40 protein-coding genes (1 of these 40 running past the window's edge) are annotated in these 57671 nt (G+C 70.7%); 25 read left to right on the top strand and 15 right to left on the bottom strand.

Annotated elements, in window-relative coordinates:
• From AB0O34_RS07850 to AB0O34_RS07840, 3 genes are all read left to right on the top strand, one after another.
• Positions 1 to 549 carry the 3' portion of an LLM class F420-dependent oxidoreductase gene (locus AB0O34_RS07850; protein ID WP_363913836.1) on the top strand. 405 nt of this gene lie to the left of the window's left edge, so the window shows 549 of its 954 coding nt (coding positions 406-954); its start codon lies beyond the left edge, outside the window; its stop codon occupies positions 547 to 549.
• Between the two features lie 83 nt (positions 550 to 632).
• Positions 633 to 1556, top strand: coding sequence for a carbohydrate kinase (locus AB0O34_RS07845; RefSeq protein ID WP_363913834.1), 924 nt, complete (start codon positions 633 to 635; stop codon positions 1554 to 1556).
• Positions 1557 to 1696: 140 nt separating this feature from the next.
• Positions 1697 to 2572, top strand: coding sequence for an alpha/beta hydrolase (locus AB0O34_RS07840; protein WP_363913832.1), 876 nt, complete (start codon positions 1697 to 1699; stop codon positions 2570 to 2572).
• A 6-nt stretch (positions 2573 to 2578) separates the two neighbouring features.
• Here AB0O34_RS07840 and AB0O34_RS07835 read toward each other — a convergent pair whose 3' ends face one another.
• From AB0O34_RS07835 to AB0O34_RS07825, 3 genes are all read right to left on the bottom strand, one after another.
• Entirely contained in the window at positions 2579 to 3757 is a 1179-nt protein-coding gene (locus AB0O34_RS07835) for a hypothetical protein (protein WP_363913830.1), read from the bottom strand.
• Positions 3754 to 4110, bottom strand: coding sequence for a PadR family transcriptional regulator (locus AB0O34_RS07830; RefSeq protein ID WP_363913828.1), 357 nt, complete (start codon positions 4108 to 4110; stop codon positions 3754 to 3756). Before AB0O34_RS07830 ends, AB0O34_RS07835 begins: the two co-directional genes overlap by 4 nt.
• A 131-nt stretch (positions 4111 to 4241) precedes the next feature.
• Entirely contained in the window at positions 4242 to 7466 is a 3225-nt protein-coding gene (locus tag AB0O34_RS07825) for a GH92 family glycosyl hydrolase (protein ID WP_363913826.1), read from the bottom strand.
• 360 nt (positions 7467 to 7826) lie between these two features.
• Between AB0O34_RS07825 and AB0O34_RS07820 the strand changes: the two genes are divergently transcribed.
• Positions 7827 to 9266, top strand: a complete 1440-nt coding sequence (locus AB0O34_RS07820; RefSeq protein WP_363913824.1) for a carboxyl transferase domain-containing protein — start codon at positions 7827 to 7829, stop codon at positions 9264 to 9266.
• 31 nt (positions 9267 to 9297) lie between these two features.
• A complete protein-coding gene (locus tag AB0O34_RS07815) occupies positions 9298 to 9507 on the top strand; it encodes a DUF5988 family protein (protein WP_363913822.1) in 210 nt (69 codons plus the stop codon).
• A gap of 76 nt (positions 9508 to 9583) precedes the next feature.
• Here the strand turns inward: AB0O34_RS07815 and AB0O34_RS07810 are convergent, their stop codons facing one another.
• Positions 9584 to 11080: a glycosyltransferase family 39 protein gene (locus AB0O34_RS07810; RefSeq protein ID WP_363913820.1), complete on the bottom strand. Its 1497-nt coding sequence runs from the start codon at positions 11078 to 11080 to the stop codon at positions 9584 to 9586.
• A 326-nt stretch (positions 11081 to 11406) separates the two neighbouring features.
• Between AB0O34_RS07810 and AB0O34_RS07805 the strand changes: the two genes are divergently transcribed.
• The 9 genes from AB0O34_RS07805 to AB0O34_RS07765 all read left to right on the top strand — a co-directional run bounded on the left by AB0O34_RS07805 (position 11407) and on the right by AB0O34_RS07765 (position 27444).
• On the top strand, positions 11407 to 12243 hold the full coding sequence (locus AB0O34_RS07805; RefSeq protein ID WP_363913818.1) for an ABC transporter ATP-binding protein: 837 nt from the start codon (positions 11407 to 11409) through the stop codon (positions 12241 to 12243).
• Positions 12233 to 13042, top strand: a complete 810-nt coding sequence (locus AB0O34_RS07800; protein ID WP_363913816.1) for an ABC transporter permease — start codon at positions 12233 to 12235, stop codon at positions 13040 to 13042. Before AB0O34_RS07805 ends, AB0O34_RS07800 begins: the two co-directional genes overlap by 11 nt.
• Positions 13043 to 13074: 32 nt before the next feature.
• The gene (locus AB0O34_RS07795; RefSeq protein ID WP_363913814.1) at positions 13075 to 17841 is read left to right on the top strand and encodes a beta-ketoacyl synthase N-terminal-like domain-containing protein; all 4767 of its coding nucleotides are present in this window, start codon (positions 13075 to 13077) and stop codon (positions 17839 to 17841) included.
• Complete coding sequence (locus tag AB0O34_RS07790; protein WP_363913812.1) at positions 17838 to 21695, top strand: SDR family NAD(P)-dependent oxidoreductase; 3858 nt, start codon at positions 17838 to 17840, stop codon at positions 21693 to 21695. Before AB0O34_RS07795 ends, AB0O34_RS07790 begins: the two co-directional genes overlap by 4 nt.
• Positions 21692 to 22852, top strand: coding sequence for an acyl-CoA dehydrogenase family protein (locus tag AB0O34_RS07785; RefSeq protein WP_363913810.1), 1161 nt, complete (start codon positions 21692 to 21694; stop codon positions 22850 to 22852). Before AB0O34_RS07790 ends, AB0O34_RS07785 begins: the two co-directional genes overlap by 4 nt.
• A 610-nt stretch (positions 22853 to 23462) precedes the next feature.
• A complete protein-coding gene (locus AB0O34_RS07780) occupies positions 23463 to 25550 on the top strand; it encodes a prolyl oligopeptidase family serine peptidase (RefSeq protein WP_363913808.1) in 2088 nt (695 codons plus the stop codon).
• Positions 25551 to 25900: 350 nt separating this feature from the next.
• A complete protein-coding gene (locus AB0O34_RS07775) occupies positions 25901 to 26725 on the top strand; it encodes a hypothetical protein (RefSeq protein WP_363913806.1) in 825 nt (274 codons plus the stop codon).
• 48 nt (positions 26726 to 26773) lie between these two features.
• Complete coding sequence (locus AB0O34_RS07770; RefSeq protein ID WP_363913804.1) at positions 26774 to 27034, top strand: type II toxin-antitoxin system prevent-host-death family antitoxin; 261 nt, start codon at positions 26774 to 26776, stop codon at positions 27032 to 27034.
• Positions 27019 to 27444, top strand: a complete 426-nt coding sequence (locus tag AB0O34_RS07765; protein WP_363913802.1) for a PIN domain-containing protein — start codon at positions 27019 to 27021, stop codon at positions 27442 to 27444. Before AB0O34_RS07770 ends, AB0O34_RS07765 begins: the two co-directional genes overlap by 16 nt.
• A 61-nt stretch (positions 27445 to 27505) precedes the next feature.
• Here the strand turns inward: AB0O34_RS07765 and AB0O34_RS07760 are convergent, their stop codons facing one another.
• Positions 27506 to 27718: a hypothetical protein gene (locus tag AB0O34_RS07760; RefSeq protein ID WP_363913800.1), complete on the bottom strand. Its 213-nt coding sequence runs from the start codon at positions 27716 to 27718 to the stop codon at positions 27506 to 27508.
• A gap of 25 nt (positions 27719 to 27743) precedes the next feature.
• Between AB0O34_RS07760 and AB0O34_RS07755 the strand changes: the two genes are divergently transcribed.
• Positions 27744 to 28292 carry an endonuclease/exonuclease/phosphatase family protein gene (locus AB0O34_RS07755; protein ID WP_363913798.1) on the top strand — a complete coding sequence of 183 codons (549 nt, stop codon included), beginning with the start codon at positions 27744 to 27746 and terminating at the stop codon, positions 28290 to 28292.
• A gap of 69 nt (positions 28293 to 28361) precedes the next feature.
• On the opposite strand, the gene AB0O34_RS07750 is transcribed toward AB0O34_RS07755, so the two are convergent.
• Positions 28362 to 29144 carry an ATP-binding protein gene (locus tag AB0O34_RS07750; protein WP_363913796.1) on the bottom strand — a complete coding sequence of 261 codons (783 nt, stop codon included), beginning with the start codon at positions 29142 to 29144 and terminating at the stop codon, positions 28362 to 28364.
• Between the two features lie 362 nt (positions 29145 to 29506).
• Here AB0O34_RS07750 and AB0O34_RS07745 point away from each other — a divergent pair, with 362 nt between their 5' ends.
• The 10 genes from AB0O34_RS07745 to AB0O34_RS07700 all read left to right on the top strand — a co-directional run bounded on the left by AB0O34_RS07745 (position 29507) and on the right by AB0O34_RS07700 (position 37946).
• The gene (locus AB0O34_RS07745; protein WP_363913794.1) at positions 29507 to 30358 is read left to right on the top strand and encodes a helix-turn-helix transcriptional regulator; all 852 of its coding nucleotides are present in this window, start codon (positions 29507 to 29509) and stop codon (positions 30356 to 30358) included.
• 12 nt (positions 30359 to 30370) lie between these two features.
• Entirely contained in the window at positions 30371 to 30598 is a 228-nt protein-coding gene (locus AB0O34_RS07740; protein WP_363913792.1) for a DUF397 domain-containing protein, read from the top strand.
• A complete protein-coding gene (locus tag AB0O34_RS07735) occupies positions 30595 to 31011 on the top strand; it encodes a hypothetical protein (RefSeq protein WP_363913790.1) in 417 nt (138 codons plus the stop codon). The genes AB0O34_RS07740 and AB0O34_RS07735 overlap by 4 nt, the downstream gene beginning before the upstream one ends.
• A gap of 105 nt (positions 31012 to 31116) precedes the next feature.
• Entirely contained in the window at positions 31117 to 32325 is a 1209-nt protein-coding gene (locus AB0O34_RS07730) for a helix-turn-helix transcriptional regulator (RefSeq protein WP_363913788.1), read from the top strand.
• 179 nt (positions 32326 to 32504) lie between these two features.
• On the top strand, positions 32505 to 33383 hold the full coding sequence (locus AB0O34_RS07725) for an SAM-dependent methyltransferase (protein WP_363913786.1): 879 nt from the start codon (positions 32505 to 32507) through the stop codon (positions 33381 to 33383).
• A 123-nt stretch (positions 33384 to 33506) separates the two neighbouring features.
• A complete protein-coding gene (locus AB0O34_RS07720; RefSeq protein WP_363913784.1) occupies positions 33507 to 34538 on the top strand; it encodes a hypothetical protein in 1032 nt (343 codons plus the stop codon).
• A gap of 8 nt (positions 34539 to 34546) precedes the next feature.
• Positions 34547 to 35533, top strand: coding sequence for a thymidylate synthase (locus AB0O34_RS07715; RefSeq protein ID WP_363913782.1), 987 nt, complete (start codon positions 34547 to 34549; stop codon positions 35531 to 35533).
• Between the two features lie 6 nt (positions 35534 to 35539).
• Positions 35540 to 36040 (top strand): nucleoside-diphosphate kinase, encoded by a 501-nt coding sequence (locus AB0O34_RS07710; RefSeq protein ID WP_363913780.1) that lies wholly within the window; start codon positions 35540 to 35542, stop codon positions 36038 to 36040.
• Positions 36037 to 37275: a hypothetical protein gene (locus tag AB0O34_RS07705; RefSeq protein ID WP_363913778.1), complete on the top strand. Its 1239-nt coding sequence runs from the start codon at positions 36037 to 36039 to the stop codon at positions 37273 to 37275. The genes AB0O34_RS07710 and AB0O34_RS07705 overlap by 4 nt, the downstream gene beginning before the upstream one ends.
• Before the next feature lie 20 nt (positions 37276 to 37295).
• Complete coding sequence (locus AB0O34_RS07700) at positions 37296 to 37946, top strand: 3'-5' exonuclease (protein ID WP_363913776.1); 651 nt, start codon at positions 37296 to 37298, stop codon at positions 37944 to 37946.
• On the opposite strand, the gene AB0O34_RS07695 is transcribed toward AB0O34_RS07700, so the two are convergent.
• The 9 genes from AB0O34_RS07695 to AB0O34_RS07655 all read right to left on the bottom strand — a co-directional run.
• A complete protein-coding gene (locus AB0O34_RS07695; RefSeq protein WP_363913774.1) occupies positions 37886 to 38611 on the bottom strand; it encodes a 4'-phosphopantetheinyl transferase superfamily protein in 726 nt (241 codons plus the stop codon). The two genes, AB0O34_RS07700 and AB0O34_RS07695, sit on opposite strands and share 61 nt — an antisense overlap.
• 116 nt (positions 38612 to 38727) lie before the next feature.
• On the bottom strand, positions 38728 to 39516 hold the full coding sequence (locus tag AB0O34_RS07690) for a thioesterase domain-containing protein (RefSeq protein WP_363913772.1): 789 nt from the start codon (positions 39514 to 39516) through the stop codon (positions 38728 to 38730).
• A 10-nt stretch (positions 39517 to 39526) separates the two neighbouring features.
• Positions 39527 to 40597: an HAD-IIIC family phosphatase gene (locus AB0O34_RS07685; protein WP_363913770.1), complete on the bottom strand. Its 1071-nt coding sequence runs from the start codon at positions 40595 to 40597 to the stop codon at positions 39527 to 39529.
• Entirely contained in the window at positions 40597 to 41757 is a 1161-nt protein-coding gene (locus AB0O34_RS07680) for an acyl-CoA dehydrogenase family protein (protein WP_363913768.1), read from the bottom strand. The genes AB0O34_RS07685 and AB0O34_RS07680 overlap by 1 nt, the downstream gene beginning before the upstream one ends.
• Positions 41758 to 41759: 2 nt before the next feature.
• Positions 41760 to 42017 (bottom strand): acyl carrier protein, encoded by a 258-nt coding sequence (locus tag AB0O34_RS07675; RefSeq protein WP_363913766.1) that lies wholly within the window; start codon positions 42015 to 42017, stop codon positions 41760 to 41762.
• Between the two features lie 58 nt (positions 42018 to 42075).
• Complete coding sequence (locus tag AB0O34_RS07670) at positions 42076 to 42948, bottom strand: 3-hydroxyacyl-CoA dehydrogenase NAD-binding domain-containing protein (RefSeq protein ID WP_363913764.1); 873 nt, start codon at positions 42946 to 42948, stop codon at positions 42076 to 42078.
• Between the two features lie 60 nt (positions 42949 to 43008).
• Positions 43009 to 52407, bottom strand: coding sequence for an SDR family oxidoreductase (locus tag AB0O34_RS07665; RefSeq protein ID WP_363913762.1), 9399 nt, complete (start codon positions 52405 to 52407; stop codon positions 43009 to 43011).
• Positions 52400 to 57238: an SDR family NAD(P)-dependent oxidoreductase gene (locus AB0O34_RS07660; RefSeq protein ID WP_363913760.1), complete on the bottom strand. Its 4839-nt coding sequence runs from the start codon at positions 57236 to 57238 to the stop codon at positions 52400 to 52402. The genes AB0O34_RS07665 and AB0O34_RS07660 overlap by 8 nt, the downstream gene beginning before the upstream one ends.
• A 35-nt stretch (positions 57239 to 57273) precedes the next feature.
• Positions 57274 to 57671, bottom strand: a 398-nt coding sequence (locus tag AB0O34_RS07655) for a phosphopantetheine-binding protein (RefSeq protein ID WP_363913758.1), incomplete at its 5' end; no start/stop codon positions are given.

Genomic DNA, 57671 nt, shown 5'->3' with positions numbered 1-57671 from the left:
AGGCTGTGGACGGGCGAGCTGGTCACCCATCGGGGCACGCACTACAAGGTCGACACGGCCCGCCTCTACACCCTTCCCGACCAGCCGCCGCCGGTCTACATCTCCGGATTCGGCGACAAGTCGGTCGAGCTGGCCGGGCGGATCGCCGACGGCTACATCTGCACCGGCCCCGCCGCCGAACTGGTGGAGAAGTTCCACTCCTCCGGCGGCCAGGGCAAGCCCGTCCAGGGCGGCCTCAAGGTCTGCTACGCCGAGGACGAGGCGCAGGCGCGCAAGACCGTCCACCGCCTGTGGCCGACGCAGGGCATCAAGGGAGAGGCGTCGCAGCTGCTGCCGCTGCCCCGCCACTTCGAGCAGCTCGCCGAGATGGTCTCCGAGGAGGACGCGACCGCGTCCACCCCGTGCGGCCCGGACCCCGAGGCGCACATCAAGGCGATCAAGCAGTACGTCGACGCAGGCTTCGACGAGCTCTACATCAGCCAGATCGGCCCGGACCAGGAAGCCTTCTTCGACTTCTACGCCAAGGAAGTGCTCCCGCACGTCCGCTAGGCCGATAATGGGTCCGCTGATCCACTCGCCGGCCGCCGGTGCCGTCCGGTCGTCCTCCACACCCGAGGGGAAGATCGGTTCCCATGAGCCAGCACATCGCCGTGATCGGTGAAGCCGTGGCGGACGCCTTCGTGATCCCCGGGGAGGGCATGCTCGACCTCCAGGTGCGCCCGGGAGGCGGCCCGGTCAACACCGCCGTCGCCCTCGGGCGCCTGGGCACCCCGGTCCGCTTCCTCGGCCGCCTGTCGGACGACACGCTCGGTAGCCTCATCCGCGACCACCTCGCCGGTTCCGGCGTCGATCTGAGCGCCTGCGTCACCGCCACGCGGCGCGCGACGATGGCGATCACGGCGGTGAACGCGGCCGGGCAGGCCTCGTACGACTTCTACACCGAGGGCACCGCCGACTGGTTCTGGACCACCGAGGAGCTGGCCGAGCGGGCGCCGTACGACGCCCGCTGCGTGCACGCCGGCTCTCTCGCCCTGGTGCTGGAGCCCGGCGGGCCGCACATCGAGCGGCTGCTGGAGGCCGTGCGCGCCCAGGCGACGATCTCCATCGACCCGAACGTACGGACCGCCCTGGTGCCCGTCTCCACCTACCGCGAGGCCCTCCCCCGGTGGGCACGGATCGCCGACATCCTCAGGCTCAGCGACGAGGACCTGGCCCACCTGGGACTGTCGGCCGAGGAGGCCTTCGGCACCTGGCACAGGCACGGCGTCCGTCTCGTCGTCGTGACCGGTGGCACCGGCGACGTGCACGCCTCGCTCGACGGCGTGCGCATCACGGTCCCGGCCGTCGAGGTCGAGGCCGTCGACACCGTGGGCGCGGGCGACACGTTCACGGCGGGGCTGCTGCACGTGCTGGGGCACCGGGGACGGCTCGGCGGGCGCCTGCCCGACCTCACCCCGGCGGACGTCGAGGCCGCCATCGCCTTCGCCGTACGAGCCGCCGCCGAGACGTGCAAGGTCCCCGGCGCCGACCCCCCATGGGCCCACCAGCTCACGTGAACGACCTCGCGACCGCCGCGCCGTGGACGCCGCGGATACCGCCGGGCCACGCACGCCTCGGATGCCGTCGCCCGGCTTGGAGCGGTGAAGCGCGGGGTCGGTACGCTCGCACGGAGCAGGGACCGTGAAAGGGAGTGGGCATGGCCACCGAATCCCCCCAGCCGCTGGACATCCCCGTCGACGGAGGCGAGCTGCGCGCGCTCCGATGGGGCACCGGGGACGCCGTCATACTGGCCGCTCATGGGATCACCGGCTCCGCCGCCTCCTGGCAGGCGGTCGCCGGGCACATTCCCCCGGGCTGGTCCCTGATAGCCGTCGACCTGCGCGGCCGGGGCGGCAGCACCGACCTGCCGGGGCCGTTCGGCTTCGATCGCCACAGCGCCGACCTGAACGCGGCCGCCCGCCACATCGGCGCCGGGCAGTACGTCCTGACGGGTCACTCCATGGGCGCGTACGTCGCGCTGCTCGCCGCCGTGCGGAGCCCCGAGCTGTACCGTCGCCTGGTCCTCGTCGACGGCGGGATCCCCCTTCCTGTGCCGGAGGGCCTCGACCCCGACGTGGTGATGCAGGCGACGCTCGGCCCCGCGCTGGCCAGGCTCAGCCGGACCTTCGCCTCCGTCGAGGAGTACTTCGACTTCTGGCGCGCCCATCCGGCGTTCAAGGACTCATGGAGCGACGACCTGGAGTTCTACCTGCGGTACGACCTCACCGGCGAGCCGGGTGCCCTGCGTTCCCGCGCCCAGCCGTCAGCGGTCCGCGCCGACGGGCACGACCTGCTGAGCAGCGGGCAGAAGATCACCAAGGCGCTTCGCGCGCTGAAACTCCCCACCGTGCTCCTCACGGCCCCCAGCGGCATGATGGGCGACCCCCCGCCCTTCCTGCCCCCCGCCCTGGTCACCGAGGCCCAGACCCAGTCCCCCACCCTCGAGACCAAGGTCATCCCCGACACCAACCACTACACCATCCTCTTCAACCCCCCTGCAGCCCAAACCGTCATGAGCCACCTGACCACCTGACACTGATCAGCCGTGGGTCCACTCGTGGGCGAGGAGGTCAGGAGGCGACGGAGCGCCCGGCTGGAGAGGTTCTGGCCGGCCGGGTTGTGGGCGCCTGGTGGCGATGATCACGGTGCTCAGCGTCGCGGCCAGAAGCCCGCCCATCAGCAGGATGGCGAAGTAAGGGTCCTCGGCTCCGCGCCGGTTGTTGTCGAGCCGGTTCGCGGCGGGGACGTTCACGGGACTGGTGTCGGGCACCCAGTGCGGAAAGAACTGCAGCAGAACGTCGACGTAAACGAAGATCAGCAACGCGGCGACGGTGGCCGCGCACAGCAAGGCGATCAAGGACTGCCCGACCGGCCCCGTCCGGCCCGCCAGATCGCTCTTACCGGCCACACCGGCCACACCGGTCAGAGCGGGCCGACCGGCGTCGCCGGACCGATTGGACCGGCTGACCGAGATCAGTGCCGCCGCGCAGCCGGCGGTCGCGATCGCCGCGATCGCCCATGCGCTGGACACCGGCAGCGGAGGGAAGACCAGCACCGGCACCAGGCACGCCACCGCGGCGGCGACCCCGCACCCTCCGCCGATCGCCAACACTCGCATGCCGGCCGCGGACCCGCGGGCCGTCACGGTGACGAACGCCACCGTGTAGAGGACCAGCACCGTGGTGATGATCGGCACACCCGTTCCGGCCTTCTCCGGAAGGGAGTTGGTGGCCAGGCGGAGGCTGTGGATGGTGAGCACGGCAGACGCGCCCACGAGAAGGTAGCCGCCGACGCGGACCAGGCGGGCGGCCAGGCCCTCAGCGACCGGTCCGAACACGCCGGGACGACGCGCGAGCCAGGACAGTGCCAGCAGGATCGCTACCAGTCCGATCAGGCCCGCGCGCAGCGGGGCGTACGTGACCCTGCCGGTCCAGACGACGGTGCCCGCGATCGCGCCCAGCATCAGCGACGGATAGCCGGCCGCGACGAGCAACCGGGGTTGGGTGAGCGAGGCCCGCATGCAGCCCAGCGCGAACCGTCGCCGCTCTGCTGCCGATTCGATCTGGGCGAGCTCGGCCTGCATGGCACGGCCCCACTCCCGCCGCCCGGCAGGGGGCAGCAGCCGTACCGCCCACCCGAGCAGGCGGCCGGCCAGGTCGGCCGGCGCCCCGCCCCCGGCGCGGGGCCCGGCCGGGACCTCGCCTTCCGCGCGGGTCACCACGCGCTCCGCAACTCGCCGGCCTGCGCCAAGGGGGACGCCGGGCCCTTCACCGGACTTTTCATTAGATCCTTCACCGGATCGTGCGGCGGAACGGGTGCGGTCTCGGCGGCAAAGCGGACTCCGGCGGCCGTCAGCCGGTACAGGTGCCGTGGCGGGCGCCCGGGCGGCGCGTCCGTCTCCCAGGCGTGTTCCAGCAGCTGGCGGTCGCACAGTCGCATCAGGATCGGGTACAGCGAGCCGGCCTTGAGGCCGACCTCCTGCCCGAGCTCGTAGCCGTACCGCCAGGTGGCGGGATCCGCCGCGAGCGCGGACAGCACCACCACGGTCTGCCGGGAAGGACGTCGGACCATGACCGAACTCTACCTATATAGAGTTCTTGGCCACAAGACACGAGGTCCGGAGACGCCCCACGGAGGGCTCGTGCCCTCCGTGGGGTCCTCGATCAATCGCGGGCAGGGAAAAGGCCCACATCACTCGCCGGTCAGGAGAAGGCCCAGGCGAAGATGTGCAGCGAGCCGCCCTCCACCGGTGAGAACTTCACGGTCTTCACCGTCTTGCCCGCCGTCAGCGCGATCGGCTGCGCGGCGAAGACGAAGGTGCTGAGCGGCTGGATCTGCCACGAGCCCGAGTACAACCGGTAGGGCGCCTGGGCCACGATCTCGTTCCCGTAGCTGGGGGGGCTACTTCCGAAGTTCAGCATCCAGTCGCTGAAGCCCAGCTTGGCCGTGCTCGTCGAGCCGTCGGTGTAGGTGATCGTCGTGTCCACCAGCGGCGCGGTGTTCGTACCCGACCCGAGAAAGGCCAGCTTGGTGGCTCCGTCGGGCGCCGCCATCTCGATCGCCTGGCTTCCGGTCACCAGGTTGTCCCACTCGCCGAGCCTGCGGTTCGGCCAGGTGAACTTGAAGCCCTTCCAGTCGAGCGTGCCGCCCGGCGTCAGCCCGGCCCCCGCGAGCGCCTGGGCCGGGTAGGCGAACCCGGCTCCGTCGAGGTTGGCCTGGCCCGGCTCGGCCTCGTCGCCGATGCCCGCGTTGTTCTGGTACCAGTCGATCGTCCCGCGCTTGGCCACGTTGAGCCGTACGCCGGTGGTCAGCGCCGTGGAAACGGAGCCGCTCGACGTGGGCTCGGTGGCGGTGATCGGCACGGTCTGGAACCCGAGGGCCACGCCGGCGCCCACGGTGATCCGCAGCGTCACCGTGGCCCTGCCTCCGGCCGGCACCTGGAACGTCCCGCTGGAGGGTGACACGGTGACGCCCGCCGGCGGCTTCGCCTCCCACTTCAGCGAGACGGCCTTGGTCGCGGACTGGGCGGCGAACTGCGCCACGAAGGCCCCGCCCGGCTCGACCGGGCCGCTGGCCGGGTCGGCGCCGATGAGGTACGGCTTCGCGCCCTGGTTGAACGACGGCGGCGCGTCCGTCGCGGCGGATCCGAACGCGGTGTTCGGCGTCGAGCCGAGCGTGAAGTCGACCCGGCCGCCACTGGTCGCGAACGACTCCGGCAGCCACGCCTTGGTGGTCTTCACCCCGTTCACCTTGAGCGTCTGGATGTACCGGTTGGCGGAGCCGGGCGCGTTGATCTCGATGGCGCCCGTATCGCGGCTTATGGTGATCTTGTCGAACAGCGGGGTGTTGACCAGCAGCTCCGCCCGGCCGGGGATGGCCGGGAACAGGCCCATCGCCGACCACACGTACCAGGAGCCCATCGCCCCGAGGTCGTCGTTGCCCGCCAGCCCGTCCGGGCCGGACTTGAACAGCTCCTGCTGCACCCGCCGCACGAGGTCCTGGGTCTTGTACGGCTGCCCGGCCCACGCGTACAGCCACGGCGCCGGCATGGCCGGCTCGTTGCCCATGTAGGCGTAGGGCTCCTTCGGACCGGCGTTGAGCTTCTTGAAGTACGCGTCGAGCCGCGCGGACGCCTTCGCGTTGCCGCCCATCACGTCGAACAGCCCGCGCGCGTTGTGCGGCACCATCCAGTGGTACTGCGCGCCGTTGCCCTCGATGTAGGAGTCCGGGTTCGCGGGGTCGAAGGGGGACGTGAACGAGCCTTCGGCCATGCGCGGCTGGATCCAGGAGTTCGCCGGGTTGTAGATGTTCTGCCAGGCCTGTGAGCGCTTCATGAACTCGCCGGAGGTCGTCGCGTCGCCGAGACGGGAGGCGAGCTGGGCCAGCCCGAAGTCCGCGACGCCGTACTCCAGCGTCGAGGAGGGGTCCGCCGGGACGTACCCCTTCGCCATGTAGGCGGCGTTGCCCGGCCGCTCGTCGTACTTGGCCTGCGGGTGGCCGATGTCCATCGGGCCGACGCGCTTGGCCGCCGCGACCATGGCCTTCAGGACCGCCGGAGCGTCGTAGCCGCGCGCCCCGAAGGCGTACATGCTGGAGATGATCGAGTGGAACGGGTCCCCGACCATGACACCGGTGACCGCGCTCTGGTGCGACCACCGGTCCCACACGTTGCCGATCGATTGCGCGTTGTCGTACATCGACTGCGCGACGTCGCTGCCCACATTGGGCGCGAGCAGGGCGAGGAGCTGCACCTCGCTGCGGTAGATGTCCCACCCGGAGAACGTCGCGTAGTGGTGACGGCCCGCCGCCACCTTGTGCGGCTTGTTGTCCATGCCCGTGTACGTGCCGTCGGTGTCCTCGGCGACATACGGCTGCAGCAGGGAGTGGTAGAGGTTGCTGTAGAAGGTACGCCGCTGGTCCAGCGTGCCGCCCGTGACCCGCACCTGGCCGAGCCGCTTGCTCCAGGTGGCCTGGGCCTTCAGCGCGACCTGGTCGAGGCCGTCGGTGCCGACCTCGGTCTTGACGTTGTTCCTGGCCCCGTCGATGCTCACGTAGGACAGTCCCACGCGCATCTGCACCGGCTTGGCCGAGGCGAACTGCAGGTAGGCGCCCGACCCCGGGCCGTTGACGACGACATCCTGGGCCGTCACGGTCTCGCCCCTGACCTTCGCCTTGGAGGCGTTCCGCACCGCCTGGACGCCCGGGAGTACCGCGTCGTCCTTCCAGGTGCCCGAGCCGGTGATCGGCTGGTCGAAGGTGGCGGAGAAGTAGACCCTGTAGCGCATCGGGGGACCGCAGAACCCGCCGGTCTGGACCCAGCCCTCGACGGTGTTCCCGGTGATCCGGGTCTCGCCGTCGTCGATGCCGTTGACCGACCCGCTGGTGTTCAGCAGCAGCGTACCCGGCTTGCCCTGCGGGAAGGTGAACCGTCCCACGCCGGCACGCGTGCTCACCGACAGCTCGGCCTTGACCCCGGTGTCCAGGGTCGTGCCGTAGAAGCCGGGCGACGCCTTCTCGTTCTCGTGCTTGAACGTCTGCACGTAGTCGTCGCCATGCGTGGCCGGCGACCTGCCGATCGTGCCGGAGATCGGCATCACCGGGAAGTCCTGCGCGCCCGTACACCCGGGCCCCGAGATGTGGGTCATCGAGAAGCCGCGCAACCGGTTGTCTTCCCATTTGTAGCCGCCGCCGGCGTTCGCCACCGTGTCGGGGCTCCACTGCATCATGCCGAACGGCAGGACGGCGCCGGGGAAGTTCATGCCGGCCCCGCCCCCATGGCCGAAGTCGGGGCCTCCCTCCTTGGTCCCGAGGAAGGTGTTGACCAAGGCGGCAGGATCCTCGTCGGTGGAGGACCGGACGACCGCGCCCCCCGGAAATGCCGTCGCGGCCAGAACGGCGGCGACTATCGGTAACGACCATATGGACAAGGCACGGCCTCCAGAAGTGAGTTCACGTCACAGAAACATGAACGCGAATCCATGGAGGGCGTCAACCTGCAGAAGTTCCGGCCACAAGTTGCCACTACGGCGCGCGGCACGCTGTGAGGACGGCCTCCCTGCCCGCCGTCGACCACCCGTCGAACCCCGTCCCACCTGGTACGACGGCCGGTTCACCAGTGGTGAGAACCTGAGCGGGACCTCGGCCGGAGGACCCGGCGAAGACCGCAAGCGCGGCCCCGGAACACCGGTGGACTCGATTCCTCGACGAATAGGGGTTGGCTCGCATCGATAAGTGGGGCAAATTCGGCACTATTACTGGTTGATTCCATCCGTCAGGGGAATTCGGCGATGACTGTCCTGTCCACCATTGCGGTTGAGAAATCCCCAGCTCAGCAGATCGACGCCCGGGCGCCTTCCGTCCGCCTCGCGCGGCTGCTCGACGCCGGCTCCCCCGTGCCGCTCCACGGTGACGACGACAGCGGCGTGCGGGCCGTACGCGGCCTGGTGGACGGGGCTCCGGTCATCGCCTACTGCACCGACGCCACGCGGATGGGCGGCGCGCTCGGCGCCGCCGGCGCGATGCGCGTCGTCGAGGCGATCGAGACCGCCGAGCGCCTGGGCTGCCCGGTGGTCGGCCTGTGGCATTCCGGAGGCGCCCGGCTCGCCGACGGGGTCGAGTCGATGCACGGCGTCGGGCTGATGTTCGCCGCCATGACGAGGGCCTCCGGCGTGATACCGCAGATCTCCGTCGTCCTCGGGCCCGCGGCGGGGGCCGCGGCGTACGGCCCCGCGCTCACCGACATCGTCATGATGACCGACTCCGCCCGTGTCTTCGTGACCGGGCCCGACATCGTGCGCAGCGTCACGGGCGAGACCATCGACATGGCGGGGCTCGGCGGCCCGGACACGCACGGGCCCAAGTCCGGTGTCGCCCACGTGACGGTCGGCGGCGAGGACGAGGCGTACACGCGGGCTCGCCGCCTCGTCGGGTTCTTCTCCCGGCCCGGCGTCTTCGACCTCACGCGGCTGCGGGAGCACAGGGACCTCGGAGCGTTCCTGCCGGAGTCGCCTCGCCGGGCGTACGACGTGCGGCCGCTCGTCCACGCCATCATGGACGGCGACGAGGCCGGGGTGGTGTTCGAGGAGTTGCAACCGCGCTGGGCCGCCAACCTGCTGGTGGGGCTCGGCAGGCTCGGGGGCCGGTCGGTCGGCGTGCTGGCCAACAACCCCATCCGCAAGGGCGGCTGCCTGGACTCCCTGTCCGCCGAGAAGGGCTCGCGCTTCGTCCGCATGTGCGACTCGCTCGGCATCCCCCTCCTGGTGCTGGTGGACGTGCCGGGTTACCTCCCCGGAGTCGGGCAGGAGTGGGGTGGCGTCGTGAGGCGTGGCGCCAAGCTCCTGCACGCCTTCGCCGAGGCCGTGGTGCCCCGGGTCACCCTGATCACCCGCAAGTCCTACGGCGGGGCCTACATCGCCATGAACTCCCGCTCGCTCGGCGCCACGGCGGTCTTCGCCTGGCCCGGCGCGGAGGTGGCGGTGATGGGAGCCGAGGCGGCGGTCGGCGTCCTGCACAAGAAGGCGCTCGCAGCGGCCCCCGAGGCCGAGCGGGACGAGTTGCGGGCGCGCCTGGTCGAGGAGCACCGGCAGGTGGCCGGCGGTGTCGAGCGGGCGATGTCCCTCGGGGTCGTCGACGAGGTCATCGCGCCCGCGACCACGCGGCTGCGGCTCGCCGAGGCCCTGGCGGGCGCGCCGCATTCCCGTGGACGCCATTCCAACATTCCGCTGTGAAATACCGGAACATCCGAAGGAGGTGCCACCAATGTTTCAGATCGGAGTGGTCCTGGTAGGCGGCCCGTCATATCTGTCGACCGATCAGCGAATACAACGGGTGACGACCATCGCCGAGACGTTGAAACTGCCCGTCGGCGGGGGATACGAACACTTCACCCATCAGGGGGAGACCACGGAAGTCGACGGCGTAGATTTCCCGGTATTCCGCTGGTTCATGCACACGGCCATAGCCGAATGACGTTCGGCCCACTGCGGCCACAATTTCAGCGAAGACGGCCACGTCGTACAAGACGTGGCCGTCGGCATGAGCTGGGCTAGAAGTGGCGGAGCATGGGCCACAGGGTGGACCAGGGGGCGTGGGGGCCCGTGCACAGCTGGACGACGTCGTCCTGCAGCTCGTTGCCCAGCTCGAACCCGAGGTCGACGGGACGCGCCGGCCGGCAGTCGCCGAAGAGGCGGGGAAGCCGCAGGTTGTCCTTGTAGTACACGAGCACCACCGGGCCGTCGGCGGAGTCGGCCGGCGGCCCCCACTCGAAGTAGCTCATGTGGGCGGAGTACGCGGCGGGCACGCCGTGTTCGGGCCCGTACCGCGCGATCGCCGCCGCCTCGCCGTAGTTCTGGGCGAAGACGACGGCCCGCGAGCGCTGCTCGGAGGGGATCTGGTCCCAGGTGTCCGCGACGGTGGACGCCAGGGTGGGCCAGCCGACCTGCTCGCCCTGCTCCCGGTTCATCGCGCTGACCACCCGCACGGTGTCGGGCGGTAGAACCGGCAGCACCACGACGATGTTGACCAGGGCGGCGACGACGATCGTGGTCACGAGCACCCACATCCGCCGGCCGGCGCCCGCCCAGCGGACGACGCTCGTGGCACCGGCCGCCATCGCCACGATCAGCAGCGGCAGCACGTAGTACGACTTCCCGCCGAAGATGGGCACGACCACCACGAGCAACGGGACGGCCACCGCGAACAGCCGCGCCCACCTGATCGCCGGATCACGCCACAGCCGGATGAGCCCGGCCACCCAGATCGGCACGAACAGCGGGGAGAGCTGCACGAGCAGGAGGGGCACGAACATCAGGCGGTTCTCGCCGCCCTCACGGTCGCTGATCCCGGCCGCGACGGTCAGCTGCGGCCAGCCGTGCGACGCCGCCCACAACAGGTTCGGCGAGGCCAGGAGCAGCGCGACCGCCGCGCCGGCGAGCAGCCACCAGGTGCGCAGCATCCGCCTCGGCCCGACCGCGAGCAGCGAGACCAGCAGCGCCAGCACGACCAGGGCGACCAGCTGCTTGTTGAGCAACCCGACGCCGATGACGGCGCCGATCGCCAGATACCAGCGGCCGTCTCCGGTGCGCAGCAGTCTCAGCACCAGCCAGCTGATGACGAGCCACGCGAGCGTGTCGAACGTGGCGGTGGCGACCATGTGGCCGAGCCCGAGGACGATGCCGGAGGTGGCGGTGAAGACCGCCGCGAGCAGCTGGGCGCGCCGGCCTCCCCCGAGCTCCCTGGCGATCAGCGCGGCGGCCACGACGGTCAGAACCGTCAGCAGCGTCGCCACGACGCGCAGCCCGAAGGGCGTGTCGCCGAAGAGCGCGGTGCTGGCCCTCGCGAGCAGCGGCGTCAGCGGCGGCTGGTCGATGTATCCCCAGGCCGGCCGGTCGCCGGCGACCATGAAGTACAGCTCGTCGCGGTGGAACCCGTAGCGGCCGGACAACGCGGTGAGCAGCGCGGCGACCGCCGCGGAGACGACCGCGACCGGCCCAGCCGCGAACGACGGCAGTCCCCCGGGACGGTCGTCGTCTTCGTCCGACACCGATGTGTCGGTGTGCGCGATAGTCATGACAATTGAGGATGACAGCAGACCTAAGGGTTGTCGTCAAGTTCAGGTGCCGGATCGTGGCCCAACCGATGGCCTGTTCTTTCAGGCCACTTCTTGCCAACAGCGCGCCCATCATATGCCGGGATGGTGGCGGTAACCTCGATTTCACCGGGTCAACCGTATTCAGCCGTTGGATGTCGCGAGGTATTTAGTGCGCCGGCCGAATACGCGGTGGGCATGCCGCATGAATGGAAGTCGCAACGATAACACCCTACAGCGCGGATGCCACAGTCGGCGTGAATACTTAAGGAGGTGGCACGTTGCTGGAAGCAATCGATCTGGTCAAGCGCTATGGCTCGGTCCAGGCTCTCGACGGGTTCGACCTGAGCGTCGCGGCCGGTGAGATCGTCGGGCTGGTCGGGCACAACGGCGCGGGCAAGACGACCTTCGTCGAGATCGTGTCGCACCTGATCCGCCCGGACAGCGGCCACGTGACCATCGACGGCAAGGTGCCCGCCGCCACCCGAGGTCAGGTAGGAGTCGCGCCCCAGCACATCGCGCTGTACCCCTCCATCACCGTCCGCGAGCACCTCGAACTGTTCGGCAAGCTCGCCGGGCTGCGGCGCACGGCGCTGCGGAGCGCCATCGACGATCTCGCCGTCGCACTGCGGCTCACCGACTTCATCGACCGGCACGCGGCCGGCCTGTCCGGCGGCCAGCAGCGCCGCACCCAGGCGGCCACCGCGCTCGTCCACCGGCCGGGACTGCTGCTGCTCGACGAGCCCACCGCCGGAGCCGACCTGGAGACCAGGGAGGCGATGCTCGATGTGGTCAAGCAGCGTGCCGGCGAGGGCGCCGCCATCGTCTACACCACCCACTACCTGCCCGAGCTCACCGAGCTCCAGGCCACGATCGCGGTCGCCCGCAACGGCCGGGTCATCGCCAGGGGCACCTACGAGGAGCTGGTCGACGGGCTGCCGGGCGAGGTGAGGCTCCTCCTGGACAACGGGGAGGAGATGGTGGTCTCGACGACGGAGCCGGCGGCCACCCTGATCGACATGCTCGGCCGCGCCGAGCGCCCGATCAGCGCGGTGGACGTGCGCAACCCCTCCCTCGACGACCTCTACCGATCCCTGGCGGTCAGCGATGCTTCTTGATGCCGCACCCCTCGACACCTCCCACCGAGCCGGCGCGCTCGACAACCTGCGTGACGCCGGCTACCGGGTCGCCGCGATGGCCAAGCACAACACGACCATCCGCCTGCGCGACCCGGGACAGATGATCAGCTACGTCGTCATGCCGATGGTCCTCATGCTGGTGCTGAAGCCGTTGTACGTCCGGGCCGTCGAGGGCGGCGCCACCAAGGTGGTCACCGGCCTGCTGGTGATGTTCTCGGTGTTCGCCATCTCCATCGCCGGCAACGCGATCCTCGCCGAGCGCACCTGGCGCACCTGGGACCGGCTGCGCGTGAGCAAGGCCTCGGCGACCGAGCTGCTGCTGGGGAAGACCATACCGATCTTCGTCGTCATGGTCGTGCAGCAGACGATCCTGCTCATCTACGGGTGCCTGGTCATCGGCCTGCCCGTGCCGCGTTCCCTCGGATACGTCGCCCTGGCGATGGCGATCTGGGCCTTCACGCTGCTTTCGATCGGCGCGGCGCTCGCCGCGATCGTCCGCAGCCACGGCGAGCTCAGCGTGATCTCCGACGTGGGCGCCCTCACACTCAGCTCGCTCGGCGGCGCGCTGGTGCCGCTCAGCATCATGCCCGAGTGGGCGCAGATCGCCGCCCACGTGTCACCCGGGTACTGGGCTCTGATCATGCTGCAGGCCGCCGTACGCGGCGACGCCGCGGGCCTGCTGGCGCCGGCCGGGGTCCTGCTGGCGATCGGCGTGGTGTCCGGCACGTTCGCCGTCCGCCGGCTGACGCGCGGCTGGGGCCGCAGCCGCTTGCTCTGACGCACATTCGATCACACAGGCAAATAAGGGGCATGTTGATGAAGCAACATTCACCTGGAGACTCGAAACACTCGACGGACGAGTCCGATATTGCGATCATCGGCATGGCCGGTCGATTTCCGGGCGCGGACGACGTCGAGACGTTCTGGCGCAACATCAGCACCGGCACCGAGTCCTTCACCCGGTTCTCCGACGAGGAGCTGACCCTCGCCGGCGTCCACCCGACGACCTTCCAGCAGCCGAACTACGTCAGAAGCCGCCCGATCCTTTCGGACATCCGCGGGTTCGACGCCGGGTTCTTCGGCTACAACCCCCGGGAGGCGACGCTCGCCGACCCGCAGCAGCGGATCTTCCTGGAGTGCGTGTGGGAGGTCCTGGAGACCGCCGGCTACGCCTCGCCCAGCGACCGAGGCAGCGTCGGCGTGTTCGCGGGCATGAACATCAGCGCCTACCTGCTGACGCGCCTGAAGGCGTTCGACATGGGCATCGACCCATCCGCGCTGATGATCGGCAACGACAAGGACTCGCTCGCCACGAACGTGTCCTTCCGGCTCGACCTCTCCGGCCCAAGCGTCACCGTGCAGACCTTCTGCTCGACCTCCCTGGTCGCCGTGCACCTCGCCGGCGAGAGCCTGCGCCGGGACGAATGCGACATGGCCCTGGCCGGTGGCGTGTCGATCCGCATCCCCGACCGGGTCGGCTACCTGTGGGAGGAAGGCGGCCAGGAGTCGCCCGACGGCCACGTGCGCACCTTCGACGCCGACGGGAAGGGCAGCATGTTCGGCGACGGCGCCGCCGTCGTCATGCTCAAGCGCCTCGACCGCGCGCTGGCCGACCGGGACACCGTGCTCGCCGTCATCCGCGCCTCCCACATCAACAACGACGGCGCGATGAAGTTCAGCTACCTGGCTCCGAGCATCGACGGCCAGCGCCGGTGCGTCGAAAGGGCCATCGAGAAGGCGGGGGTGGACCCGGCGGCGATCTCCTACGTCGAGGCCCACGGCACCGCGACCGAGGTCGGCGACCCGATGGAGGTCGCCGCCCTGACCCGCGCCTTCGGCCCGACCGAGGCGAAGCAGTACTGCGTACTCGGGTCGATCAAGCCCAACGTCGGCCACCTCGACCGGGCGTCCGGCGTCACCGGACTCATCAAGGTCATCCAGTCGCTGCGCCACGAGCTGATCCCGGGAACCCTGCACTACCGCGCCCCGAACCCCGAGATCGACTTCGACAACAGCCCCTTCCGGGTCACCTCCGAGCCCACGCCGTGGCCGCGCGGCTCCGACCGGCCGAGGATCGCCGGGATCAGCTCCCTCGGCATGGGCGGGACGAACGCCCACGCCATCATCACCGAGGCCCCGCAGGCCGCGCCCCGACGTGAGCGCCCGCGCCGCTGGCAGGTCCTGCCGGTGTCCGCCCGCTCCGCGTCGGCCGCCGAGCAGTCGTGCGCCAGGCTCGCCAAGCGCCTGGAGGCGAGCCCCGAGCTCGACCTCGGCGACGTCGCGTACACGCTGCAGGTCGGCCGCAAGCTCTTCGGCCACCGCAAGGTCGTCATCGCCGACTCCACCGGGCGCGCGGCCGAACTGCTCGCGGACGTCGCCGGGCCGCTCGGCCGTACGGACGCCACGATCGGCCGCAAGGCCGGCTTCCTGATCGCCGGGGTCGGCGAGCAGTACCCGGGCATGGTGGCGTCGCTCTACGCCGACGACCCCGCGTTCCGCGCCGACGTCGACGAGTGCGTGGCCGTCCTCGGCCTCACCGAGGCGGCGCAGCTGTCCGACATGTTCGTGCCCGCCGAACGAGACGTCAGCGGCACGAGCGACCTCGCCCGGCTCCTCGGGCGGAGTGGGGACACCGTTCCCGCGCCCACGTCGGACGCGCACCTGATCCAGCCCGCCGTCTTCGTCGCCGAGTACGCGCTTGCGCGGCAGTTCATGCGCTGGGGCATTCAGCCCGAGATCATGGTCGGCTACAGCCTGGGCGAGTACGTGGCCGCCTGCCTGTCGGGCGTGCTGTCGCTGCCCGACGCGCTCCGGCTGGTCGCCTACCGGGCCAAGCTGATCACCTCGCAGCCCGAGGGCGCCATGCTCGCCGTGGCCGCCGACGAGCGGCGCCTGCGCGCGGTGCTCGGCGAGCTGTTCACCCGCGACCTGGACGTGGCCGTACGTACCGGGTCGCAGGTGGTGCTGGCCGGACCCGCCGAGGCGGTCGAGGAGGCCTCCGCCCTGCTGCTGAAGGCGGAGATCGGAAGCAGGCGCCTCGCGACCACGCACGCGTACCACTCCCGGATGCTCGCGCCGGTGGCGGCCGAGCTGACCGCCTGGATCGCCGACAACGTCACCCTCAACGCGCCGACAATCTCCTACATCAGCAACGTCACCGGGCAGCCCGCCACCGAGGAGGTCGTCACCGACCCCGGCTACTGGGCCCGGCACATGTGCCAGACGGTGGAGTTCGGGGCGGCGCTCGCCCACGTGCTCGACGGCGGCGACACGGCCCTCGCCGAGATCGGCCCCGGCCAGTCCCTCGGCGCGCTGACCCGCGGTCACCCCGACTGCGACCGGAGCCAGTGGCCGCTGATCGTCACGACCCTGCCGGCCGCGAACGACCAGCAGGACGCCCACGCCACCGGCGCCACGGCGGTCGGCAAGCTGTGGCTGTCGGGGGTGACGGTCGACTGGGCGGCGCTGCACGACCTCACCTCCACCAGTACCGCGCCGGAGACCGGCTGGGCTCCCGGACGCGTCCCGCTGCCGACGTACCCGTTCGAGCACCAGGAGTACTGGCTGGAGATCGACCAGACGGCGGCCGGCAGCGGCGCGCCCCTGCTCGACGAGAACGACCCGACCAGCATCGCCAAGGCGCTCCCCCGGCTCCCCGAGGAGCAGTGGGTCAACGTGCCGGTATGGCACCAGACCACGCCGCGCCCGGCCCGCGCCGAGGAGGCCGGCCGCTGGCTGATCTACACCGACACCGGCCTGGCGGACACGCTCGCCGCGTCGCTGCGCGAGCACCTTTCGGCGGCCGGCCGCGAGGTCGTGCTGGTACGGCCGGGCGACGGGTTCGCCGCCGGGCCGGACGGCATGGTGGTGCGGCCGGGCTCGCAGGAGGACGCCATCGCCGTGCTGCGGGAGCTGGGTGACCAGGACCGCCGGCCCGAGCGCATCGTGCACCTGTGGACCGCCGACGCGGCGCCACCCGAGGGCGACCCGACGGAGGACTGCCTCCAGCGCGGCCTGCACACCCTGGTCGCGTTCGCCCGCGCGGCCGGTGACGTCGGGCTCTCGCCGTGGTCGCTCGACATCGTCACCGTCGGCAGCCAGCGGGTGCTCCCCGGCGACGTGGTCCGGGCGGAGCGGGGCACCCTGCTCGGCCCGACTCGGCTCATCCCGGTCGAGTACCCGCGCGTCCAGACCCGGCTGATCGACCTCGACGCCGAGACGGCGCAGAACCGGCCGCGCGCGGTGCTCGCCGAGCTCCGCGCCGAGCCCGCCGACCAGGTGGTGGCGCTGCGCGACGGCCGGCGCTGGGTTCCCGGCTACGAGGTGCTCGACGCGTCCTGCATCAAGGACGCCGCTCCCGCCGCCGAGGTCCGGCGCGGCGGCACGTACCTGGTGACCGGCGGCCTCGGCGGCATCGGCCTCGCGATGGCCGAGCGGCTCGCCGGGCAGTACCAGGCACGGCTCGTCCTGATGGGCAGGACGCCGGTGCCTACCCGGGAGCAGTGGGGACAGATCCTCGCGTCCCCGGGCACCGCCGACGAAGTGCGCAGGCGGCTCGACGGCCTCCAGCGGCTGGTCACGGCCGGGACCGAGGTCGTCACGGTGGCGGGCGACGTCTCGCAACCCGATGACATGCGCCGTGCCGTCGGCACCGCCCTTGAACGTTTCGGCGAGCTCAACGGCGTGCTGCACTGCGCGGCGGTGCCCGCCGTCGGGCTGATGCAGTTCAAGACGGCCGCCGACATCGAACGGGTGCTCGCGCCCAAGGTGGGGGGCACGCTCGCCATCGCCGACGCGCTGCGGGACGTACCGGTCGACTTCGTCGCGCTGTTCTCCTCGACCACCTCGGCGACGGGAGGCGGCGCGGGCCAGGTCGACTACTGCGCGGCCAACGCCTACCTCGACGCGTTCGCGCTCAGCGACGCGCTCCCCGGGGTCACCGTGGCCTCGATCGACTGGGGCGAGTGGACCTGGAACGGCTGGACCGAAGGGCTCGACAACTACGACGAGGGGTCGCGGCAGTACTTCGAGTGGTACCGGGAGACCTTCGGCATCACCTTCGACCAGGGGTTCCAGACCCTGCTGCGGGTGCTGGCCAGCGGCGAGCCGCACACCATCGCGTCCACGCAGGAGTTCGCGCCGCTGGTGGCGATGAGCCGCCGCTCGTCGATCGAGAGCCACCAGGCGACGGTCAAGAAGATCAGGGACGCGTTCGGCCGGCATCCACGACCGGACCTCTCGACGGCGTACGTCGAGCCGCAGTCACCGGCCGAGGAGGCCATCGCCGGAGTGTGGGCCGAGGCGCTCGGCCTCGAACAGGTCGGCGTGCACGACAACTTCTTCGAGCTCGGCGGCAACTCCCTGCTCGGCATGGAGATCATCGCCGAGGTCCGCAAGGCGCTCGAACTGTCCTACCTGCCGCCGCACCTCCTGTACCAGGCGCCCACGGTCGCCTCGCTCGCCGAGGCCGCCGCCGCCGACGAGGAGAAGGACGAACAGGCCGCCGGGGCCCGCGACCAGCAGCGGTCCCGCATCGAACAGCGACGCAACATGCTCCGGAGCGGAAGGACGTCATGACGGTAACCGACTACGACTCGGCGGTCGCACTGATCGGAATGTCCGGGCGTTTCCCCGGAGCGGGCAGCGTCGCCGAGCTGTGGCGCAACGTGCTGGCCGGGGTCAAGGGCCTGCGCGAGATCACCGAAGAGGAGCTGCGCGAGACCGGCGTCGAGCCCGGCCGGCTGGCCGACCCGCGCTACGTCCGCGTCGGCGGCCCGCTGGACGACCTCGACCAGTTCGACGCCACGGTCTTCGGGATCAACCCCCGCGAGGCCGAGACGATGGATCCCCAGCACAAGCTGTTCCTGGAGTGTTCCTGGGAGGCCCTGGAGAGCGCGGGCTACTGCCCGACCGACGTGCCGGGGCAGGTCGCCGTGTTCGCCGGTTGCGGCTTCCCCGACTACATCGTCCAGAACATCCAGCACCTCGCCGGGCAGCCCGGCGGCGCCCTGCTCATGGCGGTCGGCAACGAGCGCGACTCGCTCGCCTCGCTGGTCTCCTACAAGCTGGGCCTGCGCGGGCCGGCGGTGACGGTCCAGACCTTCTGCTCGACGTCGCTGGTGTCGGTGCACCTCGCCTGCCAGAGCCTGCTGACCTACGAATGCGACATCGCGCTCGCCGGCGGGGCCTTCACCCCGCTCCCCCAGCCGGCCGGTTACCTGTACGAGCAGGGCGGCATCATGTCGCCGGACGGGCGGGTCCGCAGCTTCGACGCCGAGGCGAGCGGCACCGTCATGGGCAGCGGCGTGGGCACGGTGGCGCTCAAGCGCATGTCCGACGCGATCAACGACGGCGACGTCATCCACGCGGTGATCCTCGGGTCCGCGGCCAACAACGACGGCCGGATGCGCGCCGGGTACACCGCGCCCGGCGTCGACGGCCAGGCCGAGGTGATCGAACAGGCTCTCGGCGTCGCCGGGGTCAAGCCCGACACCGTCGGCTACGTCGAGTGCCACGCGACCGGCACCATGCTCGGCGACTCCATCGAGCTGGCCGCGATGAACCGCGCGTTCGCGCAGCCTCGCGAGACCCCTTGCGTGCTCGGCTCGCTCAAGCCGAGCCTCGGCCACCTCGACCGCGCCTCCGGGGTCACCGGGCTGATGCGCGCCGCGCTGAACCTCAAGCACGAACTGCTCCCCGGAACGCCCGACTACGAGACCCCCAACCCGGCGCTGGCGACGGCGCAGGACCGCTTCACCGTGCTCACCGAGCACCGCCCGTGGCCCGAGGGCCCGCACCCGCGACGCGCCGGAGTGAACTCCTTCGGTCTCGGCGGCACCAACGCCCACGTCGTCATGGAGCAGGCGCCGCCGAGGCCCGCGAGGCCCGAACGGCCGGGCCCGCACCTGCTGGTGTACTCGGGGACCGACGACCAGGCGCTCTTGGACCTCACCGAACGCCTGCGGCGGCATCTCGACGACAACCGCGACGAGGACCTCGCCGACGTGGCCTTCACGCTCCAGGTCTCCCGCGGCGGCTTCGCCCGGCGGCGGGCGATCGTGTGCCGTGACCGCGACGACGCGCTCGCGGCGCTCGACGACCCGGCACGCTGGATCGACGGCAAGACCCAGCGGCGCAACCCCAAGGTGCTGCTGGTCGAGGGGGCCGGGGAGGTTCCCTCCGCCTGGTGGCCCGAGCTCCACGCGGCGGTCGCCGAGGTGCTGCGTCCCGGCGGCGAGGCGCGGGGCGCGTCACGTACGGTCGCCGCCGGTCGCGACGAGGCGCTGAGCGCGCTCACCGACGCCCTGAGCGGGCTCGGGGTGCACGTGCTCCACGACGGCTCCAGCCTGCCGACCGGCGTCGAGGAGGTCATCGTCGCGCCGGGCCGCGGGGTCTCGGCCGCCGAGTGGCTGCTCGCCACCGTGGCCCGGCTGTGGCAGGCCGGAAGCTCCATCGACTGGGCGACGCTGCACGCGGGCGCCGGGCGCCGGGTCGAGCTGCCCACCTACCCGTTCCAGCGGCGCAGGTACTGGGTCAAGCCCAGGCCCGGCCAGGCGGCGGCGCCCCCGTCCGAGGGGAAGAACTTCGACCGCGCCCAGTGGACGTACCTGCCGACCTGGCAGCAGCGGCCGCTTCCGGTCGCCGGCCTGGACGAGCGGCTCCGGCTGGCCGGCCCCTGGCTGGTCTTCACCGACGACGAGCGCGGTGAGGCGCTGGTCGAGCGCCTCACCCACGCCGGCGCCGAGGTGACCGCCGTACGCGGTGGGGACCGGTTCCACCAGGACGACGCCGGCGACTTCACCGTACGGGTGGACAAGGCCGACGACATGGCCGAGCTGCTCTACTCCCTGGCGGCCAGCCCCCGCGCGATCATCCACGGGTTCAGCCTCGCCGCCGCCGAGGCCGGCCCAGGCGACGACCCCGTGACCCACTTCGACGGCGAGCAGTACCGCGGCTTCTACTCCGCCCTGGCCCTGGCGCGGGAGCTCGTCGACAACACCGGCTCCGCGCCGCGCGCCGAGCTGGCCCTGCTGACCTCCCAGGCGGTGGGGGTGCTCGGTTCGGACCTGCGTCACCCGGAGCACTCGACCCTCGCGGCGCTCGCGCCGAGCCTCGCCCAGGAGAACCCCCGGCTGCGCTGCCGCCACATCGACAGCGACGTCGCGCCGTCGGGCAACCCCGGCGCGCTGGAGTCGCTGACCACCCAGATCCTGGCCGCCGTCGTGTGCCCGCACGAGGGGCCGGTCGCGGTACGCGCGGGCGAGACCTGGCTGCGGCGGTACGAGCCATTCCCCATCCAGGAGCCCACCCCGGAGGATCGTCCGATACGCGACGGCGACACGGTGCTGATCACCGGCGGTCTCGGCGACGTCGGGCTCGTGCTCTCCCGCCACCTGGCCGGCAAGTACGGCTGCCGGCTGGTGCTCACCGCCCGCTCCCCGCTGCCGCCCCGCGAGGAGTGGGAGGGGTACCTTTCCGCGGTGCCCGAGCGCGGCGAGCGGACCGCGCGGCACATCCGCAACATCCTCGACCTGGAGGCCCGGGGCGCCACGGTGCTCGCCATGTCGGCCGACGCGTCCGACGAGGCGCAGATGCGGGCGGTCGTCGAGGCGGCGGTCGAGCGCTTCGGCGAGATCGACGTGGCGGTCCACGGCGCGGGAGTGCAGGAGGGCGGGTTCTTCAACTTCGCCCACCTCATGGACCGCGACCAGTGCGACGCGCACATGGCCGCCAAGGTCAAGGGCTTCCACGTCCTGCAGGCGGTCCTCAAGGACCAGGCCCCCGACCGGCGCATCACCCTGTCTTCCATCGCCGCCGTCCTCGGCGGGATGACGCTGGCCCCGTACGCGGCGGCCAACGCGGCCCTGGACGCCTACATCCGCGTGGCCCGCACGTCCGACGCGGGGCGGTGGATCACCGTCGACTGGGACACCTGGAGCATCGACCCTGAGCGCCTCGAAGGGCACAGCTCGGCGGTGCTCGACTACGCCATGGCGCCGTCGGAGGCCGTCGACGTGTTCGAGCGCACCCTGTCCGCCGGAGACCGGGTGGGACACCTGGTCATCTCGACCGGCTCGCTGGACGCCCGCATCGCCCAGTGGGTCACCGGTGACATCCACGAGGCCAACGGCGAGTACGACGACCAGGAACGCCACCCCCGGCCCGACCTGAGCACCCCGTACGTGGAGCCGCGCGAGGGCACCGAGGCGACGCTGTCGGAGATCTGGTCCAGGGTGCTGAGCATCGAGCCCATCGGCGCCACGGACAACTTCTTCGAGCTGGGCGGCCACTCGCTGCTGGCGATCGAGCTCACCACGCGCATCCGCAAGGCCCTGAACGCCTCGGTGCCGGTCACCGGGCTGCTGGAGTGCCCGACCGTCCGCCAGCTCGCCGCACTGCTCGACAGCAGGGACGGGGTGGACGAAGAGTGAAGCAGCCCGAATACCTGCGCCGGGTGCAGGGCTTCGCCCGGCGCGAGCTGCTGGGCAAGGACGCCTACCTCGACTCGCTCGCCGACGCCCCGCTGCCGCTGTACGAGCGCTTCGCCGACACCGGCCTGGCGAACTGGTGGCTGCCCAAGGAACACGGCGGGCTCGGGCTCGGGCTGCAGGAGAGCGTGCGCATCGTCTCCGAGCTGGCCTACGGCGACGCCGGGGTGGCGTTCACGCTGTTCATCCCGGTCCTGACGACCAGCATGGTCGCCTGGTACGGCAGCGAGGAGCTCAAGGAGCGCCACCTCGGCCGCCTGGTGGCGGAGAACGGGTCGTGCGCGACGCTCGGCAGCGAGCACGCGGCCGGCAGCGAGCTGGCCCGGATCACCACCATGGCGGCCCGTGACGGGGACACCATCGTGCTCAACGGGAAGAAGGCCTTCTCCACCAACGCCGGCTTCGCGCAGTTCCTCGTCGTGATCGCCCGCTCGCAGGAGGACCCGTCGGGGTACATGGCCGTCCTCGTGCCTCGGGACACACCCGGAGTCCAGATCGACAAGCGGTGGGACGTGATCGGGCTGCGGTCGTCGGCGACCTACCAGGTCACCTTCACCGGCTGCCGCGTCCCCGCGGGCAACGTCCTGCGGGGCAACGGGCTGCGGCTGCTGGAGGTCGGGCTGAACGCCAGCCGCATCCTCATCGCCGCGACGGGCCTCGGCATCGCCCGCAGGGTGCGGGACGTGTGCATGGAGTACGGCAAGTCCAAGTCGGTGAAGGGCTCCCCGCTGGCCGGCAACGCGGTGTTCGCCGGCAGGCTGGGCCAGTTCGAGATGCAGATCGACGTGATGGTCAACCAGTGCCTGGCCGCGGCGCGCGCCTACGACGCCGTCGCGGTCCGGCCGGACGCGGGCGAGGAGTTCCTGCGCATCGGGACCCTGAAGTCCGCCCTCACCACCAAGATGTTCTGCGGCCAGACCGGCTGGCAGATCGCCTCCACGGCCTCCGAGATGTTCGGCGGCCTCGGCTACACCCACGAGTCGGTCATCGGCAAACTGCTGCGCGACGTGCGGTACGTCTCGATCGTCGAGGGCGGCGACGACGTCCTCCGCGACCTGGTGTTCAGCCGGTACGTGGTCCCGGTCTCGAAGCGGTCCTGAACCCGCGACCGGTAACGAGACGCCGGCGGTTCGCGCCCGCCCCTGACCACACCGCCTGAACAGCCCGAACGCCCCGCGCTGACGACATGCGCGGGGCGTTCTTTTGTTGTTCGAATGTGGTGCCGGGATCTATCTCAAAGGGGCTCCGAATTACTTTTGTGCGGGATAGATCTCCCCCTGGCATTCCATTACGCCTTCTTCTCTTGCACAAAGTTTTGGCGGAAGGATAACCGATATGGCCGGTCGGCTCTCCCGTCCGCACGTGCCGAGGATCCAGGAGGATTGGCGCCCACTGCCGGGAGAGACGCCTGTGTTTATCGATCGCAGGCGGGGGGGATGGCTGTCGTAACAATCGCCCATTTCGGGCGAATCGCCAGAATCCGGGAGGCTGACATGAATGGATACCTACCGTATCGCGATAGCACTGCGGCGGCCCGCATTGGAGGCGTACGCGGCTGGCAGGCGGAGATTCTTCGCGGCGAGTCGTAGCTGAGTGAGCCGAGGTACTGCGGTGCGTCAAGGCCGCAGTGCCTCTACCCATGGAAGGCGGGGCGACGCATCGGGGGCGTTTGTGGCGCGATTGTTCTACCCTGCCGCTTGGCGCGGCGAGGTGGCGGAGGATCTCTTCGGTCTCCCGGTTTCCGACCCCTACCGGTGGTTGGAAGACGGCGGTGATCCGCGCGTGCTGGACTGGGCAGCGGCCCAGGATCGTCTCTTCGGCGCGTATCGCGCCGGATGGAGTGACAAGCAATCGTGGGCGTCTTTGGTGGATCAGGTGTCATCCTTCGGCGTGTCGGAGCCTCCGATCGCGCGTGGTCCGGTCATGTTCCTTGCCGAGCAGCTGCGTGGGGATGAGCAACGGCGGCTGGTCGTCGCCGACGCAGAGGGGAACAGGCGGGTGCTGGTCGATCCGATAGAGATCGATCCGTCCGGCCGTACCGGGCTGTACGCCTGGTGGCCATCGCGCGAAGGCGAACGTGTGGCTGTCCAGATGGAGGTCGCCGAGCAGCCCGGCAGCGACATCATGGTGCTGGACGTGCGTACCGGCGAGGCGGTGGACGGGCCGTTGCCGCGCGCCCGTAACACCTCGCTCGCCTGGCTGCCGGGAGGGGACGCGTTCTACTACGTCAGCCGTGTTCCCGATGAGGAACTGGCCTCCGGCGACATACGTCTGCAGCGGCGGGTGAGGTTGCATCGGATCGGTTCGCCCTGGCGGACCGACGCGGTGGTGCTCGGCGGCGACGATGCCCCAGACCACTATTACGGGCTCACGGTCAGCGCCGACGGCCGTCATCTGGCGATCACCGCGATGGTCGGGCCCGCCTCACACAACGATGTGTACGTGGCCGAGCTCATCGATCCGGAGGCCCCGCGTTTCATCAAGATCGTGGACGGACGCACCCTACGCGCCCGTGTTCTCCCCCGCTTCCTCGCGGACGGCGATCTGCTGCTGGTCACCGACTACCAGGCCCCGTGTGGCCGCATCTGTATGGCGCACCGGCACGATGCCGACCCGGCTGGATGGCGCACGCTGGTGGCCGAAGATCCCGAGGCCCCGTTGGACGAGTGTCTGGTCCTGGACGACCCCGCACTTCCGCGGCCCCTCCTGCTGGTGGCACGCGCCCGCCACGGCACCTCCGCCGTGACACTGCACGACCTGGCCAGTGGCCGGCCGCTCAGCGGTCTGCCCCTTCCCGGCGCGGGAATCGTCTCGTCCCTGCGCGCAAAGATCCCACACGGACATCACGCGTGGTTCAGCTACTGCGACGCGACCACACCCCCCACCATCTACCGCTACGACGCCGCCAGCGGGAAGACGGAACAGGAAACCGGCGCCACCATAGCGGGACACACTCCAGAGATCCGCAGCCGCACCGTTCGCTATCAGGCCGGCGATGGCACCGAGATCATGCTGTTCCTGTTCGCCCCAGCCGAGGAACACCAGGGCCCCCGCCCCACCCTCCTTTACGGCTACGGCAGCTTCGGCATGCCGATGCGCCCATGGTTCTTCCCCGTGGCGGCCGCATGGGTCAGCGCCGGCGGCACCTACGCGGTCGCCTGCGTGCGCGGAGGCGGCGAAGAAGGCCAACGCTGGCACGACGCCGGCCGCGGACCACACAAACACCGCGCGATCAGCGACTTCAACGACGCCGCGACCTGGCTCATCAACGCCGGTCGGACCACCCGCGACCAACTGGCGATCTATGGCCAGTCCGCCGGCGGACTACTGGTCACCGCCGCCGCCACACAGCGACCGGACCTGTACGCAGCGGTCATCGCCGAAGGGCCGCTATGTGACATGGTGCGCTACGAACACTTCGGCCTGGGATGCACATGGACCGACGAATTCGGTACCGCCTCCCAACCCGAACAACTCCAATGGCTACTCACCTACTCCCCCTACCACAACGTCACGCCCGGAGCCCGCTATCCCGCATTCCTCCTCACCGGCGCGGTAACCGATCTGCAGACCGGAGAGGCCCACGTCACCAAAATGTGCGCGGCCCTCCAACACGCCACCAGCGGTGACCGGCCCATCCTCATGCGCCGAGAACCCGACACCGCCCACGCCGCCTCCCCCGCGAGCAAAGAACGCGCCCTGACCGCGGACATCCTGGCCTTCGCCGGAAAACACACCGGCCTATCACCGAAAAAGACAACCATGCGTCCTCACGAGACCGCCGCAGAACCACACTGAGAACGGCTGGCCTTAACTACGGGAAGTAGGCGGCGTATAGCGAAATACCCCTCAGCCCGTTTGCCATTCGTGATAGATATGTGTCCATTCACAGGTCCTCCTGACCTGCACTACCTGAACGGACCAACGCCCGCACGGGACAGACCCTGCAGGTTTCGCTGTGCCCCATCTCCGCCGGCGACAACGGCGCGGCCGCATCATGGCAACCGAGCGGGCGACCGAGTCTGGATGATATTTGCGACGCTGCCCGGCAGAATCGACCGGAGTTGTCGAATCCGTGCCACGTTGTTCGTCGCTGGGGTGAGAAGAGGCCCACCAGGGCGCTGTCACGACTAAGGGAGATGCGAACGATGCCGCACCCACAGGCCAAGATCCATCGCATGTACGAGCTCGTCGAGCCGATCGCCACCGTCACCTTATCCGAGGTGCCCAACGAGCAGTTCCTGGCCCTCGGCATGCGTAACTACTGGGACGGATACTTCGCCGGCCGGGCCGCGCCTCTGGGGCCGGTGCCGGCCGAGGTGGTGCACGCGGTCTTCTACAACTTCGCCGACGGCGAGGTGGCGCGCCACATCCCGTGGGTGTGGGGGAAGATCACTCCGCAGGAGGCGATCGCCGTACGCGAGCGGGGCAGCGCCGCCGCCCTGCGGCAAAGGATCGGGGAGCTTGCCGACTCCCCCGGTCTGGTGCGGGTCGCCGACCTCGCCACCCGAGCAGCGGTCAGCGCGCCGGCCGAGGGCCGAGCGCTGTACGCCGGGCTCCGGGCGCTCGACGTGCCCGAGGAGCCGGTGGCCAGGCTCTGGCACGCGGCGACGCTGCTGCGGGAGCATCGCGGGGACGGCCACAACGCCGCCCTCCTCGCCCACGGCATCGGCGGCACCGAGTCCCACGTCCTCATAGCCCTTTCCCTCGGGATGAGGGCGGAGGAGTTCGGCCGGATCCACCACCTGCCCAGGGCACAGCTGGCCGCTGTCGTCGACGGGCTGCGCGGCCGCGGCCTCGTGGACGCCGCCGGCGGGTTCACCCACGCCAGCCGGGAGATCAAGCAGCGGATCGAAGCCCTCACCGACGAGCTGGCAGCTCCGGCGTACGACGTGCTCAGCGCGGACGAGCTCGACGAGCTGGTCGCGGAGCTCGAGCCGATCGCCGCCGCGGCACAAGCCGTCGACGACTGAGCGGGCGCGTCAGGCGACGGCCACGACCAAATCAGATAATCTGATTTCATGAAGGTGATGACTGCCACTGAGGCATCTCGGAGCTTCGCGGCCGTTCTGGACGAGGCCGAGCGAGGGGAGACAATCATGGTCACTCGTGGGGGTAAGCGAATCGCGGTGATCGGCCCCGCGCCCACGGCGCCAGGGCGTATGGTCAAGGCCTTCCTGGCCAGAAGCGCGGGAACGCTCGACGCCGATTTCGAGGCCGACGTTGTGGCAGCCCGGGAGTCGGTCGACGACGAGATGAGGGAAACGTGGCCCGACGCCTGATCCTGGACACCGGCGTGCTGATCGCCGCGGAGCGAGGCAGGCTTTCTGTGGACGCGGTGATCGGGGATGCCGATGATGTGGCGATTGCCGCGATCACCGTGGCCGAGTTGCTTGTCGGCGTGGAGATGGCGGACGCGGCACGCCGTCCCGGCCGGCAGGCCTTTGTGGATGAGGTCCTTGCGTTGATCCCTGTCGAGGAGTACACCACGGACGTTGCCAGGGTCCACGCTCGTCTGATGGCGCATGTGCGACGAGAGGGAAAAACACGGGGAGCATACGATCTACTGATCGCCTCGACGGCCGCGACCACTGCGAGAACCGTGATCACGATGGACTCGTCTGCCGCATTTGACGATCTACCGGGCGTGCGGGCACACGTCGTGCCCGCTGAGCACCGACGGCGACCCTGACGGCAACGTCCACCACCACAGCCACATGTGGAGCACCGTCGGCACTCTCCGCTCACAGGTCTCAGCAAGGGAGCCGGCTGATCGCCACGCCTGAAGATGCTGCGGCGTAGAACTGTCGCGCGCCGATGCCGTACCAGATGGACCAGGCGGGTTCGATCTGGTCGAGGTACTGGGCAGTGGCTCGTTCGGCCAGGTCCCACCGTCGCGGCTGGACCTCGGTGACGGCGACGCCACGCCGATGCCTCGCGCGGCGGCTGAAGCCGGATGTACTCACGATTCAGGAGCTCACGCCTGATGCGGTGGAGAGCCTGAAGAAGGCTGGGCTGGATGATCTCCTCCCCCACCAGGCAGGAAAGCCCGCGAAGGGGCCATGGGGGTCGGGCATCTACGCCCGGTTCCCGCTCCGCGCCGGGTCCGTCATCGAGTACGGGAACTTCCGCCAGGCCGAGGCCATCGTCAAGATGCCCGGCGGTCCGGAGGTGTACGTCGCGTCGGTGCATCCGTGCGCGCCACGCTTCGACTACAAGGTCCGGTGCTGGGCACAGGGCCTGCGCGCACTTCCCGCCGCCGAACCCCGAGGATTGGTGCGCGTCCTCGCCGGCGACTTCAACGCCACGCTGGACCACGGGCCGCTGAGGCGCCTGCTCGGTACGGGTTACCGGGACGCTGCCAACGTCACCGGCCAGGGCCTGTCACCGACCTGGCCCGCCAAGGGGTGGAAGCCCATCCCCGGGGTGACGCTCGACCACATACTGGCCGACCCGCGCATCGCGATCCGCGCGTACAGCACCCACCTGATGCCCATGACCGACCACCGCACCCTTTTCGCCCACCTGGTGCTCCCCTGAGGTGCGGAACTGACAATGGCAAGGCCCATCGGCCCATTTGTTCGAAGCGGGCGGCTATTCGAGGGCATCTCACGGCGTGGGAGGTGTTCGAGGGTCAGGGACCGATGGACGGGTGGAGGCTTCCGCTGCTTGAGGAGGTAGGTGCCAGCGGGCCCAGACGGTTTTGCCGGGGGTGTCGGGGAGTTGGGTGATGCCCGTTTCGTGGGCGAGTGCGTCGACGATGGTAAGGCCGCGGCCGTGGTCGGCGTCGACCCCGAGGTCCAGGCGGCGGGGTTGTTCGGGGCCGTGGTCGGTGACTCGGACGCACAGTTCACTGGTCTCCACCCACAGAGAGAGCCTGACCGGGGGCTTGCCGTAGCCGATGGCATTTGCGAGCAACTCCCCCACCACCAGGACGACGTCATCGGCGAGGTCCTGAAGAGCCCATGAGCTGAGGGTCTCGTTCACCACGCTCCCGGTCTTGCCGACGATGGCCAGGTCGTGGGGCAGGTCCCAGCAGACGGTGCGCAGACCGCCCGGCGTCTCGGGCATCGGGGCTCCTCGGGATGGACGTGGGGTACGCGGGGACGGGCGGGATACAGGGGTGGGCTGTTCGGCTTCGCGCATGAGGTCGCGCAACTCCTCGACGGTGCGGGCGCGCACGAGCAGGGGTTCGGGGGTGGTCCAGGTCGCTGCGGCGTAGAACTGGCGCGCGCCGATGCCGTACCAGATGGACCAGCCGGGTTCGATCTGGTCGAACTGCTGGGCAGTGGCTCGTTTGGCCAGGTCCCACCGTCGCGGCTGAACCTCGCTGACGGCGACCCCACGCCGGTGCCGGCCCCTGCGCCGTGTCTCAGCCCCGCGCCCGTTCATGCCGCCTCCCGTTTCCGATACGGCTGGCGCCCGAGCGGCATCGGCGGCTGATCGGCATGCCAGCGCACTCGGATCGGCCTGAGGCTTCTACTAGGGTTGTGCATCAGATCGGACCTCTTCTGTCCGGTTTAAGGGGCTTGTCCCGGCGTCGCATGCCGTGGGCAAGCCCTGCTTTTTTGGGGGGATTGCCAAAATTGGGCATTTCGCAGCATTAACTACGAACGCAATCAACTCAGCACTCTGCGTAGCGGGATTCGGCTAGCCTCATACTGGCCTCGAAGACCGCTGTTTGCAATACCAATAAAAGCAAATACCGTAAAGTCCTTTTTGTGCCCCCACTCGTGAGAATCTGGAGCCGCCACATGGCGTACAGCCCCACGGTCAGACGTCGTCGCCTGTCCAACGCTCTGCTCCAGTACCGGCAGGAAACCGGACTGGACGCCAAAGAAGTCGCGAAACGCCTCGGCTGGCCGGCGAGCAAGCTCACCAGGATCGAGAGAAACGAATGGAAGTTGCCGAGCGTCGGTGACGTCATGGACCTGCTCGACTGCTACGAGATCCACGACGAGGCGCGACGACAAGCCCTCATCACGCTGGCGCGAGAGAGCCGCAAACGCGGCTGGTGGGAGGAGCAGTACAAGGACATCCTCGGCGGCGCGCTGGTAGGACTTGAGTGGGAGGCGTCCCAGATCCAGACCTTCGAGGCACTCGTCGTCCCCGGGCTACTCCAGAGCGCCGACTACGCCGCAGCCGTCTTGAGAGGCGGCCAAGTCCTCGGAGAGGAAGACATTCAGCGCCAAGTGGCGGCACGCCTCGCGCGCCAGCGCAGCCTCGATCGGGAGGACGCGCCCAATTTCTGGGCGGTGATCGACGAGGCCGCACTGCGCAAGCAGGTAGGTGGAGTCGCCGTGATGCGCCATCAGCTACACCACTTGCGCCAGATGGCTGAGCGCCCGAATGTGGGCATACAGGTACTCCCTGACTCAGTAGGGGCGCATACGTCGATGACTGGGCCGTTCACGATCCTCGACTACCAGGCCGCCGAGGATCCCAGCATCGTCTACGTGGAGGTTGGCGCGGTCGGCGACCTATTCCTGGAGAAACCGGCGGATTTGGCTCACTATCGTCGTAAGTATGGCTATCTACAAGCATCGGCGCTGAGCGCCGACGCATCACGGGGGTACCTTGAAGATCTAGTCAAACAACTTGAATAGAGGGCGAGAAACATGGACTCCAGCGATCTCACCTGGCGCAAATCCTCCCGTAGCACTGCGGAAGGCGCATGTGTTGAGGTAGCCGAGTTGTCCGGTGGAGGCAGAGCCGTACGCGACAGCAAGAACCCCACCGGCCCCATGCTGCGCTTCACCGCCAGCGAATGGGACGTGTTCCTGGACGGCGCGAAGAACGGTGCGTTCGTGTGGCAGCACGCATACGAGACGTGCCTCCGGAAGTGATCCCGGGGATCGAGGGCAAGCGCCCCTTCAACACGGTTTCCCCCGGGGCCATCCTCATCACCTCCATCCAGGAAGGCCAGGACCGCGGTGCGCTGCAGGGCCTCGGGCACGACTTCTCCACCACCCACGATTCGGCTGGCCAGCCGTGGGACAGCATGCTGACGCCGGCGTGGGAACCCGGCACGGACCTGCTCACGCTGCTCATCAACCTGGCCGGCAGGGCGTGCTCGACTGGGTATGCATATGAGGCACCCGACGATGCGACTCTCGAGGACGCCGCGTCGGCGATCCTCATCCAGAGTGAGGCCAGCCTGAGCCGGCCTGTAGCAACGTCTGGCTTCACAGCTGACAGCGCCCCGTCCTCCTCCGGGAGGGCGTGGCGCTTTCCACTTTGCTACACCTTCGTGCCGTAGCCAAGAAACACCGCCGGGGGACACTGTGTACCCGGAAGAAGGCTAGGCCCGTGTACAGGGTGTCCCCGACACCTACGGTAGAGGTCTCGTTCGGAAGGCGGCCCCGTGGCAGAAATCGAAGAGACAATCGGGCAACGTGTGCACAGGATCCGCCGAGCGAGAGGCATTGATCGTGCCGTCCTCGCTGAGCAGCTCGGCTATTCCGCTGAATGGCTGAAAAGCGTCGAAACCGGGAAGCGGCAGCTCGATCGCTACTCCGTCATCACGCAGATCGCGGATGCTCTCCAGGTCGAGGTGGTCACCCTGCTGGGACTTCCGCACGTCACCGCGGGCGACCACGATCAGCAACGTGCCCACATCGCTATCCCCTCGCTGCGAAAGGTTCTCTTGCGGGGATACCTCCCCAGCCGACGTGCCGGAGCGCCTTTCGCTCTGGATGAGCTGCGGGAAAGGGTGAATACGGGGCATCACCAGGCCCGTCATGGCCGCTACGGCGACTTGCTCACCGACCTGCCGCTTCTGCTCGTCGACATCGCTCATACGACGGTCGGGATAGAAGGAGCCGAACGGGAGCGGGCGTGGGGGATGATGGCCGAGGGTCTGCACGACGCCGCGCTGTCCACGAAGAAGCTGGGTTACATCGACCTGGCGACGATCGCGGCCTCGCAGGCGACCAAGGCGGCCGAATCGTCAGGCGATCCGCTGCTCACGACCGCGACGCGGTGGACACAGGCCGAGGTTTACATGGCCGCCGGCGCGGTAGACGAGGCGCACGAGTTGTTAAGCTCCGCCGTGGATGAGTTGGATCCGATGCTCGGCGAAGGCGGCCCCGAGGTGTGGTCGCTGTGGGGCACCATGCATCTGGTCGAGTCGACCATTGAAGCGACATGGCGACGCGGAGGAGAAGCTGCCGGGCACCTCGTGGAAGCCGCCGCCGCAGCGGATCGAGTCGGAAGCGGCCGGAATGCGTATATGACCGAGTTCGGTCCCGAGAATCGCGCCCTGATCGCTCTGCAGGTCGATGTGGAGCTGGGCGCAGGCCCGGACGCGCTGCCCAAGATTGCCGGAGTTCCCATCGACAATCTGCCCAAGGAGCGACGCGCCCGGCATCGCATCACCCGAAGCGTGGCATACAGCCGAGCCGGTGATGACGACGAGGCGATGCGCGAGCTCCTCGAAGGGCATCGCATCGCCCCTGAATGTGTCGCGAATCATCCGCTGGCCAGGGATGTGGTCAAATCGGCCATGCAGCGGGCTCTCACCTTGAAGGGGCCGATTGCCACAATGGTGAACCGGCTCGGCATTCCGCTTTAAGTCGGTCTCCGAAAAAGGGCGATGGGTACACGGTGTACCCGTCGCCCTTCGCATAGCTACATATGGTCTCTCCATGACTCGCCGGGGCGCGTTTGACGCGCGCAGTGGAGGTGTCTCGTGGCCAGTGTCCTCGCGGGTTCTGCGGAACCCAATCACGGTATGCGCGCTGGTGAGGCCCAATGATGATGAAACAGCAGCCGCTTGGGGGTGTCCCGCTCACCCCGCAAGAAATGGCAGACCTGGTAAACGTGCCTTCCCCTGCGGGCGTGTACCAGTGCTTCCTCGGGGACGACAAGGACGCCACACTGGCCGAACGCGCGCTCGCGGCGGAGATCCTCGCCAGCAATCCGGCGATCGGCCGCATCGCCTGGGACAACCGCCGTTTTCTCGGTCGTGCGGTGCAGTACGCGGTGGCCGAGGCGGGGATCCGTCAGATCCTCGACATCGGCTCCGGCCTGCCGACGTCAGACAACGTGCACCGGGTCGCCCAGCAGGTCGACCCGAGCGTGGTCACCGTGTACGTGGACAACGATCGCAGGGTGAGCTCGCACGGGCGGGCCCTCCTCGCCGACGAGCAGACGACGCATTTCCTTCGTGCGGACCTGCGGATGCCGGGTGAACTGCTCACGAGATCGATGCCCACATCAACGGTGCGAACGGCCGGGTGGTGGTGTCTGTCTGCCTCGACGTGCTCGTCTGGACCAACGGCACGCACCACCGCTGGTGGACCGGGCGGTACTCGGCGGCCACAAGGCGCAAGGTGTTCCGGTACATCACTGCGGAGCGACCGGAGAGCGCTGCGGACGCCGTCGCGGAGCGGTGGCGTGAACTCGGTGGTGCGGATCCGCTGGCCCCTGAGCTGGTTGGAGCGCCGGTATGAGTTCATCGCTGTCCGGTATGCGCCCAATCGATGTGCGGCCGGGAGACCAGACCGCTGTGCAACGCACAGCGGCCCTAGCGGTCCCCACGGTCAAGGCGTCGCTCGCGGAGCAGCGCGAGTTCCCCAGCGTCCCCGTGCCGTCTACCAGGGGCTTCTAAGCACCGCCGGTCTTCTCTGAAGCTCGAAACCCCAGCCAGGTCGATGGTGCAGAGGGAGGATCCGCCGTCCACCCCCTGCACCACCAACGCAAGCAGCAGCCCTCCGGGCCGCGGGCACAACCCCCGACGAGAAGAGGATGCGGATGAGGATCGGGTTCAGCTTCTGGGGGTTCCTCGGCCCTGGCATCGTTGACACTCCCGATGGGGGACGGTTCTGGCGCCGGGCGAAGGTTGAGGAACTGCTCGCCCGCGGCCACGACATCGTGCTCTTGCAGGCCGACCGGGATAGGACCGAGGCCGGCCACTCCCTGCCCTATACCTGGGACCCCGGTTTCCCCGATATCGACCTGCTGTACTGCGAATGGCGCTGGCCCCTGCCTGGCCGTAACACCACACCGTGCGGCACCGCGGGGCACACCTGCGACCTTCACCGGCAAGACAAGCTGATCAGTCACTACACCCATGCACTGAGCACCCCGACGGTGCTGTGGGACACCGACCGGCAGATCACCGCTGACGAACCCCTGCGTCGGGTGCCGCACGTGGTGGTCTGCGACCCGGCAGTGCACCCGGCCCATGGGGCGGTGTCGGTGATGACCATGATCCCCGATGCGCTGATCGACGCTGCCGATCCCGCACGTCTCGCGGCCCGGCCCCGGCGGCTGGCGTTGGCTTACGTCGGTAACCAATACGACCGCGACCAGGCTTTCGACAAGTTCTTCGCGGTGGCCGCCGGGCAGTTTCCCCATCGCGTCGCAGGTAAATGGACCCGCACCGAACAGTGGCCGCACGTGAACTTCACCGGCCGATGTGCCTTCGACGAGGTGACCGGCATCTACCAAGACGCGCTCACCACCGTGCTCCTCATGCCGGACCGGTACTCCTCGGTAGGGGCGATCAGCCAGCGCTTGGCCGAATCGGTCCTCGCGGGATGCCTGCCGATCACCCCGGCAACGTTGATCGGCGGCACCCGGATCACCCCGCCGCAGTTGCACGCCGCCGACACGGCCACGGTCGTCGAACGTATCCGCTGGGCGGAGCGCATCGATGGGACCGACGAACACGCCCGCGTGATCGCCGACTGTCTGACCCACCTGGATCCTCTGCGCATGTCCCGCCAGGTCGATGTCCTCGAGCAGGTCATGACCTCGCTCGTGCACCTCTACCACCGATAGGAGCGCCCATGCGTCCACCCGTGTTCGACACCTTCCACGAGGCCTACCTGGAGGTGCTGAACGAGGTCGCCAACCGGCCTGACCATGTGATCAGTTCGCGGGGCAACCGGTCCCGCGAATGCCGGGACATCAGCTTCACTCTCACCGACCCTCGTCACCGCACCCCCCGCCTGAGCAGCCGCAAAACCAACATCGTGTTCAACTACGCCGAGGCCCTGTGGTACCTCGCCGGCCGAGAAGACCTCGACATGATCGGCTACTACGCGCCGCGGCTGTACGCGCTGTCCCTCGACGGCTACCACCTGACCGGCACGGCCTACGGGGCCCGCCTATTCGGTCCACGGGGGAACAGCCAATGGGACCGCGCCGTCGAGCTGCTCGGCAAGGACCCTGACAGCAAACGCGCCGCCATGGTGATCATGCGGCCAGGTGAGTTCGCCGACCTCGATAACCCGGACGTGGCCTGCACTCTGGCGCTGCAGTTCCTGATCCGCGACGGCCGGCTGCACACCACGGCGTTCATGCGGGGCAATGACGCCATGCTCGGGCTGGTCTGCGACGTGTTCTCCTTCACCCTCATCGCCGAGTTCACGGCCCTGCAGCTCGGGGTGCCACTGGGCAGCTACACCCACCACGTGGCCTCCATGCACCTGAATGAGCCGGACTGGGACCGCGCAGCCGCGATCCTCGTCGAGCACGCGCCACCACCCGAAAGCAGTCCCGTCATGCCCGCCGATACCTCCTGGGAGACGTTGGAGACCGTGCTGGCGTGGGAGAACCAGCTGCGAACCAACCAGGGTTGGTTCCCCGTCGGCAGCGGGGTCGGTCTCCCGCCGTACTGGGAGCAGGTCCTGCTGTTGTTCGACGTATACCGGCAGATCAAGCACCACCCTTCCGAGCCCGTCGACCCGGCTGTACTCGATGCCTTGCACGCCAACCATCAGTGGCTGGTCGGCTGCCGCTGGCCGGAGGCCATGCCGCAGGCCGGGCGGTGATTCGGGGTGGACTGGTCGCAGTGGACGGTCATCCTGCTCAAACCCGACTGCGTACAACGCGGCCTCACCGGCGACGTGCTCGGCTGGGTCGCCCGCGAGGTGACCGTTACCGGCCGTAGAACCGTCACCGTCACCGAGGAACAGATCCTCGCCCACTACGACGACATGCTGCCCGCTTCGGTATCGGCGGAGTTCGGGTTCGACGTCCCCGCCGGCCTACGGCGGCTGTTCGTCGGCCACCAGGTCGTCGTGGCCCTCGGCCACGGCCCGGGCGCCGCTCCCCGCATCCGCGCGCTGCTCGGCCACACCGACCCAGGAGTCGCCGACGCGGGCACCATCCGCAGGCATTTCGGTGTCGACACGCTGGCCACCGCGCGGGCCGAGAACCGGCTCATCAACAACCTGATCCACAGCTCCGATCACGAAGGCGTCGTCGAACGCGACTTCGGCATCTGGTACGGCGCCACCTACCGGCATTTGCTCACCCAGGTAAGGAGTGCCTCATGACCCTCAGCATCCCCGCGTCCCGCGTGCTGCCTGTGATGCCCGCCGAGCAGCAGGCGGGGCTGGACCCGTACATGGCGCAGATCATCACCAACCGCAAGTCCGGCCTGTCGCTGAACCACATCATCGGCTGCCCGCTGGACTGCGGTTACTGCGTCCGCCACTTCTGGGGCAACTTCGAGCAGAAGGTCCCGCAGCTCCTGGTCACCACCCCCGAGGCGGTGGAGGTGCTCGTCGGACACGAGGCGTTCCGGCCGGACACCACGCCGATCCAGCTGTTCAACAAGGCCACCGACCCGATGCTGCCCGGGGTCAAGCCGCACACCTTCGCCGTCCTCAAGGAGTTGGACCGGCGCGGCCTCACCAACCTGGTACTCGTGATCACCAGGTTCCACGTCTCGGCTGCGGACATGGAGCTCTTGGAGGGGCTGCGCAACGTCCGGGTGACGTTGCTGTTCACCTACTCAGGGATCAAAGACTCTCGGGTCGAACCGATCGCCAAGTCCGACACCACCGTCAGCTCCATTCTCAGGGCGGCGCGTATGCGTCGGCGGACGAAGGTCATTCTCTATTGGCGGCCAATCGTGCCGGGTTGGAACGATGACCCGGAGACGATGGCCGGGGTGCTGAATGTCGGCCGTCACGCTGACGCGATCGTGTTCACCGGCTACTACCACAAGGAGGAGAACGCGGAATACCTGCGGGAACTCGGCGTGCCGGTGCCCTACGGCGACGATTTCCAGCGACGCAAAGTGCTCCCCGGCGAGCTGGACGCCCGCGTGGTGCAAGCGTGGCGGGACTCCGGGATCGCCACACCGCTGTTCCGCAAGACCTCGTGCGGCGTCACCTACGCCCACCAGGTGGCCGACTACAACGGGCACCTGGGCGTGCCGGAGCTGTGCGACATCTGCCCGGTGGCCCAAGTCGAGCGATGCACCGCGGCGCTCCGCCCGCCCAGCGAGGAGGAATTCCGGGCCGCACTGGAGTCCTTCGGCTACGACACCAGCGCGCCGTTCCTCGTCGAGGACGGGCACGTGCTGACCAGCGCACTGGGGGAGCAACGCCGCTACGCCCTGCAACACGAGCTCGGCTTCCAGGTGTGGGAGGTGGCTCATCCGCACGTACACGCCGCCCACGGCCGCGCTCTGCAAGGCTACGTACTGAGCCCCGAAGAACAGGCACAGCTCGACCAAGCGCGGGATCGGCTCGCCGCAGCCGCCCGCTACGACGACGACTGAACGACCAGGAGAGAGGCACCATGCACAACCAGCCATGGACGACCGCGCCCCTGGTCGCCGTCGATCTGGAGGGCACCGGCAGCCAGGACCGCGAGACCGAGGCCATCCTGGAAGTCGGGGTGGTCCCGCTAGACGCCGGCCGTCCGCTCATGGCGGGCTCGTACCACTCACTGGTGAACCCGGAGCGGCATGTCCCACGCCGCTCCTGGATCTCGGCTAGTTTCTCCGACGACGTGCTCGCATCCGCCCCGCCGCTGGACGTCGTCACCCCGGAGTTGGTGACCCGCCTGGATGGGGCGTACATCGTCGGCCACAACGTGCTGGTGGACTGGCGGCTGCTGTCGCTGCGCTGCCCCGGGGTCCGGCCGGCCGCGCTGATCGACACGCTGAAACTGACGCGGCTGGTCCACAGGGGTACCCGGCGACACAGCCTGACCGCCCTCCTGGCCCACTACCAGCTCACCGACGAGGTGACCCAACTCGCTGGCGGTGGGGAGCCGCACCGCGCCCTGTGGGACGCAGTCGGCGCCGCCCTGCTGCTCGGCACGCTGATTGCCGAACTACCCAGCGATGGTCCCGTGTCCGTCTCAAAGCTACGTGAGGTGGCTGGTCAGCCCATCGGTGGTGGAGCTACGGAAGATGCTCCTGGGCAAATTCCACTGCTGTTCTGACTGCTTGTCTTTCTATGGCCCGGACCGGTGACGAGCGCCGCGGAGTAGCCCGGGGCGATGTCGAGCCAGCGGACCGGCCACACCGCTCCGGGGAGGGAACGCGACAGTACGGTACCGTGCGGGGCGCTTGCTTCTCGGTGTACCAGGACGTCCCTGAGGCCGGCGAGGCCCACGCCCACCGCCTTGACGTAGGCCTCCTTGGCACTCCACAGCTCGAAGTAGTCGGTGTGGCGGGCCGCCGGGTCGGCGTAGTGCAGGCGGTCGACCTCCGCGGGCTGGTACATGCGCCTGGCCATCTCCAGGCAGTCGAGGTCCTGGCGGATCCGCTCCACGTCGACGCCCACGCGCGAGCCCGGTGGCGTCACGGCCACCAGGGCCCACTCCCCCGAGTGCGACAGGTTGAAGTCGAGCGGGGGACGGCCGTCCGGCAGCGCCAGGTACGGCCGCCCCTCCGCCTCGGTGCGGAAGTCGAGCATCGGAGCGCGCACGCCGCACAGCCGGCCGAGGATGGCGCGGAGGGCGGCGTGCGCGATCGTGAAACGGTGCTGCTCGGTGGAGCACGCCAGCCGGGACGCCCGCTCGCGTTCGGCGTCGGAGAGCATCCGCCACCAGCGTGGGTCGTCCGGCTGGTCGAGGTGGATCCGAAAGACGCGGGGGCCGGCCACGCTCGCCTTCTCAGCGTCTCGGTCGAGGTAAATACGCCAGACGCGGGGCCCGGTCGCGCTCGCCTTCCCAGCGACTCGACCGAGGTTGATCCTGCTAACCCGGGGCCCGGTGACGTTCACCTGCGCAGCGCCTCGGCGATGTACTTGTGGGTGAGGGCCGCCTGTTCGAAGACCGCGAAGTGCCCGCCTACGAACGGATGCAGCGCGAACCGCCGCGAGGTGTGCTCCTCCCAGCCGTCGACGAGGCTCCGGTCGACCCTCGGGTCCTGGGCGCTCGGCATGGCCGTGATTGGGATGTCCAGCGGCGGCCCCTCCTGGTACTCGTAGGTCTCCTTGACGGTGAAGTCGGCCTGGATGGCCGGGAGGATCATGTCGAGCACTCCGGGGTCGGCCAGCAGCCATTCCGGCGTACCGCCGAGCTTGCGCAGCAGGTCGACCACCTCTGGCCGGGTCATGTCCCGCACGTACGGCCCGGGATCGAACGACAGGTGCGGGGCGACCGACCCGGAGACGAACAGGTGCGCCGCCTCCGGCCCGCCACGGCGGCGGATCTCCCGCAGCAGCTCGAACCCCACCAGCGCGCCGAGGCTGTGCCCGTAAATGGCGTACCGGCGGCCTTCGGGGCCGAGCGTCAGATCGGCGAGCACGACGTCGGCGAGCTCGGCGACCAACGGCTTCATGTGCTCGTACGGCGTCTCCCTGAGCCGGTTGTCCCTGCCGGGCGGCTGCACCGGCAGCACGGCCACCCCCGGCAGCTTGCGCTGCCACACCCGAAAGGCCGAGGCCGCGCCGCCGGCGTGCGGCAGGCAGTACAGCGCCAGCGCGCCCGGCTCGGCCCCGGTCTGGCCCCGGAACGGCAGCCACCGGCCCATCACGTCACTGCTCGTCAGGTCGTGGACGGTCATCTCTGCCTCATCAAAGGATCTCTAGCTGGACATACGGCGGCGGTGGCTGCAGGTTGGAGAGGTCGGCCTCCAGCACCACGTGGGCGCCGTCCCTGCTCGCCTCGCGGAACCCCGCGAAGGCGTAGGTGATCTGCATCATCCGGTTGCGGCCGGTCTCCACGAAGTCGGCCCGCAGGGCGACGCCCGCCTCGTCCGCGAGCCGCATGATGTGGTTGAGCAGCACCATCCCGACCCCCCGGGACATCACGCGGCACGACATCAGCATCATGCACAGCCGCCAGACCTTCTCGTCCTTCTCCACCAGCGCGAGCCCGATCTTGCCGTAGCTGCCGAACCTGTCGGTGAGCGAGGCGACCAGGAGCAGGTGGTCCGGGGAGTCGCGAAGCGCGTCCAGTTCCTCGTAGGAGTACGTGCGCCCGGTCGAGTTGAGCTGGTTGGTGCGTACGGTCAGCTCCTCGGCCCGCTGGAGGTCCTCGCGGCGGGCCGGTGCGATGGTGAACGCCATCTTCAGGCCCGCGAGGAACTCCTCGTTGGTGCCGACGAACTCGCCCTCCAGCTCGTCCCTGGCGATCTGACCCTGGTACATCACGCGGCGCTGCGCGGACTCGTCGGTGACGAACCGGGGGATGAACAGCGGCTGTGCCAGCGCCTCGTCCAGATCGGCGACGTCGACGCGGGTCACCTCCGGCACCTCGTGCGCCACCTCGGCCAGCTCGAACTCCTGGTCGTCGACGAACGCGAACGCGTCGAGCCCGAGGTTGAGCGCCTTGGCTATCCGGCGGATCGAGTCGGACTTGGCGTTCCAGTTGATCTGCGGGAAGAGGAACAGCTCCGCGAGGCCGAGCGCCCGCAGCTTCTCGACCGCCGTGTCGTGGTCGTTCTTGCTGGCGACGGAGTGCAGGACGCCCATGGCGTCGAGCCGCCGGATGTGGGCAACGACCGACGGCCGTACGGTGACGTCGGCGTCCTCCAGCAGCACTCCGTCCCACAGGGTGTTGTCGAGGTCCCACACGATGCACTTGACGCGCCCCTGCACCGGCTTCTCAGGGAGTACGGCGACGCTCTCCTGGGCCACGCTCATCACATCATCTCCCTGTCCACCTGCCCAGCGATGGTGATCCGCTGGATCTCGTTGCTGCCCTCGATGATCTCCATCACCTTCGCGTCCCGGTAGAAGCGCGCCACGGGGTAGTCCGGGCTGCAGCCGTTGGCGCCGTGGATCTGCACCGCCTCGGAGGCGTGCCTGGCGGCGGCGGTGGACGCGAAGTACTTCGCCACCCAGGTGGCCATGAGCGTGGACGCCTCGCCGGCGTCCTTCAGCCGTCCCGCCTCCGCGCACAGCAGCCGGGCCGCCCGCGCGTCGGTGATCATGTCGGAGAGCTTCGCCTGGATCAAAGGCCGGTCCCGCAGGACCGACCCGCCGACCTCACGGCGTGCGGTGTAGGTGGCGCACGCCTCCAGGCACGCCTGGATGATGCCGACCGAACCCGAGGCCACGCTGTAGCGTCCGAGGTCCAGCGTGCCGGTCAGCACCATGCCCGCGGTGAACCCGCTGGGGCCGAGCAGCGCGTCACCGTCGAGCCGCACATCCTGGAACGACACCTCCGCGATCATCGACGCGCGGGTTCCGAGCATGTCCTCGATCGGGCGGACCTGCACCCCGGGGGCGTCCCTCGGGACCAGGAAGGCCCCGATGCTGGACGCGGTCCTGGCGAACACCAGGTACACGTCCGCCCGCTGGCCTCCGGTGATCCACTTCTTGACGCCGTTGAGCACCCAGCCGCCGCCGGACTCGGCGGCGGTGGAGGTGATCCCCGAGGCGTCGCTGCCCGCGCCGGGCTCGGACAGGCAGAACGCCCCGAGGACGTCCCCCCGGCACAGCGCCGGCGCCCACCGCTCGCGCTGGGCCGAGGTGCCCCACCGCTGCACGGCCCACGACACCATCGTGTGCACCGTGAGCAGGCTGCGCACCGACGAGCAGCCGCGTCCCACCTCCTCGTGAACCTGGCCGAGGGTCACCATGTCCATCCCCGCGCCGCCCGCCTCGGGCGGCAGGAACGGGGCCCACAGGCCCGCGGCGGCGATCTGGCCGAGCAACTCCTCGGGTACGCGGCCCTTCTGGTCGTAGGAGTCCGCGTACGGGGCGATGTGGGTGTCGACGAACGCGCGTGCGGAACGACGGTCCACGACCTGGACCGTGTCCGGCGCGAGGTCCGGCGCCACCTGTACCGGGGTCGCCACCGTCACACCTGGACGGCTAGGTCCGACGACAGCCGGGCCACCAGGTCGGACATCGAGTCCGCGGTGCGGAAGTTGTCGATGCGCAGCTCCTCGTTGGGGATGGTGACGCCGAACGTCTTCTCGACGAACATCACCAGCTCCATCGCGAACAGCGAGTTGACGAACCCCAGCGCGAAGATGTCCTGGGACTCGGTGATCTCCGCCTGCGGGTAGCGGCTGCGGACGAAGTCGAGGATCTGGCCCTTGGCGATGTCTGACATTTGATGACTCCTTTGAGTGTCTGCGCTGTTAGAAGGCGGGCTGTTAGAAGGCGGGCTGTTAGAAGGTCGAGCCGACGGGCCGGCTGGCGCCGTCGTAGGTGTAGAAGCCCCGGCCGGTCTTGCGGCCGTGGAGCCCGGCGTCGGTCATCTGCTTCAGCAGCGGGCACGGCCGGTACTTGCTGTCGGCGTAGTGCTCGTACAGCACCTCCACGCTGTAGAGGATCGTGTCGACGCCGATCAGGTCGGCGGTCTCCAGCGGGCCCATGGGGTGCCCGAAGCAGCTGCGGAACACCTCGTCCACCGACGCGGCGTCGGCCACGCCCTCGTGCACGAGGAAGGCCGCCTCGTTGACGGTGAGCATCAGCACCCGGTTGGAGACGAACCCGCACGAGTCCTTGACGTCGATGGCCTTCTTGCCCATCGCGGTCAGCAGGTCCCTGGTGCGCTGGATGGTCTCCTGCGAGGTGTGGAAGCCGGGGATCAGCTCGACTGCGGGCTTGGCCGGCACCGGGTTCATGAAGTGGACGCCGATGACCTTCTCCGGCCGCCGGGTGACGGCCCCGACCTTGGTGATCGGGATCGCGGAGGTGTTGACGACGAAGACGGTGTCCGGCCCGCAGACCGCGTCGAGCGTCTCGTAGACCTCCCGCTTGACGTCCCAGTTCTCCGTCACGTTCTCGATGACGACGTCGGCCTTGGCCGCCCCCTCGGCGCCGACGGCGGTGGTGATCCTCGACAGCACCTCGTCGGGGTCGAGGGCGGGGCCGCCCATGAGCCGGCTCATGCGGCTGTTGTGCCGGATGGTGGCCAGCGCGTCCTTGAGGATCGTCTCGTCCTTGTCGACCAGGACCACCTCGTGCCCGGTCTGCGCCAGGTTCTGGGCGACCCCGACGCCCATGACACCCGCGCCCACTACGCCGATAACCGTCATGACCTACTCCGTTTCTCGTCGTTCACTGCCGTGCCGGCATGCCGGGTCTTGCTGGTGGTGCTATCGGCCGCGCCTGCGGGCCGCCGAGGCTTCGAGGCCCGACCGGCGGAGCTGCGCGCGTACCTGGCTGCCGCCGTCGGCGTTCGCGAACGCCGGTGTGGCACCCGAGGTGAGCGCCTCGATGGTCACGCCGAGCGCGGCCACGGTCGGCGCCTCGTAGAGGATGTGCGGCGGGAGCTCGTCCAGCTCGAACTCGCGGCGCAGGGCGGCCACGATGGAGACGCCGAGCAGCGAGTTGCCGCCGAGCTCGAAGAAGTTGTCCTGCACCCCGACCCGGTCGAGCCTGAGCGACTCGCACCAGATCGCCGCGATGGTCTCCTCGGTGGGGCCGGAGGGCTCCTGGTAGGAGGTGACCAACTCGGGGCGGGGGTGCCTCTCGCCGCCTCCGCCGCTCATGGCGGGCGAGGTCACCGCCTCCAGGTTGAAGCGCGAGCTGCCGAGGACCACGGTCGGGAAGTCCTGGGTGGACACCACGACCCTCGGCTCCCCGGAGGCCAGCGCGCGCAGCAGCGACCGCCAGCCGTCCTCGAAGCCGATGCCGACGCGGGCCCGGTTATCCCTGAAGAACTTCTGCAGCTCGTCGTCGTACCCGGCCAGGCCCGCCTCCCAGGCGTTCCAGGTCCACTCGCCCCAGTCGACCGAGAGCACCCTCCGGCCGGAGTCGGCGAGCCGGTACGCGTAGCTGTCCAGGAAGGCGTTCGCGGCGCAGTAGTCCACCTGGCCGGGGCCGCCCCCGGTCGCCGAGGTGATCGAGGAGAAAAGCACGAGGAAGTCCAGCTCGATCTCGCCTGGCTCGCCGATGCGCAGCGCCTCGGCGATGGCCAGCGTGCCGGCGATCTTCGGCGCCAGCACCGCGTCCAGCTCCTCGGGGCGCTTGAACTGCATCAGCCCCATGGCCGGGACTCCGGCGGCGTGGAGCACGCCGTGCAGGGCCCCGAAGCGCTCCATGGCCACCTCGACCGCGCGCCGCACGTCCTCCGCGCTGCTCACGTCGCCGATGACGATCTCGACCTCCGCGCCGAGCGCGACGATCTCGCTCACCCGGGCCACCCGCCGCAGGGTGTCCTCGTCGCGGACCTCCGCGCCGGGCGCCCCGGCGAGGATGCCTTCCCATGCCTCGCGCGGCGGCAGCCCGTGGCGGGCGAGCAGCACGAGCTTGGCCCGGCAGTCACGGGCGAGGTGCTCGGCCATGCCGAGCGCGATGCCGCCGAGCCCGCCGGTGACCAGGTAGACGCCGCCTTCGCGCAGCACCCCGCTGTCGGCGGCGGACGGCGCCATGGTCTCGTAGCCGGGCACCCAGCGGCGGCCGTGCCGCAGCGCGACCGTCCGGTCGGTCATCGGCCGGCGCAGCTCGGCGACCAGGCCGGCGATCACGGGTGCGGCCGGGGCCGTCTCCAGGTCGACGAGCCGGGTGGCCACCTTCGGGTGCTCCAGCGGGATCACCAGGCACGGCCCCATCAGCGTCGCGCCGCCGATGTCGGTCACGTCGTCCCGCAGCACCTGCTGGGTGCCGGAGACGGCGACGTCGAGCGACCATTCGTCGGTCCCCGACTCGGCCGCCGCCCTGGCGAGCGCGACCAGGGTGTGCAGGCCGTATTGGACGGCGGAGTCGCCGGCGGTCGCGCCGAGCGTCCACAGGTGTACCACCCGCTCCAAGGGCCGCCCGGCGGCACGCAGGTCGCGCAGCAGGGAGAGCGTGTCCTTCACGCTGCCCGGCCTGAGCGTGTAGCCGTCGGCGGTCTCGGTGTACGCGTCGCCCGGCCGTACCAGGCTGATGGACGCCCCGGTCTCCGCGACCGCCCGCCGCAGCTCGGCCACCACGTCGTCGGCCACCCCGTCGCGGGTGTAGACCAGCCACGACGCGGGTTGCCGCTCGCCGGGCGCGGGCGCCGCGGTCTGCCGCCACACCGGCAGGTACAGCCACTGCTCCTCGGGCAGCTTGGGCAGGCTGGTGATCGCCTCGAACAGGTCGGCGGGATCGGGGGCCTCGCCCGGCAGCGCGAGGGCGCCGGCCGTACGGCTCCGGCGACCGGCGCGGGCCGGCGGGTCGATCCAGTACCGGTGCCGCTGGAAGGGGTAGGTCGGCAGCGGGACCCGGCCCGGCAGCCCGGCGAGGTCGCCGGCGTCGGCGTGGCGGCCGTGGTAGGCCGTCCAGTCGATGTCGGCGCCGACCAGCCACAGCCGGGCGAGGCAGCCGGCGAGCACCGCGTCGTCGGGGCGGCCGTCGCTCCCGCCGGGCAGCGCGTTGAGGATCAGCGGCCACCGCTGCGGCGGGCAGCCCGCGCCCCGCATCAGGGCGCCGAGCGACTGGCCGGGCCCGATCTCGACCACGGCCAGCTCGGGATCGGCGAGCAGGGTCTCGATGCCGGCCGCGAACCGCACCGTCCCGCACATGTGGCGGGCCCAGTACGCGGGGTCGCACACCAGGTCCGCTTCCGCGAGCTCGCCGGTGAGGTTGGAGATGTACGGCAGCTCCGGGGGGTTGAGCCGCACGTTTGCCTTCACCCAGTCGGTGAGCTCGCTGCTCAGGTGCGTGAGCATCCTGGAGTGGAACGCGTGCGTGGTCGTAAGGAGGCGGCACGCGATCTCGCCGCGCCGAAGGTCGGCGACCAGCCGCTCCATCGGCTCCACGGGACCGGCGACGACCGCGACCTGCGGGCCGTTGACGGCGGCGATGTCGAGGCCCCGCTCCTCCAGCCGGAACCGGCGGCGCAGCTCGTCGGCAGGCAGCGACACCGCGGCCATCGAGCCCGCCGGGACCTCGGCGATCAGCCTCGCCCTGTGCGCCACCAGCGCCAGGGCGTCCGGCAGCGAGAGCACCCCCGCGAGGCACGCGGCGACGTACTCCCCGAGGCTGTAGCCCAGCATGATCCGCGGGGTCACGCCCCAGGTCATCAGCGTGCGCGCCAGCGCGTACTCCAGGGCGAACAGCGCGGGCTGCACCACCTCCGTGCGCTCCAGCGCGGAGACCCGCCCGTCGGCGCCGCCGGAGCCCCCACGCCCCAGCAGGGCGGCGAGGCCGAGGCCGCCACCGCGCTCGCCGGCGAGCAGGTCGGTCAGGTCCACGTCCGGCAGCGCCTCGCGCAGCGGCCCGAGGCACTCGTCGAGGAACCCGCGGAACACCGGCTCGCGACGGTAGAGCTCGGCCACCATCCCGGGATACTGCTCGCCGACCCCGGCCAGCAGGAACGCCACCGGACGCCCCTGGACGGTGTCGACGCGGCTCAGCACGCCCGGCTCCGCCGACTCCCCGCTCAGCGCGGCCACGGCGTCCTCGATGGACGCGGTGACCGTGGCCCGGCGGTGCTCGAACGTCTTGCGCCCGACCTGGAGGGTGTACGCCACGTCGGCCAGCCGCGTGCCTGGCTCGGCGCGCAGGTGCTCCCCGAGGCGCTCGCACGCCTGGTCGGCCGCGGTGGCGTTCCGCGTCGAGACCGGCAGCACCTGGTACCGGCGGGTGGACGCGGAATCGGCGGGCGGGACGGCGGGCCGTACGGGTGCCTCCTCGACGACCATGTGGACGTTGGTGCCGCCCATGCCGAGCGAGTTGATCCCCGCGATCCTCGGCCGCCCCTCGCGGGTGCGCCAGGGCGACAGCTCGGCGTTCACGTAGAACGGGCTGTCCTCGAAGTCGATCTCGGGGTTGGGGCTGGTGTAGTGCAGGCTGGGCGGGATCACCTTGTCGCGCAGGGCGAACGAGGTCTTGATGAGCCCGCTCGCCCCGGCCGCGCGGTCCAGGTGCCCGACGTTGGTCTTGACCGACCCGATCGGGCAGTACTGCCTGTCCCTGGTCGGGCCGAACGCGCGGGTCAGCGCCGCGACCTCGATGGGGTCGCCCAGCTCGGTCGCGGTGCCGTGCGCCTCGATGTAGCTGATGTCCTCGGCGGTGACCCCGGCGTCCGCCATCGCGTCGGCGATCACCCGGGCCTGTCCGACGACGCTCGGGGCGGTGTAGCCGACCTTGAGCGCGCCGTCGTTGTTCATCGCCGAGCCGCGGATCACCGCCCAGACGTGGTCGCCGTCGCGCAGCGCGTCGGAGAGCCGCTTGAGCACGACCACGGCGGCGCCGTCACCGAACATGCTGCCGCGCGCCTGCGCGTCGAAGGTGCGCACGTGACCGTCGGGCGACTCCATGCCACCCGGCCCGAACCGGTGCCCCACCCGGTCGGGAACCCGGATCGAGACCCCGCCGGCCAGCGCCAGCTCGCACTCGCCGTTGCGCAGGCTCTGCACCGCGAGGTGCGCCGCCACCAGGGAGGTCGAGCAGAACGTCTGCACCGCGACGCTCGGCCCGTACAGGTCGAACAGGTAGGAGACCTGCGTGGTGAGGGCGTCCTTGTCGTTGCCCATGATGATCTCGTAGTGGCTGACCCCCTCGTCCTCGGAAAGGAGGCGCTCGCCCATCTGCAGCAGGTAGGTGCTGATGTTGGTGCCGCCGAACACGCCGACCCGCCCCCGGTGCTCCGGCGCCGCGTACCCGGCCTGCTCAAGACCCTGCCAGCACACCTCAAGGAACGCCCGCTGCTGCGGGTCGGTGAGCGCGGCCGTACGGGGGCTCATGCCGAAGAACGCCGCGTCGAAGCCGCTGATGTCGTCGAGCACCGGCCGGGCCGGCACGTACGACGGGTCCTTGATCAGGTCGGGCTCGACCCCGGAGGCCAGCAGCTCCTCCTCGGAGAAGAAGCTGATCGACTCGACGCCCTCGCGCAGGTTGCGCCAGAACGCGCCGACGTCGTCCGCCCCGGGGAAGCGCCCGGCCATGCCGACGATCGCGATGCGCCGGTCGTCCACCGGCTCCGCTCCCGGGTTCTCCGGCCGCGCGGTCGCGGTGGCGCGCGCCGCCGCCGTCACCGTGGCGCGGGCGGGCGCGGGCCGCGGGGCGGCGGCGCCCTTCTCGTCGAGGATGCCCGCGAGCGTGTACACCGTCGGCGCCTCGAAGAGCATGACGGTCGGGACCGCGATCCCGAAGCGCTTCTTCACCAGGGCGAGCATCTGCAGCGCGACCAGGGAGTTGCCGCCGAGGTCGAAGAAGTTGTCCCTGGTGCCGACCGGCTCGATGCCGAGCACGTCGGCCCACAGCTCGGCGAGTGCCCGCTCGGTCGCGCTCAGCGGCGGGCTGTACGGCTGCGGAAGCTCGGGACGCGGGAACCGCGCGCCGCCGCCCGCCGCCGGTTCTGGCGCGGCCATAGCGCGGGGCAGCCGGTCGTCCAGGCCGCCCGCCGCCACCACCAGGCTCGGCCCGTGCCCGGCCAGCACCTGGTCCAGCGCGTCGAGGCCCTCCTCGGTGGTCATGGAGTGGGCGGCCATCGCGGCGCCGATCCCCCCCTCCATGTGTTCGAGGGTGCAGGACCAGGTGTCCCAGCTCACGGTCACCCACCGCGTGGGCGATCGCCCGTCCTGGTACTTGAGGTGGCGGCGGTGGCCGATCGCGGTCAGCGCGGCGTTGGCCGCCGCGTAGCTGCCGAAGGTGATGCCGCCCAGCAGCGACGACGTGGAGGAGAACAGCACGCAGAAGTCGGGCACGCGCTCCGGTCCGAGTTCGTGGACCACCTCGTCCAGCACCAGGGCCCCGCGAACCTTGGCGCCGAAGTGCCGCGCGACGGCCTTGCCGTCCAGTTCGCGCAGGGAGCGGAAGGTGTCACGCCCCGTCTCGGCGGCGGCGTGGATCACCCCGTCGAGCCGGACGTCGCCGGGCAGCGTCTCGGCGAGCGCCGCGCGCATCGCGTCGGCGTCGGTCACGTCGACCCGCGGGGTCAGCACCTCGGCGCCGAGCGCGCGCAGCCTCCGCACGCCCTCGTACCGGGGGTCGCCGGCCGTGTCCGGGACGCCGCCGCGGCTGGTGAGGATGACCCGGGCCGCGCCCGACCGCACCAGGTGCCCGGCCACGAGCAGGCCGACGTCGCCGAGCCCGCCGGTCACCAGGTAGGTCCCGCCGGAGCGGATCACCGCCTTCTCCGGCACGCTCCCGCGGTCCCGCGCCGCCGGGACGTACCCGCGCACATGGCGCCGGCCGTCACGGTAGGCCACCAGCACGTCGGCGGCCGGCCGGCGCAGCTCGGCGGCCAGCGCCTCCGCCGCCTCGGCGGGCGACGTGTGGGAGTCGAGGTCGACGGCGTGGCAGTCGAGGTTGAGGTACTCCTGGTTGGCGACCAGTGGCAGCGTGGCGGCGGCGGCGTGGCCGGGCGAAGGGCTCTCGCCGTCGGCCACCGCCTGGCCGCCCTGGGTGACCATGATGACCCTGGCGCTGCCGGCGCCGTCGCTGCCCCACGCGTCCAGCATCCGGGCGAACGGCAGCACGGCCTGGCCTGGGTCGCGGCCGCTGCCGCCGCCGTCGAGCATGCGCAGGTCCACCATCGTGACCGGCCCGCCGGCGGCGAGCCTGCTCACCAGCGCGGTGTGGTCGTCCAGGGACGTGAAGTCGAGGACATAGCCGCCGGCCACCTCGGCGAAGGCGTCGCCCGGCCGTACCGTCACGACCTCGGTGCCCGCGGCGCGCAGCGACTGCGCCAGCACGTCGGCGACTCCCGTGCCGTCGGCCAGCAGGACGCACCGGGCGAGGGCCTGGGCCTCGGCGGGCAGCTCGGCCCGGGTCCAGCGCGGGACCATGACCTGGACATGGGCGGCGGCCCTTTCCGGCCCGGCCGCGCCGGCCGCATCGGCGGCGAGCCCGGCCGCCGGCGCGGTGTGCCCGGCGGGCGGGTCGACCCAGTACCGCTCCCGCTGGAACGGATAGCCCGGCAGCCCGACCTTGGCGACGGGGCGGTCCTTCTGGTAGCCGGCCCAGTCGACCGGCACGCCCGCCAGCCACAGCCGTCCGGCCGCCTCGGCCAGCACGTGTCCGGCCGGACGGGGATCGGCCGCGGCGGGCAGCGCGGGCACCACGAGGGGCCAGCGGTCGCGCGGGCAGTCCCGGTGGCCGCGCACCATCGCGCCGAGCGACTGGCCGGGGCCGATCTCCAGCAGCGCGAGCTCTCCCTGCTCCAGCAGCGTGCCCAGCACCGCGTCGAACCGCACGGGCGCGCACATGTGCTCCGCCCAGTACCCGGGGCCGGTCACCTGCTCGGCCGTGGCCAGGGCGCCGGTCACGTTGGAGATGTACGGGATGCGCGGCGCTTCGAGCCTGATGTTCGCGGCGATCCACTCGGTCAGCTCGGCGCGGACCGGCTCCATCATGCGGGAGTGGAACGCGTGGCCCGTGGCCAGCGGCCGGCACGGCACTCCCTCGGTCTCCAGGAACGCCCTGGCCGCCTCCATGGCCCCCGGCTCCCCGGCGATCACGGTGAGCTCGGGACCGTTCAGCGCGGCCACGTCCAGCCCGGTGACGCCGGCCCGTTCGAGGCGGCCGCGCAGGTCGTCGGCGCCCAGCGGCACCGCGCTCATCGCGCCACCGGGCAGCGCGCCGATCAGCTTCGCGCGGTGGGCCACCAGCGCGAGCGCCGACTCCGGCGACAGCACGCCGGCGAGGCACGCCGCCACGTACTCCCCGAGGCTGTACCCGGCCACCACCGAGGGCTCGACGCCCCACGACCGTACGAGCCGCGCCAGCGCGTACTCGACGGCGAACAGCGCCGGGTGGAGCAGCTCGGTGGGCATCGTGTCGTCAGGCGTGGTCTCGCGGCCGAGCAGCCGGCCGAGCCCGCCCGCGTCGGCGGCCTTCCTCGGCCGCAGCATCTCGGCGAGCGGGTCCACCCCGCCCATCCGCCGCCGCAGCACGGCGCGGCACTCGTCCAGCACCGCCCTGAACACCGGCTCGGTGCTGTACAGGTCGGCGGCCATGCCCGGGTACTGCTCGCCGGCGCCCGCCACCAGGAACCCGACCGGCCGGTCCGTGCGGCTCTCGGCGCGTGCCAGCACCCCGGCGTCGCGTATGCCCGCGGCGGCCTCGTCCACGGTGGAGGCGACCAGCATCCGGCGGTGCCCGAACAGCCGCCGCCCGGTCTGCAGGGTGTACGCCACGTCGGACAGGCGGTGCGGGCTGGACTCGTCGGCGAGGTGGCCGGCGAGCCGTTCTGTCATGGCGTCGGCCGCGGCGGCGGTCCTCGCGGACCACACCAGCAGCTCGGGACGGGGCGCCGCCTCCGGGCGCGGGACGATCGGCGCCTCTTCCAGCACCACGTGGGCGTTGGTGCCGCCGATGCCGAACGCGCTCACCCCGGCCCTGCGGGTCCGTCCGGGCTCCCGTGGCCAGGTCCTGAGCCGGGTGACCACCTCAAGCCGGGCCTCGCCCGCGTGCAGCTGGGGGTTCGGCTCGGCGAGGTTGCGGGTGGGCGGGATCTCGTCGTGGCGCAGGGCGAGCGCCGCCTTGATGAGGCTGGTGACCCCCGCCGCCCGGTCGAGGTGGCCGACGTTGGTCTTGACCGAGCCGATCAGGCACGACTCGTCGCGGAACACCTGCTGCAGGGCGGCCAGCTCGGCGGCGTCGCCGAGCGCGGTGCCGGTGCCGTGCGCCTCGACGTAGTCGATGTCGGCGGCCGTCAGGTCCGCGCTCGCGAGCGCCTCGGCCATCACCGCGGCCTGGCCCTGGACACCGGGCGCGGTGAAGCCGACCTTCTTGCCCGCGTCGTTGTTCACCGCCCAGCCGCGGATGACGGCGTAGATCTGGTCCCCGTCGGCGAGCGCGTCCTCCAGCCTGCGCAGCGCCACGACGCCGACGCCGCTGCCGAGCGGGCTGCCGAGGCCGCCCGCGTCGAACGCCCGGCACTCGCCGTCCGGCGGCGCGATGCCGCCCTGCTGGTACAGGTAGCCGACCCTCTGCGGCACGCCGACCGCCACGCCGCCGGCCAGCGCCAGGTCGCACTCGAAGCCGGCGAGGCTGGTGGCGGCGGCGCACACCGCGACGAGCGACGTCGAGCAGTAGCTCTGCACCCCGTAGCTCGGGCCGGACAGGCCGAGGGTGTGCGCGACCCGGGTGGTGAGCGAGTCCTTGTCGTTGGCGAGCCCGACCGCGAGCTCGCCCATGACGGCGCTGATCCCGCTCGGCACCAGGTTGTTCTGGAGGTAGGAGCTCCACGCGCCGCCACCGAAGACGCCGATGGCGCCGTCGAAGCGCGTGGGGTCGCAGCCGGCGTCCTCCAGCGCCTCGTAGCTGTGCTCCAGGAAGAGCCGCTGCTGCGGGTCGAGGATCTGGGCCTCTTTGGGGCTGAAGCCGAAGAAGCCCGCGTCGAAGAGGTCGACGCCGTCGATGACCGCGCCCGCCTTCACGTAGCTCGGGTCCTGGAGCAGCTCCTCGGCGACCCCGGCGGCCCGCAGCTCGTCGTCGGTGAACCTGGTGATCCCCGACAGGCCGGCCCGGATGTTGGTCCACAGCTCGGCGACCCCGGATGCCCCGGGGAACCGCCCCGACATCCCGACGATCGCGATGTCGGTGCCGGAGGTCTCTCCGGCGATATCGTCAGTCACGTCTACCGTCCTCATTCCGGGTGCTGGAACGGGCACGGCGCCGCCGCTGCCCCCGAGCCGAGCTGGTGGTGAGTGCTTGCCGTGCGGCGGCGTCATCGCCGTCGGCGCCTTCCAGAGCCGCGGCGAACTCCGCGACGGTGGGATGCTCGAAGAGCACGGCCGGCGCGATCGGCACGCCGAGCTCCTTCTCGATGGCGAGCACCATGGCCATGCCGACCAGGGAGTTCCCCCCGAGGTCGAAGAACGGGTCGTGGATGCCCACCTGGTCGATGCCCAGGTAGGCCCCCCACACCTCGGCGATCTTGGTCTCCGGCTCGGTCCGCGGGGCCGCGTAGTCCGTACGCAGCTGCGGCCGGGGGAACCGCTCGCCCCGGGGCACGGCCGAGGCCGCGCCGACCAGCGCGTCGATGTCGACCATGGCCGACCAGTCGCGCAGCACCTCGCGCAGCGGCTGGCGCACGGCGAGCACGCTGCCGTGCCCGCCGGTCACGATGCGGTCGAGGAACGCGCAGCCCGCGTCGTCGGCGAAGCCGTACTTCTCGCGGTAGGCGCGCACCCGGTCGGCGAGGCCGCCGGCGCCCTTGAGCGCCTCGGCCTGCCAGTCGTCGTGCCGCCACGGTCCCCAGGCGATCGACACGACCCTGGTCGACGGCGCCGCCGCCGAGAGCGCGTCGCCGTACGCGTCGAGCACGGTGTTGGCCGCGCAGTAGTCGGACTCGCCGATGCCGCCGAAGGCCGTCACCGCGGAGGAGTACAGGACCAGCACCTCGGGCCGCTCCGCGGCGGGCGTCTTCGGTCCGACCAGCTCGGCCAGGGGTCCCATCGCGAGGACCTTCGGGGCGAGCACCGCGCCGGCCTCCGCCGGCGTCCTGCGCTGCGCCATGCCTCCGGCGGGCACGCCGGCCGCGTGGATCACGCCGTGCAGCGCGCCGAAGTGCTCCCGGCAGCGGCGCAGCGCGTCCCTCAGCTCGTCCGGCACCCCGGCGTCCGCGGTGAGCAGGAGCACCTCGGCGCCCGCCGCCTCCAGCTCGGCGACGTCGCGCAGGCTGCTCTCCACGCGACTGCCGGGCTCCGGTCGCACGTCACGCGGCAGCGGGGTACGGCCGACGAGCGCGAACCGCCGCACTCCCTCGCGGAGCAGGTGCTTGGCCAGGGCCATGCCGAGCCCGCGCGCACCGCCGGTGATCAGGTAGACGCCGTCGGCACGCCAGGGGATCCCGGCTTCCGGGGTCGGGGCCTCGCCCCAGCTCCGCTGCCAGCGGCGGCCGCGGCGCCAGCCCGCCAGTGTGTCGTGCGTGGCGAGCGCCTCCGCCTGCTCGGGCTCGCGGAGCAGCTCGTACGCGAGCTGTCCGGCCGCCCGCTCCCCCAGCCCGTCGCCGGGGGCCTCGGGGTCGAGGTCGACACCGTTCCAGGTCAGGCCGTTGTACTCGTGGCGCACCGCCCGGCCGAGCCCGTGGGCCACCGACTGGTACGGGGCGAGCGCGTCGCCGCCGAGGACCTCCGAGGCGCCCCGGCTCACCGTCAGCAGACGGACGCCCTGCCGCGCCGGCAGCTCGTCGAACGCCTGCACGGCGAGCAGCAGGCTGTCGAAGCCGTGCCGGACCGCGTCGCGCAGCTCCTCGTCACTCGCGTACCCGGGGGTCTGTGCGGGGGTGAGCAGGCTCCACAGGTGCACGACGTGCACCGGCCCGCTCGCCTGGGCGACCTCGCCGAATACCTCGCCGTAGTGTGCGGGCACCGCGGGGTCGATGACGACGCGCCGGCCCTCGCGTCGCAGCCCGGTCCCGGCGACCACCTCCACCACCTGGGTGCCGGCCGCGGCGGCGAGGTCCGCCAGCGCTCCGCCGATGCCGCCGGAGTCGGTGAACACGACCAGGGGTCCGGGGAGCCCGAGGGGGGTGCCGATCGGTGGGACGCCGCGCGCGGCGTCCTGCTGCCAGGCCGGGGCGAAGCAGAAGTCGGCGGGCCGCCGCGACACCTCGGGTGAGGTAGCGACCTGGCCCGGGTCCAGCGGCTCCGGCCAGAACCGTGTCCGCTGGAAGGGGTAGGCGGGGAGGCTTATGATCTTGGCTCCGCCGGGGCGGGTGAGCTCCCAGTTCACCGGGACGCCGAGCTCCCACAGCCGCGCGCAGGTCTCCAGCAGCTCGGTGCGCGCGTCCCGGCGCTCGCCCGCCGTCCAGCGCGCGGGCAGGGTGCCGAGCACCGCGGCGCCGGAACCGGTCGTCATGTTCTGCCGCACCAGGCCGCCGAGCGTCTGCCCCGCGCCCAGCTCGACGAACACGTCCACTTCCCGCGCCACGCAGTGCCGCACGCTGTCGGCGAAGCGGACCGGGCTGACCAGCTGGTCCGCCCAGTACGAGACGCTCATCGCCTGCTCGGGGGTGAGCGGCGCGCCGGTGAGGTTCGACACGATCGTGGCCTTCGGCGCGTGACGCGGCACCGAGTCGAGCAGCGCGGCCAGCTTCTCGCGCGCCGGCCGGAGAAGGGACGAGTGGAAGGCGTGCGCGGAGCGCAGCGGGCGGCAGGCGACGCCGTCGCCGGTCAGCAGGGCGCTCACCTCGTCGATCTCCGAGGGGACGCCGCTGAGCACCGTCATCGATGGGCCGTTGAGCGCCGCGATGTCGACCTCGGTGCCGCCGCGCGCGAGCACCGCGCGGACCCGGTCCTCACCGGCGGCCACCGCGACCATCTTGCCCGCGGGGGCGGCGCTGATCAGGTGGGCCCGTTCCACCACCACGTGCAGCGCGTCCTCAAGGGTGAACACCCCGGCCAGGCAGGCGGCGACGTACTCGCCCAGGCTGTACCCGACCAGCATGTCCGGCGCGACGCCCCAGTGCGCCAGGAGCTTGGCCAGCGCGTACTCGACCGTGAACATCAGCGGGTGCGCGATCACGGCGTGGCTCAGGGGACCATCGGATTGGTCCTGCCCGGCGCCGTCCCGGCCGAGCAGCGCCGCCAGATCGCCGGGCGCCGGGCGCTGGGCGGGGACGTCCAGGTCAGGGAAGAACACCGGCCGCAGGTCCACGCCGGCCCGTTCCCCCGCCAGCTCGATGCACCGGTCGACCGCCTCGGCGTACACCGGCTCGCTGTCGTACAGCTCCCTGCCGAGGCCCAGGTACTGGTCGCCGACGCCGGGGAGCAGGAACGCGACGCGGGGGTGTCCCTTCGTGCGGTACACGCCCCCCTGCGCGGCCGTGCGCCGCAGCAGCCGGACGGCGTCCCCGAGGTCGGCGCAGACCAGGGCGCGCCGGTGGTCGTGCTCGGCGCGGCCTGCCCGCAGCGTGTGGGCGACGTCGGCCAGGGCCGGTTCGGGCACCTCGGACAGCCGGGCCGCGAGGCGTTCCGCCTGCTCGCGCAGCGCGGAGCCGCTCGACGCGGAGACCGTCAGCACCCGCTCCGAGGCGATGCCCGGCCCGCCGGAAGCGGCGGCCGGCTCCTCGGGGACGGGCGCGGACTCCAGCACGAGGTGCGCGTTCGTCCCCGACCACCCGAACGAGCTGACGCCCGCCAGGCGGGGCCCGCCGTCGCCGGGCAGCCGGGTCGCGCTGGTGACCGGCTGGACGCTGCCGTCCTCCGGGATCGCCGCCGCCGGCTCCGACAGGTGCAGGTTCGGCGGGATCAGCTTGTTCTCCAGGATCAGGACCGTCTTGATCAGCCCGGCGACGCCCGCCGCCGCCTGGGTGTGACCGATGTTGGTCTTGACGGCGCCGACCCGCAGCGGGCGCTCGGGCGGCCTTCCGCCGAAGACGTCGTGCAGGGCGGACAGCTCGATCGCGTCGCCCAGGTGGGTGCCGGAGCCGTGGGCCTCCACGTAGTCGATGTCGTCGGCGGTCACCCGGGCGGCGGCGAGCGCCCTGCTGATCACGTCGGCCTGCGCGCCCCGGTTCGGCGCGGTGAGCCCGTTGCTGCGGCCGTCCTGGTTGACCGCCGAGCCGCGCAGCACCGCCCGGATCCTGCGGCCGTTCCTGATCGCCTTGGACAGCGGTTCCAGCACCACGACGCCGCCGCCCTCGCCGAGGACGTAGCCGTCGGCGCTCGCGTCGAAGGTCTTGCACTTCCCGTCCGCGCACAGCATCGACCCGGCGCACGCCTGGATGAAGCTGGTCGGGTGCAAGGTCAGCGACGCGCCCGCCGCGATCGCCAGATCGCACTCGCCGCGCCGCAGGGCCTCGGCCGCCAGGTGGACCGCGATCAGCGAGGAAGAGCACGCCGTGTCGACCGTGAGCGTCGGGCCGCAGAGGTTGAGCTGGTAGGCGATGCGCCCGGCCGCGACGCTGTACGCCGAGCCCTGGCCCAGGTACGGGTCCGCGAGCGCGTCGCCGCCATGCCGTTCGAGCTGCAGCCGGCCGTACTGGAGGCTGTCCATGAAGCCGACCATCACGCCCGTGCGGCTTCCGGCGAGCCGCGACGGCGAGGTGCCGGCGTTCTCCAGCCCCTCCCAGGCGAGCTCCATCAGGAGGCGCTGCTGGGGGTCCATCCGCAGGGCCTCCCTCGGCGAGATGCCGAAGAACTCCGCGTCCCAGCCCGCGACGTCCGGCAGGAAGGTGCCGTACCGGGTGTACACGCCGCCGGGGGCGCGCGGGTCGGGGTCGTAGTAGTCGTCGATGTTCCACCGTGAGGCCGGCACCTCGCTCACCGCGCTCCGGCCCTCGCGGAGCAGGTCCCAGAACCCTTCGACGGTCTCGCCGCCGCCCGGGTAGCGGCAGGCCATCCCGATGATGGCGATCGGCTCGTGGCCGCGGTCTTCGGCCTCGGCGAGGCGGCGGCGCGTCTGGGTCAGTTCGACGGTCACGCGCTTGAGGTAGTCGCGGAGTTTGTCCTCGGTCCCCATCGGTCGAGCCTTTCCAGTAAGCGTGAGTCAGCAGGTCAGAGTTCGTTGTCGATGAGTGCGAAGATCTCCTCGTCGGAAGCGGAATCGATCTTCCCCGTCACGCCGTCGGCGCCGTTGGGACCGGTTGGACCGGCGCCGAACCTGGTCAGGCCGCTCTGCAGGATGGCGACGAGCTTGCCCCGTACGGCCTCCGCCTCTCCGTTGAGGGCGGTCAGCATCGACTCGACCCGCTCCAGGGCACCCCGCAACGTGTCCTCCGGGGACGGCGCGGCCGGGGCGAGCGTCTTGAACAGGTAGTCGGTCAGCGCCGTGACCGTGGGGTGGTCGAACACCAGCGTGGCGGGCAACCGCAGACCGGTCTCGCCATTGAGCCGGTTACGCAGCTCCACCGCCGTCAGCGAGTCGAACCCCAGCTCGTTGAACGCCCGGTCCA

Origin of the sequence: Sphaerisporangium sp. NPDC088356 (genome assembly GCF_040685555.1) — a bacterium.
GTDB lineage: Bacteria > Actinomycetota > Actinomycetes > Streptosporangiales > Streptosporangiaceae > Sphaerisporangium.
This window is presented reverse-complemented; position numbering and strand designations above follow the sequence as displayed.

What these genes read in the sequence shown, in the direction of transcription:
- AB0O34_RS07845 (WP_363913834.1), top strand. Translation starts at nt 633, where the DNA reads ATGAGCCAGCACATCGCCGTGATCGGTGAAGCCGTGGCGGACGCCTTC.
- AB0O34_RS07840 (WP_363913832.1), top strand. Translation starts at nt 1,697, where the DNA reads ATGGCCACCGAATCCCCCCAGCCGCTGGACATCCCCGTCGACGGAGGC.
- AB0O34_RS07830 (WP_363913828.1), bottom strand. Translation starts at nt 4,110, where the DNA reads ATGGTCCGACGTCCTTCCCGGCAGACCGTGGTGGTGCTGTCCGCGCTC.
- AB0O34_RS07820 (WP_363913824.1), top strand. Translation starts at nt 7,827, where the DNA reads ATGACTGTCCTGTCCACCATTGCGGTTGAGAAATCCCCAGCTCAGCAG.
- AB0O34_RS07815 (WP_363913822.1), top strand. Translation starts at nt 9,298, where the DNA reads ATGTTTCAGATCGGAGTGGTCCTGGTAGGCGGCCCGTCATATCTGTCG.
- AB0O34_RS07800 (WP_363913816.1), top strand. Translation starts at nt 12,233, where the DNA reads ATGCTTCTTGATGCCGCACCCCTCGACACCTCCCACCGAGCCGGCGCG.
- AB0O34_RS07795 (WP_363913814.1), top strand. Translation starts at nt 13,075, where the DNA reads ATGTTGATGAAGCAACATTCACCTGGAGACTCGAAACACTCGACGGAC.
- AB0O34_RS07790 (WP_363913812.1), top strand. Translation starts at nt 17,838, where the DNA reads ATGACGGTAACCGACTACGACTCGGCGGTCGCACTGATCGGAATGTCC.
- AB0O34_RS07775 (WP_363913806.1), top strand. Translation starts at nt 25,901, where the DNA reads ATGCCGCACCCACAGGCCAAGATCCATCGCATGTACGAGCTCGTCGAG.
- AB0O34_RS07770 (WP_363913804.1), top strand. Translation starts at nt 26,774, where the DNA reads ATGAAGGTGATGACTGCCACTGAGGCATCTCGGAGCTTCGCGGCCGTT.
- AB0O34_RS07750 (WP_363913796.1), bottom strand. Translation starts at nt 29,144, where the DNA reads ATGAACGGGCGCGGGGCTGAGACACGGCGCAGGGGCCGGCACCGGCGT.
- AB0O34_RS07745 (WP_363913794.1), top strand. Translation starts at nt 29,507, where the DNA reads ATGGCGTACAGCCCCACGGTCAGACGTCGTCGCCTGTCCAACGCTCTG.
- AB0O34_RS07740 (WP_363913792.1), top strand. Translation starts at nt 30,371, where the DNA reads ATGGACTCCAGCGATCTCACCTGGCGCAAATCCTCCCGTAGCACTGCG.
- AB0O34_RS07725 (WP_363913786.1), top strand. Translation starts at nt 32,505, where the DNA reads ATGATGATGAAACAGCAGCCGCTTGGGGGTGTCCCGCTCACCCCGCAA.
- AB0O34_RS07720 (WP_363913784.1), top strand. Translation starts at nt 33,507, where the DNA reads ATGAGGATCGGGTTCAGCTTCTGGGGGTTCCTCGGCCCTGGCATCGTT.
- AB0O34_RS07715 (WP_363913782.1), top strand. Translation starts at nt 34,547, where the DNA reads ATGCGTCCACCCGTGTTCGACACCTTCCACGAGGCCTACCTGGAGGTG.
- AB0O34_RS07705 (WP_363913778.1), top strand. Translation starts at nt 36,037, where the DNA reads ATGACCCTCAGCATCCCCGCGTCCCGCGTGCTGCCTGTGATGCCCGCC.
- AB0O34_RS07700 (WP_363913776.1), top strand. Translation starts at nt 37,296, where the DNA reads ATGCACAACCAGCCATGGACGACCGCGCCCCTGGTCGCCGTCGATCTG.
- AB0O34_RS07690 (WP_363913772.1), bottom strand. Translation starts at nt 39,516, where the DNA reads ATGACCGTCCACGACCTGACGAGCAGTGACGTGATGGGCCGGTGGCTG.
- AB0O34_RS07685 (WP_363913770.1), bottom strand. Translation starts at nt 40,597, where the DNA reads ATGAGCGTGGCCCAGGAGAGCGTCGCCGTACTCCCTGAGAAGCCGGTG.
- AB0O34_RS07675 (WP_363913766.1), bottom strand. Translation starts at nt 42,017, where the DNA reads ATGTCAGACATCGCCAAGGGCCAGATCCTCGACTTCGTCCGCAGCCGC.
- AB0O34_RS07670 (WP_363913764.1), bottom strand. Translation starts at nt 42,948, where the DNA reads ATGACGGTTATCGGCGTAGTGGGCGCGGGTGTCATGGGCGTCGGGGTC.
- AB0O34_RS07660 (WP_363913760.1), bottom strand. Translation starts at nt 57,238, where the DNA reads ATGGGGACCGAGGACAAACTCCGCGACTACCTCAAGCGCGTGACCGTC.